This window comes from Acetobacterium sp., assembly GCF_041752335.1.
Taxonomy (GTDB): domain Bacteria; phylum Bacillota; class Clostridia; order Eubacteriales; family Eubacteriaceae; genus Acetobacterium.
In genome coordinates this window covers 1-57,671 of record NZ_JBGSHG010000036.1, presented here as the reverse complement: position 1 = coordinate 57,671, position 57,671 = coordinate 1, and the positions used below count along the sequence as shown (strand labels likewise).

Sequence of the window (57,671 nt, the reverse complement as noted above, 5' to 3'; positions counted from 1 at the left end):
AATGAGTAAAGAGTATGATTATATCATCTTTGACACCGCCCCCACCGGCCACACCCTGAGAATGCTGCAATTGCCGTCAGCCTGGGACAGCTTTATTGATGACAGTACCCACGGGGCTTCCTGTTTGGGGCAGTTATCTGGGTTAACCGAACAAAAGAAAATGTATGAAAAAGCCGTGCAAACACTATCTGATGGCGATAAGACAACTTTGATTCTTGTTTCTCGACCGGAACCATCCCCATTGGCAGAAGCGGCCAGAGCATCTAAGGAATTAAAAGAAATTGGCGTTGAAAATCAAATTCTGATAATTAATGGAGCTCTGGAGAACTTTGATAAAACAGATGAAATTGCGACTGCCTTTTATGGCAAACAGAAAGATGCTGTTAACAAAATACCTAACAGCTTAAAGACGCTGGATATTTATACACTGCCACTACGAGCCTACAACGTTGCCGGTGTAGAGAACATTCGCCGCTTATTTACCGAAGATGATGTGATTGCAGTGGAAAAAGTTAAGGAAATCAGCAACTTGCCAGGCCTGGATAAACTTGTTAAAGATATGTATGATACAAATAAAAAAGTTATCTTTACCATGGGTAAAGGCGGCGTAGGTAAAACAACTATTGCAGCCGCTATAGCCTTGGGACTTTCAAAAATGGGGAAGAAGGTTTACCTGACCACCACCGATCCAGCCGGTCATATGAGTGCATCAACCATGGGTGGTGAAAATATCACCATCAGTAATATTGATGAAGATGAAGAATTGCAAAAATATCGGGATGAGGTCATTGGAAAAGCAAAAGCAGCTAATATGAGTCAAGATGACATTGATTATATTATTGAAGATCTGGAATCTCCTTGTACCCAGGAAATTGCGGTATTTAGAGCCTTTGCCGAACAGGTTGAAAAAGCCGAAGATGGGGTGGTTGTGATCGATACCGCACCAACCGGTCATACCTTACTGCTGCTTAACTCAACTGAGAGCTACCATAAAGAAATGGAACGATCCAATGCGGATATTCCCGATTCAGTTGTCAATCTCTTACCGCGTCTGCAAAATCAGGCTGAAACTGAAGTTGTCATTGTAGCATTGCCAGAAGCAACACCGGTCTTTGAAGCACTGCGGTTAGAAGCAGACTTAAAACGTGCGGGCATTATGAATAAATGGTGGGTAATGAATGCCAGTTTATTGGCTACCGATACCAAAGATCCGTTCTTGCGAGCAAGAGCAAATAACGAAGAAAAATGGATTAAACGAATCGCTGAAGATACTAAAGGAAACTATGTGGTTATTCCCTGGAAGAAATAAGCGAGTTTCAATTATCAGACGTCGAAGTCAAGGTTAGTTATCAAAAAATTAAAATAGATTAGAGGAGAAATAAAATGATTATTACAGATGAAGCAAAAGTGTTATTAGAAGAAATGTTGAAAGAAAATGGTCAAGATTCACTTCAGGCCTCCCTGCAGCAAGGCTGTTGTGGAAGCTCTCTTTATTTTACATTTACCAATAAAAAAGCAGATGATCAACCGGTAGTGGTGAATGGAATTAATGTGTTAATGGAAGGTGAAGCAGTCATTAAAACGAACACAGTTACTTTAAAAACAGATGACGAAGGCAAGTTGGTTGTTGAGGACTCAGCTCAGTCATCGGGTTGTTGTTAATTAAAAAAATTGAGTGTTGATGAGCTGATTTTATTAAAAAAGATCGTCTGTAAGAAGGAGAAACAAATGAATAAAGTAGAAATATATGATCCAGCCATGTGCTGCTCAACTGGTGTATGTGGTCCAGGTGTTGATCCGGAATTGCTGAGAGTTTCAGCGATGTTAAACGTATTGGAAGGTGAAGGCAAAAAAATCTTTAGACATGGCTTGTCTGAAGATCCAATGGCCTTTGTAGCGAGCAAAACAGTCAATGATTTAATTCTTAATGAAGGGATTGAAGTGTTACCAGTCACCCTTGTGGATGGTGAAGTGAAAAAGAAAAAAGGATATCCGTCTAACACGGAATTGGCTACCTGGGCAGGACTATCTGAAGACGAATTGTTGAAGCTGGTCGCTAAGGCTCAAGAGGCAATGATAATCAATAATAATTAATGCAGTTAATCTGCATTAGAAAATCCCTGGAAATAAAAAAATGGCAGAGATTAAATGAAAAGGACAAAATACAAATAAAGCAAGGGTTGTTTGGAGGTTGTCAACAGGCATCTTAACCAGCAACCCTTAGCTTTGATTTGTGTGATAAAATAGTGTAAAATGGTGATTGTAAAAATAATTATAGAAACAAGTGGGGGATACAATGACTGTTGTTGAAATACTTAAGGTCTTATCGGATACTAATCGTTTAAGGATTTTAAATCTGCTGTATGTGCAGGAGTTATGTGTTTGTGAGCTGGAGTATTTATTGGGTATTTCTCAATCCAATTTATCAAAGCATCTCAGATTAATGAACGATGCTGGATTTTTAGAAAGTCGTCGGCAGAATAAATTTGCTTATTACAAAATAAAAGAGTCCGTTTTTTCCGACCATCCCTTTTTAATTACTGTTTTTGAAATGGAATTGAATAAAGAAGAGTTTTTAATGGATGAATTAAATAAATTAAGAAATTATCAGAAGAGTGAATTAACCTGTCATAGTATAACAGCGTTGATCGTGTAAAAAAATGAAGTGGCGTTGCTTATCGTGATCAGAAAAACCGGATGTATTCGGAGGTGGGTGTTGTGCCAGCGAAAGAAGTGGTTAGTAAAAAAGAGAGGTATAATGTGGAACTTAAACGGCTATATATTGAACTTACAAACCGATGTAATCTGAATTGCGAAATGTGTTTTCGGCATACCTGGGATACCATTGAGGGTGACATGGATTTGGAATTACTGAAGTCCATCCGTGAACAGGTAAAAGAGTTTCCGTCACTTGAAGAAGTATTTTTTGGCGGGATTGGCGAACCAACCGTGTACCCGTATTTTAAAGAAGCTGTTGAGTTATTTGAAGGTTATAAACTTTTAATGACCAGTAACGGGATTATGACGGAAGAAAATGCGAAGTTGATCTGTGAAAAATTTACAGAGGTTTATTTTTCAGCTGATCAGTATCATGAAGACACCCAGGGTGTGAAGGATCAACTGATCAAGACCTTTGAAACGATATCAAAGTATCATAAACAAACCCATTCATCCACTCCAAAGATCGGCGTGGCCTATGTGATGACAAAAAGTAATAAAGAAGCCTTGTTTGATATCATGGATATGATGCGGCACTATGGTTTTCATCGGCTGTCTCTATCTCATCTGCAACCGATTAACGAAAAAGATGCCGATGATATTTTTTACAACCGCTATGAAAATGCTGAAGGTAAGGCTTATTTAGAAAAAATATTTACCTATCGGGACATCAAAATAAATATTCCGGATATGGAATTGAAAACCGAACGACGCTGTCCCTTTATTGATAAGGGTTATATTTATATTGACACCAGGGGCGAAGTCATGTCCTGCTATCGGCTGGCAAATAGTTATGATGAGTATGTCTTTGGGGATAAGAAAAGAGTGATCAAACATTCGTTTGGTAATGTAAAAGAAAAATCCCTGAAAGAGATTATTGAAGGAAAAGAATACCAAAATTTTTGGAACACTGTTTATAACAACCAGTATCCATCCTGTATTGACTGTGATCTCCGCAGCGGTTGCAGCCTGGTGGAAGACACTAAATATGATTGTTACTTCAATACCCCATCTTGCGCTGACTGCTTATGGGTTCGGAATTTTGTCCGCTGTCCATAGAAAATTTAATATTCTGAGAAATAAAATAATGTACTGTGGAATCGAGAAGGGTACTGAAAGGTAGTGCTTTTTTCGATTTCTAGTTGACATTAGAAAATATATAATCTATTATTTAATTAAGTATTTAATTAAATAATGATATGGAGGTCTTGGATGAATGAATTAATAATTATGGTAATAGGCCTATCGCTACTGTCGGTTATTTCGGGAATGCTAGGTTTGGGGGTTGCTTTCGCGGCGATCCCATTCTTAGGGTTGTTTTTACCTGATCTTGTTAATCAGGTTCAACCGCTGAGTTTATTGTTAAACGGTGTGACGGCAATGTTTGCTGTTATTGGGTTTGCTAAAAGCGGTTATGTTGATTGGAAAAAAGCGATTTATCTGACCATCGTCGCTACTCTGGCTGCACCAGTTGGCGCTTGGCTTGTCCTCTATGTTCCGCAGATTTATGTCTGGGTTTTGTATTTTGGGGCGGTCTTTTTTCTTGCTTATCGATTATTTAAACCCGTTAAGCATACTGAAGGACAGGAAGAAAATTTTAAATTGGCTTTAATTCTCGCAATTCCAATTTCAGTTTTAGCTGGTTTTCTTGGAGTAGGACCAGGATTTATTTTAATGCCAACCTTAATCCTTGTCGGGTTTGAACCCAAAAAAGCAGCGGGGATAACCGCCTTTGCAGTTATTGCCCCGTCGTTTTCTTCATTACTTCCCCATCTGGCTACGGCACAATGGGATTTAACGTTGCTGATACCATTGTTGATCGTCGGAGCCATTGGTTCATTTGCCGGGGCTAGAATTACCAGCCTGTTTATGCCCAGTGGTCGGATGAAACAAATGTTTGCCGTGATGATATTAATTGTAACCTTTTATAAGATTTTCACTTTAATGGCCTGATTCAGCAGAGGAAAGATGCTCAATGAAAGAAAATTTAAACAATAATGCAAAATTAGGGGACTTTGATAAATCTTAACAAGTAAATAAAGGGAATCACAGGCTATTGTTGTGGTAAAGAAAGAAAAATGCCTTCCAGAAATGGCAGGCATTTTTCAGCGGAATACTATTTAAACTTGATCGCTTTCATCTGGGTAACAAAAAAATAATCTCCGGCTGAAGAAACCATCTCAGACCAGGTCTTAAACTTGCTGTTTTTTATAACCAGGGAATCGAGTTTAGCTTCGGGAATGGATTGAAATTCATCCTCTGTAATCGCTGAAAAACCTTCGGAATTCAGAAACAATTCAAAATCATCAAAACTCGTATACTTTTTAATAAAGGATCGACTAAGATAGTTTTTAATAATGTTGAATTCACCTTTTGATGAATTTTCTAAGCTATTACCAGATGAATTTTCCGTTTTTCCCAGAGCGTTTTCTTCTAATAACATAACAAGTACCTCCTTGGAAATTTCAGTAGTTTACTGTTAGTTGCATTATTGCAAATTTAATGAAATTAAGCAAGAGCTTTCTTTGATAGGGCAAAAGAAAGGACTACGATAGCTGAGGTATCAATTGAAGAAAAAAGTTTAGAAACTTGACAGGCGAATTTATATGGTTTACCATATGAATAAATAGCTATATGAAGAATTGTTCATAATAGTTCAGATCTATGAAATTTAAAAAAACGAAATGGAGAATAAGATATGAGTAAAGTGGAAATTTATGAGCCGGCAATGTGCTGCTCAACTGGTGTATGCGGACCAGGTGTCGATCGGGAACTGTTAAGAGTTTCAACCTTCTTAAATGAGCTGGAGGGAGAAGGTAGAAAAGTCATTCGTTACAATCTTACCAGTGATCCGATGGCATTTGTTACAAATAAAGAAGTCAATGATATTATTGCCAATGAAGGAACGGAAGCTTTGCCAATCACAATTGTGGATGGGGAGATCAGACAAAAGGGTTCTTATCCGTCTAATGCAAGTTTTGCAGAATGGGCAGGAATGACAAGAGAAGATATTATCAAGATGGTCCTAAAAACACAGAAAGTATCTTCAAATGGTGGCTGTTCCTGTGGCAGTGGTTGCTGTTAAGTTTTAATCAATATTAAGCTGAAAAGTGGTGATACGAGTGATTGGGTGTATTTGGGAAGAATTCAGCGGACCTCTGAAATGGTACATCAACAAACGTGTGGCCAATAAAGAAGATGCTGAAGATCTTTTACAGGAGGTCTTTCTCAAGATCCATAACAATCTGAGGTATCTGGAAGATGAAAAAAAGATTCATGCCTGGATCTATACCATCACCAAAAATACCATTAAGGACTACTATCGAAAAAACAGCAGAATGCCGGAACTCACCGAGCTTGATGAGAATATTTCAGAACATAATCCGTTGGAATTAACGGCCAGTCGAGAAATTGCAGCTTGTCTAAAGGGAATGATCCACAATCTGCCTGAAAAATATAAAGCGGTAATTCTGCTTTCAGAGTTTGAAAAGCTGTCCCAGAAAGAAATAAGTAAAAAGCTTGGCATCTCTGTCTCCGCTGTGAAGTCCCGGGTTCAGCGAGGCCGAATAATGCTCAAAGAAATGCTGCTTGGTTGTTGCCAGCTAGAATTCGACAGCCTGGGTCATTTGATTGATTACGAACATAAAGAAGAAACTTGCAGATTTTGTAAAAAAATTGACGTTTAAATGCGTCTTTTTTTATTTTTTTGCGTCTTAATAAGTGAAACTAAATTCAAACGGAGGTTTGTAAGATGAGTAATAAAGAAGAAGCAAGAGCGTTCATCAGAGAAAATTATGCCCAGGTGGCGCAAAGCGGTGCCGCAGGGGGGTGCTGTGGTGGCAGCTGCAATTGCAGCGATCCCATGGATATCATTAATGCTACTATGACCATCGGTTATGATGCTGGTGATCTGATTAATGCGCCGCCAGAATCCAATATGGGGTTGGGCTGCGGTAATCCCATTGCTATCGCCAGCTTGAAACAAGGCGACGTTGTCTTAGATCTTGGCAGCGGCGGTGGTTTTGACTGCTTTCTGGCAAGAGGTCAGGTTGGCGCGACAGGTTATGTTATTGGAGTGGATATGACACCGGAAATGATCAAATTGGCGCGGAATAATGCAGCAAAAAGCGGTTATAGCAATATTGAATTCCGTTTGGGTGAAATTGAACATTTGCCGGTGGCGGATGCTTCTATAGACGTAATTATTTCAAATTGTGTCATTAATCTTTCACTGGAAAAAGAAAAGGTATTTAAAGATGCTTACCGTGTCCTCAAAAGCGGCGGCCGTTTGGCACTGTCGGATGTGGTTGCCACTGCAGAACTGCCGGAAACGATAAAAAATGATCTGGCCATGGTGGCTGGGTGTGTTGCTGGTGCTGAGCATATGGTTGAGATAAGAGCGATGATGATACGAGCCGGTTTTCAAAATATTAAACTAATGCCAAAGGACAACAGTAAAGAAATTCTGAACAATTGGCTGCCAGATAAAAAAATTGAAGATTATGTTGCTTCATTTATTATTGAAGGGGATAAAATGTAAAATTAATTTTCTCAGTTTTCAAAAAGAATTTTATTGACTTATTGAAAAAGTATTATACAATTGCATTGCGAATCGATATTCTTGAAGATAGCTTAGAACGATGCATCATTAAATGTTTAAGTTCGGTTGAATTGGATATAAAACAACTTAAAAGAAAGAGATGATGCTGCATGGCATGGTCAGGTGGATTGAATTGGAAAAGAAAAATAGAGATGTGAGTAAAACCTTATGTTAGAATTTGCAATCCTCGGTTTTTTATTGGATCGGGATATGACCGGGTACGATGTCAAGCAAATGATGGTCATGAGGACCTCTAATTTTATTGATGCCAGTTTTGGCAGTATCTATCCAATGTTGAAAAGGCTCGAAAAGGTGGGGCTGATTACTTTTGCAGAAATCGTCGAAAGTAATCGATTCAAAAAAATGTATACCATTACGCCCAAAGGGCGGGAGCATTTTATGGAATGGCTACAAACACCCTGCACATTTTCTCCATTCAATCTGGAATTTCTGGCAAAACTGTTTTTTTATAAGCATTTAAAGAAAAATGATGCGATCCTTAATATTGAACTTTTCAGAGGAACAGTCCAGGATGCCATGGAAAAACTGTCAGAAATTGAAAGGACTACCGGTGAAGGGATGGATCCCTTTGAATACGCCAGTCTTCAGTTTGGCAGGACCTATTACGAAATGGTTTTGAACTGGCATGAAAAACTGATTGATGATTTGAAACGCACGCCAGTGGAATAAGTGGGTAAAAAATTAACCGTGCATCTGTACAAGATGCACGGTTTTTTAAAGATCATTATTATTTTCTGACATAATCCGCAAGAAAATATCGGCGATTTCCGGATCAAACTGGGTGTGTTTGCCCGTTGTGATTTCCTGAAGAGCCGCTTCCGCGGTCAAGGGTTCTTTATAAGGACGGCCATAGGTCATGGCGTCATAGGCATCGGCGACGGCGATGATCCGCGCCTGCAAGGGGATTTGTTCTCCCATTAAGCCTTTGGGATAGCCTTTGCCATCATAGCGTTCATGATGAAAAAGAATGATATTGGCCAGCGGGGCATAGTCATTAAGGGAGCTTAAGATACTGTAACTGATTTCCGGGTGTCGTCGGATTTCCAGCCATTCAAAATCACTGAGTTCGTCTACCTTATCGAGGATCTCGTTGCCAATGGCAATTTTTCCGATATCATGCAGGGCCCCGGCAGTTTTAAGCTCATTAATTTCTTCTATGGTCATTCCCATTGAGGCACCGATCAGGCCACTGATTTTGCTCACTCGTTCTGAGTGTTCCTGTTCTCGGGGAAGTTTTTCATAAAGGGTCTTCATAATAAACTGGATGGCTTCGTTTCGGGTGCTGTTGCGTTCGGAAATTTTGTACTGATACATTTTATTTTCAGCTGCTTTGAAAACCTCGGCAATTTCTTCATCGGCAGTGGTTTTTACGCTCCAGCCGCTAGAAATAGAGACCTGACCGGCTTCCAGATGTTCGCGGCTCAGGGCCACATTGATCCGCTTTGCCAGTTCTTTGGCTTCATGGATCTCGGTTTGGGGAAGCAGAATCACAAATTCGTCACCACCGATCCGGGCGATGATGTCGTCGCTCCGGCTGATCTCCCGCATGGTCTGAGCAACCTTCTGCAATAATCGATCCCCGGCCAGGTGCCCAAAGGCATCATTGGTCAGCTTTAATCCGTTGACGTCAAAAATAAGCAGGGATAAGGGCAGGTTCCTTGGGGTATTAAGACGTTTAAGTTCCTCATCGAAATAGCGGCGGTTGTATAAGCCGGTGAGGTGATCGTGGAAACTCAGGTATTCAATCTGTTCCTGTTTTTCCTTTTTATCGGTAAAGTCCCGGAAGACAATCACAACCCCGGTAATATGACCATCCTGATCCTTGATCGGGGCGGCACTATCCTCAACAGGGAGCTCCCCTCCGTTTTTAGAAAGCAGTATGGTGTGATTATTCAGCTCGCTGATTGTACCAGTTTCCAGCACTCGACTGGCAGGACTTTCGCAGCTTTCCCGGGTATATTCATCAAACAGATTGAGAACCTGATCCAGCGGTAAACCGTAGGCCTCTTTCTGAGTCCATCCGGTCAGATTCGCAGCGACCTGGTTGATGAGGGTAACACAGCCCCGGGCGTCGGTTGATATTACACCGTCACCGATCGATAACAAGGTGGTTCGTAAACGCTCCTTTTCGATAAAAAGTGATTTTTCGATGAGTTTTCGTTGGCTGATATCCTGGCCTTGAGCAATGGTGGCGATGATAATGCCCTCGGTATTTTTGATATTGGCAGAGTTCCAAAGCACCAGCCGTTCTTCACCGGAAATATGCAGAATCGGAATTTCGACGCTGTCCCAGCGTTGACCTGAGGCAGTTTCCCGAATAAACAGCATCGATTGGATTTTGCTGGAATCCGGAAAAAGCAATTCCAGATGTCGGCCTAATACTTCAGAACGGGTCCGTCCAGTCAGCTGCTCAAAGGCATAGTTAAATTCAGTAATTTTAAAGTCCGGTGACCAGGTAATAATCGGGGCGTTGGCATATTGGATTAGATTGGATAAATATTCCTTGGTTTCCTGAAGATCTTTTTCGCGTTGTTTTTTTTCACTGATATCGTGGATGCTGATCACAAATCTGGGGGATTCATTGTCCACGATATAAAAAATCTCGGCCAAAAACCATCGCTCATCGGCTGGCAGTGGAGATTTATACTCAAAATCCTGCTTTTTACCAGTTGCATAAGCGGTTTCAAAAACTAAAAGCATTTCATCCGTTAAATCTTTGGAAAAAACTTCGGAAAGATGACTTCCGATGATAATATTTCTCGGAATAAAAAGGGTGGAATCATCATGTACGATCACATTGGTGAAATAATAATCGTCGCTGACCTCAAAAACAATATCGTGGAGGGTGGTAAGAAGCAGATTACGTTCAGCCAGATCCTGTCGTTCCCGGGTTATGTCATGAAACAGGGTGATAAAATAATTGGTTTCAGGAGAATAGATCTGAATCCGATACCAGCGGTTCAGATATTCGGAATACTTCTCAATTTCCTCGGAACCGTTGTTGAGGGCAATCTTACCATAAATCTCAATCCAATCGAAAATAGCTTCAGAATTTTCAATGGCGTTAAAAACCTGCGTCACCGTTCTTCCGATAATTTCCTCGGCGATCAGACCGGTTGCTGTTTCAAAGGCGTTATTGACCTCGATAAATTCATAATCCACAGGAACACCCTGGGCATTGCAAATAATTCGATGATAGGCATAGCCCACATGCAGATTTTTAATAATTTCATGATAAAAACTATTTGTCATAATCCCTGGCCTCCCTTGTAAAAACTTATGGCTTTTTATCTTGCGAAAATCCACTTGTTTAATCCGGCGCTTTGATACTAAAATCGGAACGGTTTTATATTCATATTATGCATAATTTTAATATAGAATACAATGATTTATTTATAAATCAGGAACGATTGCAAATAAAAATAGAAACACTTAAGTTATTTTCGTTTTTTATCGCTTTTTTTACGTTTTGTGAGTATCAGGGATGGTGAAATGGCACACTAATGCTGGTGAAAAAGGTAGGCATCACCCTGAAAAGCGATAATCGATAGCAACGGTTTTAACGAAAAGCAAAGGTTAAGATGGCAGCTTAAAAGCGTTTTGGATAGCTGCGATCCGGGCATCAAGAGCGGCCTGAACAACACTTTTTTTCAGGTTGATATCGAACCCGTGAAAAGTCCCCTTAAGGTAGTTAAGGGTCACATCGTTTCCCGAGTCTTCGAGTTTTTTTGCATAGGCAATGCCTTCATCACGGAGGCAATCCCATTCTTCTACTTCAATATAGGACGCTGGCAGGTTTTCAAGGGAAGGATTGCTGATGGGGGAAAGGTACTTCATCATTTCGGTATCAGCGTTTTTCAGGTAGTAGCGCCACATCTGCTTGTTGAGATTAGCGTTCCAGCCAGGTGTATTGACAAATTTTAGGACCGATTCGGTTTGTTGAGAAGCATCGGTAACCGGATATATTAATAGTTGAAAACAGAGTGCAGGGCCCTTTCGATCCCGTGCTAATTGAGTGACCGCAGCAGCCAGGGCGCCTCCGGCACTGTCGCCGCCAACTGCGATTCTCGCTGGATCAATTCCTAATTCTGGGCAATGATCTTTAACCCATTCCAGGCTGGTGTAACAATCCTCTAAAATGATGGACGAGGTGTGATCGGGTGCAAGACGATAGTGGACAAAGACAATTTTACATCCGGCACGCAATGCGTACTCGCAGGTTTTTCTATGCATATAGCCGAAATCACGCAGGACAAAAGCCCCGCCATGATAATAGACAAGGCAGGGTAAAGGGTCCTGGATTGAATTTTTCGGTTCATAAATAGTCAGCTGAATCCTACCGCCGTCAATTCCCGGGATTGATTTTTTTTGTTTGGCGATTGCTTTTTTGCGGCGGCAAAGGGTAACGCTTATACCGGCCATTATATTGATCGCTTTAATGAGTAAAGGCGACAGTATTAAATTTGGGACGGCTGCCTTTTCGTATCCGGCAAGGTCTTTATGTAAGACGATTTCTAAGTCACTCATATTTTTTCAGGCATAAAACAAGGATAATTTTTATGCACACTCCTTTTTTTAATAATACTATAAAAACGGCAGACTGATCCAGTTGATCTAGGTATTTTTCCACCGTTTAAGGGTGGGGAAAAAGGCTTCCATCTCTTTTCTGGCTTGAGCTTCGTTAATTCCAGGTTTTTCTTTCAAGAGATAGGGGATACTCACCTCAATCATCCGTTCTCTGGTGATCTTTGTTGTGAATACACCGCGTTTATAACAATCGTCACAATAATCGCTGCTTTTGGCACCGTTTTTTTCCGTTCCATAGAGTTTATCGGTTTGTCCCATGGGTTTTCCGCAGCTCTGACACAGTTTTTCGTTCATTGTCCCATCTCCATTCATGGTTTGAAATTCGGGTTTTTTATGAATTCACGCCGGGCCATTGGTGGTCTGCAGATATGCAAATTAAAATATCTGCAAACATTCTCTATCAGCCTATTATACCCGGGGTTCATGCATCAAAACAAGTGATCAATTAATTTTACCGGTGAGATTGCCGCCAGACTATCAAAAAAGGATGTTTCACCCGGATTTTAGTGGGTTGAGACATCCTTTTTTGATAGCATAAGTTATTCGCAAAGAAAGTAAATTTGTTTACAGTCAACGTTTTTGGCGATTTGGATACCCTTGTAAAGAAGGGTGGTGACAGCATGCTGATCAATACCAAGTAATCGGGGAAGAATCCCGTTGAGTAAAAAGACTAATTCGGTAATGGAATCATCAAGTGGTTTTTCAAAATAGTTCAGAAAGTATTCCCGACGTCCGCCGAAATCGATGAAAAGTAAGTTATCAAATTCTCTTTCGCTGACGACCAGATTGTATTCCTGAATATAACCAAGGTAGGTGTTGCGGATGAAATCACCGGCAATTCGATAATTTGACGCTTTTTTGAGAATTTCATAATAAAAGCGCCGATTCTTTTCGTTGTTGAGAATTAGATCAAAATAGATATAACTCAATGCTGCGTGATGAAGAATCGGATTTTCACATCCATCAATTGATAATGCAGTCAGGCACTTACCAATTTGCTGATAATAATCCGCATATATTTCGTGGACAATATTATCTTTTGTTTTGAAATAATAGGTAAAAAGACCGAGGGGAGTATCAGCTTTCGTGACAATATCTTTAATCTTAGTATTTTCGTACCCTTGTTCATAAAAGCATTTCTTTGAAATTTCATAAAGATGGTTTCTCGTCTGAATACCTTTTTCGTACATGATACACTCCTTGCGGTTTATGAATTCATTCTGTCTATATACTATCACATTTCACCCAAGATTTAAATCTCAAAAATTATAAATTTCTCTATTTTTATGATTTTATCTTAAAAAAAAAATAGATTCGTCAATGTTTTAAATCAATTTTAAAGTCTGACGCCAATATTTGTTGACAATAATAATAATATGTAATATATTACCTTTTGTAGAAATGTTTGTTTTTGATACTCGGTGTCAGAAAAAATAGAGGAAAGAGGACGATTATGATTACCATATTATCAGATCACACCAGACAAGAAGTTGGCGAAAGACTTGATATAAAATTAAGGGAACGGAAAATAGCGACTGAACTTATTTCCCTGACTGACCTGAATGTGGGTCCTTGTTATAGTTGCGGCGGCTGTACCGATAAAACCTATGGACAGTGCGTCCATCGGGATGATGCCGATATTATTCTACCTATACTGATGAAAACCGATGTGCTGGTAATGGTTACTCCGGTCAAATGGGGGAGCTATTCGTTTAAAACGAAACGTGTTTTTGACAAATGTGCCATTATCGGAGATCGGCATTACTATTGCAAAAACGGGGAACTGGTTAAAGGGAGCATTGGTCGGGTTCACACGTTTGTGGCGATCGGTGTTAAGGATCAATGGAAGAATGACGAAAAAAGTGCTTTTAAAAATCTGGTTGAGGAAAATATCAAGATTATGAACATCAAGGGTAGCGTTCATTTGGTTGATGACAGCAACATCAGTACGTGCCTTGAATCGGTAATGGAGGGTTTAAACTAATGAAAAAAGCGCTGATTTTAAATTTGAGCCCCAGAAAAACTGGAACAAGTGTGATGTTGGCCAAGCGTTGCAGTGAATTTTTAGCGGCCCGGAATTATCAGGTGGAAATCCTGCATTTGTATCCAAACTTAAAAAACATGAGCCCGCTAATGGCGGCGATTAAAGAAACTCAGTCAATCATTATGGTTGGTCCCAGTTACATTGATACCTATCCGGCAGATACGGTTTATTTATTGGAAGAGCTTGAGAAAAATAACGACGTTCTCCATGGACAAGATCTCTATGGGATTATTCAGGGCGGCATGCCTTATGTTCATACGCATGAGTCAGGTCTGAAGATGCTAGAACTGTTTGCGGCAGAGAATGGCCTCAGTTACAAAGGGGGATTTGTGATTGGCATGGGGGCAATGCTAAATGGCCAGCCTTTGGACAAGCTTTTAAATGGAAAAAAAGTTGAGAAAGGGTTTGCATTATTTTTAGAAAACATGGCGAATCAAGACAACTCACCACCGGAACTATATCATCAAGCGCAGTTAAAAATGCCAGGACTGGTTTATTGGTTTATGGCAACCATGATGAATCGCAAAATTGACAAAGAACGAAGAGAAAAGGGGATTGATGATCAGGAAAAAAGCCCCTATGAAAAGTTAGAACTTAGTTAGCCAAAAAACAGTTGTACAGATGACACGATAAAAAATAAGTTTCCTGCATTTTTATCAGAAATAAGGGTACAAAGTAAAAAAAGAGTAATGCAAGAGATTAATTTAAGAAATTTATTAAGGAGGTGGATTCATGGATCAGGAAAAACCGACTCGAAACCTGGGATTTGTAAAAAATACATCAGAGGATTCCCGGCGAGAAAAGCCTATGCTTTTTAAAACGAGAAAAAACTCACTTTGGGGTATGGTCATTATTGTATGCTGTCTGGTTATGGTTATGACAGGGGGGTGTTTTAGTGGATCAACTCAAGAAAACAGTAAATCAGCAGCCGATGAATCCATGGTATCTGATCAGGCAACCGGCGAGACGGCAAATGCTGCGCCCGTGCCTGAGGCTACGGCAAATGCGAGCGTTCCCTTTGACACATCTAAAATTATTTATACCGGAAATATCAGCCTGAATACCGAAGACTATCAAAATACCTTTGAAAGAATCAGCAGTTATGCAGCCGAACTGGGGGGATTCGTTCAGGATTCCGGATCCAATTATGCATCGGAACAAGCTGGTGTCCAGGCCAATTCCGGTTATCTTACGATTCGGGTGCCATCGGATAAATTTTCAGAAGCGATGACGCAGATCCAGACTTGGGGTAGCCCTATCAGCGCCAATGTCAACAGCACCAATATTTCTCAGCAGTATGAGGATGTTCAGGCGCGGCTCAATAATCTGAGAATTGAAGAGGGGCGGCTGTTGGAATATTTAAAACAGGCGACCAATATTACCGATATGTTAGCCATTGAAAGTGAATTAAACCGGGTTCGAACAGAAATTGACAGCCTGACGACGACCATTAAAAACTGGGACACTGAAATGGCCTATTCGACAATTTATGTATCGTTGTACGAAAAGAGATTATCCTCAACAACAGTCAGTTCGCCATTTTCAGAAATATTCACAAAAATTGGGGAAGGTTTTGTTACCTCAATAAATGTCTTGCTATATATCATTGCATTTCTTGTTGTTTTAATTTTCAGACTGATACCATTTGCAGCCATTGCCGGATTGGGGTTCTTTATTTTTATAAAGATCAGAAAGAAAATCAAAGAGAGAAAGAAAACTGCCAAGAAAATAGAAACCGGTAAAATGGAAGACGAAAAAACAGAAAATAAAAACTAAGGAGGAAAGACAATGTTTTGTGAAAATTGCGGCAAACAAATTCCCGATGATGCAGTATTTTGTACCCATTGCGGGGCCAAACAGTTAAAAATACCACCGCCGATCCAAACCGTGCGCAGTGTGCAATCGCCTCAGCCGGTCAGACCAAGTTCGCCTCAGTCAACGGCTCGAGTCAATGGGGGAGCGGATCTGATCACGATGGGTCAGTATCTGATTATGTTTTTGATCACGGCCATTCCTATTGCAGGCATTGTAATGCTTTTTATCTGGGGATTCGGCAGCGAAACGGGGCCCAATAAAAAGAATTTTGCCCGGGCATACCTGGTGATGATGGCAATTGCTATCGGCGTGGGCATTGTGATCAGTATCGTGATGGGGGCGATTATGGCTTCCTTAATGAGTTCCATGTATTATTATTAATCAATAAATAAAAAAAGATGCCTGATGATGGCATCTTGATGGTGCTAGTATTGAATTTTTGATCTGATACGGCAGATAAACGCTCAAAAAAAAAGCATGTGTTCGAAATTTGAACGTTCAATAATCGTTTAACGCTCAAATAAAGAACAATTTAAATGATCGCATTATCAAAAAGCCCTGAAAATGGGCTTTTTTTTATTTGGCACGTTTATTGCTAATATATAACGTTATCATCAGTCACAACGTGAAAATGATACAGATCAAGCTAATGGAGGACTCAATATGAAGGTAGTACCTGTCCGGGAATCTGTGGGTATGTTCCTTGCCCACGATATGACACAGATCATTCCAGGGACATTTAAAGGAGCAGCGTTTAAAAAAGGGCACATTGTTCAGGAAGAAGATATCCCCCGGCTATTGAACATGGGAAAAGAGCACATTGCTATCATCGAATTTAATGATGGCACAATCCATGAAGATGATGCAGCACTGCGATTAGGAAAAGCTGCTTCGGGAATTGGAGTTGAATTTGTCGGCGCATCTGAAGGGAAAGTCACTATGACCGCAACTCAATCGGGATTGCTAAAAATCAATGTCAGAGCTCTCCAGGAAATCAATGAACTGGGAGAAATGATGATGGCCACGCTTCATACCGATACCATGGTTTCAAAAGGAACCTTAGTGGGTTCTACCCGTATTATTCCACTTTCAATTGATAATGAAAAGTTGATCAGGATGGAAGAACTATGTGCTGAAAATGGACCGATTGTCGAAGTACTTCCGCTGAAAACATTTAAAGTCGGAGTGGTAACCACTGGCAATGAAATTTTTTACGGCCGGATTGAAGATAAGTTTGGTGATGTGATCAGAGCAAAATTTGATGAACTTGATTCGTATGTATTTAAACAGGTTTTTTCTCGGGATGACTCAGATATGATTGCTCAGTGTATCCTGGAATTAATAGAAGAGGGTGCCGACATTGTCACTGTAACCGGCGGAATGTCAGTGGATCCCGATGATGTAACTCCCGAGGGAATTAGAAAAACAGGGGCCAGGTTTGTCTCCTATGGAGCACCGACCTTGCCGGGAGCCATGTTTTTGCTCTCGTATTTAGGCGATATTCCAATTTTAGGATTACCCGGTTGCATCATGTACAGCCGCCGAACCGTTTTTGATTTGGTGGTACCAAAGTTGATGGTTGGCGAAAGATTAACCCCCAAAGACATTTCCCGACTTGGTCATGGTGGCTTATGCTCCACCTGCCCGGAATGTCACTATCCCAATTGCGGATTTGGTAAGGGCGGAATTTTCTAAGCTCCCATATAGTAATATTTAATATTTTAAGGAGGATTTCAAGTGGAAAAAAAGACATTGTTTATCAATGGCGTGGCTCAAACGGTTATTGTTGATCCGGAAACGAGTTTGGCAAATGTTATCAGAAAACAACAGGGTTTAACCGGAACAAAAGTTGGTTGTGGAAAAGGTGAGTGTGGAACCTGTTCAGTCATTTTGAATGGCAAGGTTGTTCGATCTTGTATTACAAAAATGAAGCGGATTGCAGACGAGTCGACCATTATCACCATTGAAGGTGTTGGAACCAAAGAAAATCTTCATCCGCTGCAATTGGCATGGATGGTTAACGGAGCGGCTCAATGTGGTTTCTGTACACCAGGTTTTATTGTTTCTTCAAAAGCGTTATTGGAAGAAAACATAAATCCAACCCGGGAAGAAGTTCGTGCCTGGTTCCAGAAAAATCGGAACGTTTGCCGTTGTACCGGTTATAAACCATTAGTTGACGCGGTTATGGATGCGGCCAAATTGATGCGTGGCGAAGTAACCAAAGAAGACCTGTGGTTCCAATTGAAAGAAGGGGCTTCCATTATGGGTTCAAACATGGCCCGTCCTTCAGCTTTGGCAAAAGTTACCGGAACCTGGGATTTTGGTGCCGATTTGGGCTTGAAAATGCCAGCGAATACCTTACATATCAAATTGGTACAGGCACAAGTTTCACATGCTAACATTATTTCTGTTGATACTTCAGAAGCAGAAAAAATGGAAGGTGTATTCAAAGTTATTACTGCCAAAGATGTTCCCGGAACCAATCGTATTAACGGTTTGGCATTCCCAACTAATTTAGGGGATGGCCTGGAACGTCCGATTTTAAATGATAAAAAAATCTTCCAGTTTGGTGATGCCATTGCGATGGTACTGGCTGATACCCCAGAACAGGCAGAAGCAGCCGCTGCAAAAGTTGTTGTTGAAATTGAAGAATTATTACCATATATGAGTGCGCCTGCGGCAATGGCAGAAGATGCCATTGAAATTCATCCCGGCACACCAAACACCTATTTTAAAACCAATATTGTCAAAGGTGACGAAACGGCTGAATTAATGGAAAAACTGCCAAATGTGATCGAAGATGACTTTTATGTCGGACGTCAACCACATTTGCCATTAGAGCCAGACGTTGGATTTGCATATTTTGATGAAGATGATAACCTGATGGTTCATTCCAAGAGTATCGCCCTTCATTTCCACCAGTTAATGACTGCCGAAGCCATTGGCGTAGATCCCACAAAATACTTCATTGTTCAAAACCCAACCGGTGGAACATTCGGATATAAATTCAGTCCAACCATTGAAGGTTTATTGGGAGTGGCTGCCTTGGTTACCAAAAGACCTGTTTATTTAGAATTTGATATGTACCAACAAATTACCTATACCGGAAAACGGTCACCATTCTTTATGAATGTAAAAATGGGTGCCGACGAAAATGGTATCCTCCAGGCGATGGAAACGGACTGGTCAGTGGATCATGGTCCATACTGTGAATTTGGTGATCTGGTAACCACCCGTGGTTCGCAATTCATTGGAGCCGGTTACAATATTCCCAACATCCGTGGTGAAGGCCGAACCGTTGCCACCAACCACGCCTGGGGCTCAGCATTCCGAGGCTATGGCTCACCACAAAGTTTATTCGCGTCTGAAACCTTAATTGATATGCTGGCTTACCAAATGGGCGAAGATCCGTTGGAACTCCGCTACAAAAATGTATATCGTGAAGGTGATACGACACCAAACGGCTGTCCTCCAGATGTTATTGTATTGCCAAAGGCACTTGATACTATTCGACCATTTTATCAGGCGGCCAAAGCTAATACTGAAGCATTAAATGCTGAAGGCGGAGATATCAAACACGGCGTTGGTATCTCGCTGAATATCTATGGCTGTGGACTTGACGGTCCAGATTCCTCAGAAGTATGGATTGAATTGACTAAAGACGGAGTTACCGTTGGAGATTCATGGGAAGATCATGGCCAGGGTGCTGATATGGGAACATTAACATTTGCCCATGAAACACTGAGACCATTGGGAATTCAACCAGAACAGATTAAACTGGTTATGAACAATATGAAACTAACACCAAACAGTGGACCCGCCGGCGGAAGTCGTTCAAATGTAATGACTGGAAATGCCATCAAAGTGGGTTGTGAAAACTTACTGGCAGCCTTGAAAAAAGAAGATGGCAGTTTCAGAACATACGATGAAATGGTAGCTGAAGGCTTGCCATTGCGATATGAAGGCGTCTGGACAGCACCTTGTACAGCTCCAGGTGTTGAAACAAGCCAGGGAAATCCTTTCCCCGTTTACATGTATGGGGTGCTGTTGTCTGAAGTATCAGTTGATACCACCACCGGAAAAACTCATGTAGATAAAATGACCCTTGTTTCGGACTGTGGTACCATTACTAATAAAACAGTTCTTGAAGGACAATTATATGGCGGTCTGGTTCAGGGGATTGGTTTAGCCCTCAGTGAAGATTTTGAAGATCTAAAAAAACATACAACCTTAACCGGTTGCGGGATTCCCCAGGTTAAAGATGTACCAGATGAAATTGTTTTGATTCATCAGGAAACACCGCGTCCATTAGGACCATACGGAGCTGCCGGTGCCGGTGAAATGCCATTATCTGCACCACATGCATCGATAGCGAATGCAATTTACAATGCCTGTGGCGTTCGCATCAAACATTTACCAGCTTATCCAGAAAAAGTGCTCGAAGGTTTAGAAGCCTTAAATAAGTAGGTTAAGTCTCATGTCCAAAGGAATTGAAAGCTTCTAAGCTTTCAATTCCTATTTTAAATTATAAAGAGAATTACTTTGTTAAGTGAGTTTGGTTGTCTGTTTCGATAAATAATTCAGGGCGACATGAAATTTGTGTGCGGTATGAATTTTTTATCGAAACAGACATTGAAGCAAGTGTGTTTGTGGTGTTATGTGATCTATTTAATTTTAGAGGAAGTTTGAGGAACGCAAATGAATTTAGACAAATTATTGGAAACTGGCGATCAGTGTATCCACCAGGAACCCCCAACCTGTACGTCGAATTGTCCGGTTCATCTGGAAATAATTGAGTTTATCGCAGAAATAGAAAAGGGCGATTTTCAAAAGGCTTATAAACTCATGGAAAAGAAGATCCCTTTTCATAAAATTCTCGGACGGATCTGTGATCATCCCTGCGAGACGGTCTGTGAGCGAAGCAAGGCAGGCGGTTCCATCCGGATATCGGAACTGGAAAAAGCTGTGTTGGCGTATGGCAGCAGCAAACCCAAAAAAGTGTGGCCTGTTCCTAAGAATAAAGGAACAGTGGCCATTATTGGCGGCGGCTTAAGTGGTTTAACAGCCGCAATGGATTTGGATAAAAAAGGATACGTTGTTACCCTGTATGAAAAAAGCAACCGCTTGGGGGGGCGACTCTGGAATTTTGTGGATGATTCCCTGACCGAAGAAATTCTGATGGAAGAACTAAAAACGGTTGCTGATAAAAAAATGACCGTTCATCTGGAGACCCCGATTGATAAAAATAAATTGTCGGAGTTGTTGACTGAGTATGATGCGGTTTTTCTGGGTACCGGGAATTGGCAAGAAAAAATTGAGTATCATCCGATGACCTTTCAAGTAGGGGATTCGACTCTGTTTGCCGGAGGGCGGCTGGTTAATGGAACGGATTCAGTTATTTTTTCAGCCAGCTCTGGGAGACGGGCGGCGATTTCCATTGAACGTTATCTTTCAAAGGTATCCCTCACCGATTCCCGGGAACGGGAAGGCGTGTTTGAAACACTGTTGCATTTTGATATCAGCAAGAAGGAGCCGCTGGCGCCCATCGAGAATTCAGGGGTAATTTACAGTCAAGAAGAAGCAATGGAAGAGGCAAAACGCTGCGTTAAATGTCAGTGCCGTAAATGCATCGAGGGTTGTGCTCATCTGCGCAAATATGAAATGTCACCGGATGCCTATATCCGTCAAATTAATCATAGCGAACGGATTATTTTAGGAACCCATTACGCCAATAAGATGATCAACTCCTGTACCGAGTGCGGTCTCTGTATGGAAGAGTGCTTTTTAAATATCAGCATGAAGGATATTATCCAGGAAACCCGAGAGAGTATGGTGGAACGCGGAAAAATGCCAGTATCAGCCCATGATTTTGCCTTGAAAGATATGGCTTTCTCCAATAGTTCGCATTTTTCTCTGGTTCGCAAACAACCCAGCAAAGAAGAATCCAAAGACCTGTTTTATTATCCGCTGATTTCCTTTTCGGATTACGTCAAAGGTTTATATAAGGGAACAGGTAAGACGGAGTATCTCTTTTATCCCGGATGTCAGTTACCGGCTTCCTATCCCGATGATATTAAAAGTATTTATGAATATCTGGTTGGCTACGTCAACGGGGATGTGGGCATTTACCTGGGATGTTGTGGGGCACCGGCGGATTGGGCCGGGCAACAGGGTTTGATGAATGAAAATATTGAAGCCATCAAAAAAGTCTGGGAAGAGATGGAACGTCCAACCTTTATTCTGGCCTGTTCCAGCTGTATTCGTATTTTTGAGAAGTATTGTCCGGAAATCAAAGTCGAATCGCTATGGGATATTTATGTCCGGGAAGGGTTGCCCAATAAGGATCACATAAAAACTCCCCAAACCTTAAGCATCCACGATGCCTGTGCCACCCGGGAAAACAGTGAGCTTCATGAGAGTGTCAGAAAAATTGTTGCTAAACTGGGCTATGGGATCGAAGAACTGGAATATACCAGGGAAAAAACAAAATGTTGCGGCTATGGTGGGTTGGTTTATTTTGCCAATCGGGAACAATCCAATGCCTTTGTATCCGAACGGATCGGGGAAAGTGAAAACGACTTGCTGGTTTACTGTAGCATGTGTAAGGATCTTTTTGTTTCGGGGGGGCAACGAACCTATCATTTACTGGATCTGATTTATCCCAAAGATAATTTGGAATCAGCGACCCGAAAAAGCCCAACCCTGTCAGAACGACATCAAAACCGGAGTCGTGTGAAGCAGATTTTATTGAAAGAAATTTGGAGAGAGGATCCCATGGAGGCACTGATGGAAGAAGAGGTTACCCTGATTATCCACGAAGATGTTCAAAAGAGCATAGAAACCCGATACATATTAATGGAAGATATTCAGGCAGTATTGAAAAATGCTGAAGAAAAAAATGAACGTTTCTGTAACCCTGAAACCGGGGATTATCTGGCAAAACTGAGGCGGGAAAACGTGACCTATTGGGTGAAGTATACCAATGAGGGAGAAGCGTTTCTGATTAAAAGCGTCTACAGTCATCGTATGGAAATAGTGGAGGATTAAGATGAAGCATGAAAGCGACGATCAAGCAAAATGGCTTTGTGATAAGTGCCAGCGGGAGCTCGAATTATCTAAGGTCAAGGTTCGATATCTGGAAGGAAATTTCGAAGTGGATTTGATGAAATGTCCGGTTTGTCATCAGGTGTTTATTGATGAAGCCCTGGCCCTGGGAAAAATGAAAGAAGTGGAAGAAGGACTGGAGGACAAATAAATTGTCGGGAAATTGCGCCTACGAAAACCCTGAAATGACCAGGCTGCTGGGAGAAACCTTAAGACCGGGGGGCTTTGAATTAACTGATAAAGGAATTCGCTACTGCAACTGGAGTTCGGAGCATCGGCTGCTTGATTTGGGGTGCGGTCAGGGAGCGACGGTAAGGTATCTCAATGATAAGTGGGGGTTGAGCGCCAGGGGTATTGATCCATCGCATAAGTTGATTAAGATTGCCAGGAAAAAGGGGCATGATGAAGAATTTAAGATTGGAAAAGGGGAGTCGATTCCTTTTGATGATGAGTCTTTTGATGGTGTTATTTCAGAGTGTACGTTATCGCTGATGGATGATCTAAATCAGACATTAGGGGAAGTTTTCCGGGTCTTAAAAGATGGTGGATATTTTTTCATGACGGATGTTTATGCCAGAAAACCGGAAATGCTGGATCAATTAAAAAATGATCCGGTCAAAAGCTGCATGCGTGGGCTTTATGCCTTAGCAGGATTGAAATATCAGCTTAAAAAAAGGGGATTTCAAGTAATGATGACGGAAGACCATAGCGAAATGCTTAAACAGCTGCTGGTAAAAGCTGTTTTCGAGTATGGTTCGATGGATGCTTTCTGGAAAAAAACCACCGGTTCCTGTGTTTCAAATTTTCAGGAGGCCTTAATAAAATGTAAGCCAGGCTATTATATTATGATCGCAAGAAAGGAAAAATGAAAAATGGATGAAAAAGCATTTGAAATATTTAAACTCGTTTCGGAAGGGTACTGCTGTAGTCAAATCATGCTCAAACTTGCCCTCGATATGGAAGAGTCGAAAAATGATGACCTGCTTCGGGTTGTCCGGGGGCTATGCAATGGGATCGGCGGGAGCCAGAAAACCTGTGGTGTTTTAACTGGAGGTATCGGTATTTTTGGCCTTTATGCAGCAAAGGGGAAGGCTGGCGAATGGAACAAAGAAAATTATGGCAGAATGGTCAGTGAATATATGCAGTGGTTTGAAGAGCGCTTTGAAAGTAGCGAATGTGAAGATATTATTGGCGTCTATGAATTTCAGGGTGAAAATAATCAAAGTTATCCGGTGAAATGCGGGGATGTTTTATTGGAGAGTTTTGAAAAAGTGATTGAAATCTTACAGGAAAACGGTTATATATTTGGAAATCGGGAGTGATGGGGCGTAAATATGAAGCGAATCATTTCTAAAACCCAGAGCCTTTGCCCAATTTGTCTTAAAAAAATAAATGCCATCATCTGGAGTGAAAATCATGAGGCATACATGGAAAAATCCTGCCCAGTGCACGGTCGTTTCAAGGCGCTGCTCTGGCGTGGCAGTATCCCCATTGAAAAGTGGGTGCGTAATAAAATAACAGCTACCATCGATAAACCGAATACCCCGGTGGAAAAAGGATGTCCCTTTGATTGCGGTCTCTGTTCCGAGCACCGTCAGCATACTTGTACGGCGCTGATTGAGGTGACTCAGCGTTGTAATCTGAATTGTTCGTTTTGTTTTGCGGACGCCAACGGTAAGTCAGACCAGGATCTTGCCATGGAAACCATCAAGCTGATGTATCAAAGTGCGATGCTTACATCGGGGGACTGCAATATCCAGCTCTCAGGCGGAGAACCGACCTTACGTGATGACTTGCCCCAGATTGTTCGGCTGGGCCATGAAATTGGATTCTCGTTTATTCAGGTCAATACCAATGGCATTCGCATGGGTGAAGATGAAGCTTATGTGAAGGCATTTAAAGAAGCCGGTCTCAATTCTGTTTTTCTCCAATTTGATGGAACCAATGATGAGATCAATAAAAAACTCCGGGGGAAACCCTTGCTGGCAACGAAAATTAAAGCCATCGAGAATTGTCAAAAGTATCGCATCGGGGTGGTTCTGGTACCAACCCTGGTTACGGGTATCAATGATGATGATCTGGCTAATATCATTGATTTTGCTTTGGACAGGATTCCCACAGTCAAAGGGGTGCATATGCAGCCGGCCAGCTATTTTGGCCGGATTCCAAATCTTCCGGATGAGCAGAAAAGATTGACCCTGGGAGATTTAATGGATAAAATTGAAGAACAGACAAAAAAACGCATCCGAAAAGAAAGCTTCAGTCCTCCCGGATGCGAAAATGCCCGCTGTTCTTTCCATGGAAATTATTCAGTTCAGGAGCATAAAGAACTGATACCTTTGAATAACCCATCAAAATGCTGTGGCGTTGAAAAGGCCGAAGATGGCGCCAGAAAGGCAAAAGCCCATGTTGTCCGGAAATGGTCCGGTGATGATCTGGAATCAGTGGATCATCCGGAAAATAACTCCGCAGTACAAATTAAAGATGATTGGGACGCAATTCTGGAACAGATCAACCGTTATTCATTCAGTCTTTCAGCCATGGCCTTTCAGGACGTCTGGAATCTCGACTTGAATCGGGTTAAGGATTGCTGTATCCATGTTGTTAATACCGAGGGCCATTTGATCCCCTTCTGTATGTATAATCTGACGGATAAAAACGGTCATTCGATCTATCGCAAGTGAGGATTTTATGAATAAAACACCATTGGAAGAGTGGATCATCAAACGAACCGGTATCTCACCGGAAAATCAGGATGAACTAAGAAGCTATCAACTTAAAAAAATTATTGAAACCCTGAATTATGCAAAAAAAAACAGCCTGTTTTATCAAAAACAATTAAATGATATCGATCCGGATACGGTCAATTCATGGGATGATTTTAATCGTCTCCCGTTTACCACGGGGGATGATTTGAAAAACCAACCCTTTGAATTTTTATGTGTGCCCCAATCAAGGGTTGATCGCATTGTCACTTTGAATACCTCGGGCACCAGTGGCAGTAAAAAGCGGATTTTTTTCACTGATGAGGATCTGCAAAAAACAGTGGATTTTTTCGATTATGGGATGCGCTCCTTAATTGACAACAAGGACCGGGTGATGGTATTGTTGCCGGGACAAGCCTATGGTACAATTGGAAACCTGCTAAAAGAAGCGCTTGATCGGACCAAAACGGCGTGTATTGTTTATGGACTTCTCGCCGATCTGGATGCGGCAGAAAAGATGATTATTGAAAATAAAATTAATTGCATTGTTGGTATTCCCATTCAGGTTTTATATCTGAGCCGCATTAAGAAAAATGCTTTTAAAAAAGTTGAAAAAGTGCTCTTGAGCACAGATTATGTTCCTCAGACCATGGTTGACGAATTAAACCAGAAGTTTGGTTGCCGGGTGTTTAATCATTATGGGATGACAGAAATGGGCTACGGCGGCGGGGTGGAGTGTGAGGCACTCAATGGGTATCATCTTCGGGAGGGGGATCTATATTTTGAAATCGTCGATCCTGATTCCGGGAAGCCGGTGGCAGATGGAGACTACGGTGAGGTTGTTTTTACTACCTTTAATCGTCAAGCGATGCCCTTGATTCGCTATCGAACGGGCGATATCGGCGCATTTTCCACAGTGGCCTGTCAATGCGGAACCTTTTTAAGAATAATGAAAAAGATTGAAGGTCGGATTAAGAATCGGCTCTGCTTAGATGAAGGTGTTTACTTTGATCTGAAAGAGCTGGAGGAAATACTGTTGGCCTGGGAAGATCTGGTGGACTATCAGGTCACCGTTAAAAATAATCGGTTATTGAGAATTGCTGTTTCTTTTTACAATGAAGAGCAGTCATTTAAACAAGAACAGCTGATCAAAGAAAAGGTACAGAAATATTTTGACAAAAACTACGAATCATCCATTCAGGTGGAAATAGAAAAGAATCAGCTGCAAAAGCCGGATCAACTGGTTAACAGCATGGTTAAGCGTAAAATCAGGGATCAGCGGAGGTCGGAAGGAGATGAATGATTTGTTAAGAATAATAAAAGAAGCGCAAAATCAAAGGGAAAATTTTGTTATGGCAACAATTCTTCAAAAATCCGGATCAGCTCCCCGCAGTGTTGGGGCAAAAATGATCATCCGGCAGGATCTGTCCGTTGAAGGATCCATCGGCGGTGGATTAATTGAAGCCATGGTGATTCGGGCAGCGGCCAGGGTTCATAAGGATAAATATTTTCACATTGAAGAGTTTATGCTTAACAGCCAGGATGAAGCCTCCCAGCGTATGGTTTGTGGCGGAGATTTAAGAGTATTATTGGAATATGTTGACTGGTGGAGCCCTAAAAACCAGGTCTTTTATGGGGAAATTGTCCAATTGATTGAAAATAAAACGGACTTTGTCACCATAACAAAAATACCACAAACAAGCAATGAAAAGAGCAACCTGGAAAAATGGGTCTGTACCGAAACGGGTTTTTTTGGATCGGAAAGCGATGAAGTTTTCAGCCTGGTTAAAGAAATTAGAGAGAATTTCTATCATTTAAAATATAAAGAAGCCTTTCTGGAACGAGAAGGGTTTTATGTGGAAACATTTTTTAATAAAGAGAATGTCTGCATTATTGGCGGCGGGCATATCGGTAAGGTGCTGGCCGAATTATGCAAGCTTGTCGGTTTTTATGTAACGGTGGTGGATGAGCGGGAAGAATTTGCAAATGCCCAACGTTTTAATCGAGTTGATGAAGTCATGGTAATCCCAGCCTTTGAAAACATCGAAGACTATATAAAAATTAATCAGTATTCGTATGTGGTCATTGTCACCAGAGGTCACTCAGATGACAAAGACGTTCTGGTTCAAATGCTTCAAACGGAGGCAAAATATATCGGGATGATCGGCAGCAAAAACAAACGCAATCATGTCTATCAGGGGCTTTTGGATGAGGGCTTTACTTTTAGTGATCTGGAGCGGGTACGCAGCCCGATTGGACTGCATATCTTTGCCGATACCCCAGAGGAAATTGCAGTGAGTATTGTGGCTGAAATGATCCAAGTCAGGCAGCAACCCAATTGAAAAAGAAAAGATTTAGCGTTATTATTATTGCAGCCGGTTATTCTTCCCGGATGGAGGGCTTTAAGCCGCTGTTGAAATTCGGCAATCAAACCGCTGTGGAGCGAGTTGTTTCGACCTATCAACAGGCCGGTGTGGATCAGATTATCCTGGTGCTGGGGCATCGGGCCGATGAAATGATACCTTATTTTGAAAATGAATCCGTGAAAATGGTGATCAATGAAAAGTTCGATCAGGGGATGTATACCTCGATCGTAAAAGGAATCACTCAATTTGATCAAGAGAATGATGCTTTTTTTATTCACCCGGTAGATATTCCCCTGGTGAAGCCGATAACTGTAATCCAGCTGAAAGAAGCTGCAAATCAAGCCAGTAACGGCATTATCTATCCCTGCTTTTTAGCTGAACGGGGACACCCACCGTTGATTGATAAAAAATATCAAAAACCAATATTGGAAAATACGATGAATGGTGGTCTTAAAAAATTACTGTCCTTATATGAAGAGGATGCTTTAGATCTTCAGCTTACGGACGAAACGATTTTAATGGATATGGATACGCGGTCAGATTATGAGGCATTATTGGATTATCATGATCTCAGGGCTCCTAATTTATCTGAATGCTATGCCATCTGGGATAAATATCAGTTACCAGAAACGATTCAAAAGCATTGTGAAATAGTCAAACGGACGGCCATGGAGTATGCCGAACAACTAAAAAAGAACGGGATAGAGCTTGACCTGTCAGCCCTTCGGGCAGCTGCATTGCTGCATGACATAGCTAAAACTGGAAAAAACCATGCTCAAGTAGGAGGAGAACTTTTACGGGCACTGGGCTATAAAAAAGTGGGCGATATCATTGCTGACCATATGGATATTGTGGTGGAACAGGGCAAGGCCGTCACGGAAAATGAAATCCTCTATCTGGCTGATAAACTGGTCAAAAATGATCAGCTGATCGACTTAAAAACAAGAAAAAATCAAACGCTTGATTGTTATCCAAACAACCCGGAAGCAACTGAAAAAATAGAAAAAAGATATCAAAATGCAGAAGCAATTATGCAGAAAATTAAAAGGATTATCGGATAGAATGAGTCTCTAATTGGTTAGCAGAAATTAATCGAGAGCAGATCCAGTCGTGACATATGATTTAATCAGATTCAGAAAGGTAGGAATAAGGGGAATGCAGATATATTTAGTCAGGCATGGCAAAATAGAATGGAAAAAAGATAAAGCTTATATCGGACAGCTGGATCTGCCACTGTCGACTGAGGGGGTGTTTCAGTCTGAAAAACTTCAGGAATATTTTGAAGGAATCCCGCTGGATCTTGCCTTTACCAGCCCTTTGAGTCGTTGTGTCAACACCCTGGATATTTTGTTAGGAGAGCGATCAGTCCCAAAACTCAGGATTGATGCGTTTAAAGAAATCGACATGGGAGAATGGGATGGGAAGACTTTTGCTGAAATTAAAGAGTGCTGTCCTGGAGTTTACGAACAGAGAGGTCGGGAACTTGATATTTTTGTACCGCCGGCAGGGGAGAGTTTTATTGACTTACAGCGGCGGGTCGTGTCGGCATTTATGAAAATAATTAAAGAGAATCCTGTAAATTCCATCTTGATTCTGGCCCATGCCGGGGTCATCCGGGTTATTCTGGCGGATCTGTTTGGATTATCAATCAAAGAAGTGTTCAAATGGACGGTTCCTTATGCCGGTATCTTCGACTTATGCTATGATCAGGATAACGAAAAATGGATCTGTAAAAATCAATGAAAAGAGACAATTAACCATGAATAGAAATATTTATCAAAATCTTATCAGACAATCAAAGGATCGCTGTGCCGAATATGGTATTGCAGAAGATCAGGTTTTTAGTAAAAAAATGATTGATCATTCAGAACTCCAGACAAAATTTTCAGAAAACAGAGATCTGATTTTAACCGCATCCCCCTATATGGAACATCTGATGAGTATTGTCCGGGGAAACAATTTTTTTGTGCTATTGACGGATAAAGATGGTTGTATTCTCAATGCCATCGGTGATGAGAAAATATTGACCGAAGCCTTTGAGCTGAAGATGGTCGCCGGGGCTTATATGAACGAAGAATGTATTGGCACCAATGCCATGTCACTGGTCATAAAATCAGGAGAACCGGTTCAATTGTCCGGGAAAGACCATTTTATCAAGGCCTATCATCGCTGGACCTGCTCGGGAGCACCGATTAGAGATCCCAATGGAAATTTGATTGGCGCTCTGGATTTGACTGGTTATTCGGATTCTGTTCATCCCCATACTCTGGGGATGGTGATTGCGGCTTCCAATGCCATAGAAGAAATGCTCCGGGTCAAAGAATATAATCGGCTCCAGAATATGACTAACAAACATATTAAAACGATTTTTAATTCCATGCCGGTGGCCATCCTGACTTCGGATCTGGATGGTCGGATCAAAATATATAATCAGCGAGCCATGGACTTATTCGGCAATAAGTATAAACAATTATCGGCAGCTAATGTATCAGAAATCATTGAAGAATGGGATAATATCAAGGAAGCGATTCATTCAGAGAAACACGTCAATCGGATCATTAATATTAAAGCCCTGAGAAATCACTTTCATTGTCAAATGACAGCCAGTCCCATTTATAATCCCCAGGATGACAGCATTGAGATTGTTTTCGTCCTGAAAGAGGATCAGTCGAAAAAAATTATTAAATCGGATCAGCCTTATTATACCTTTGACAAAATAATGGGGGCGGATAAATATTTTGTCAGTACGATTGAGTACGCCAAAAAGATATCTAATAATCGCTCAACCATTCTTATTCTGGGGGAAAGCGGTTGCGGAAAAGAAGTGTTTGCCCAGGCGATCCACAATCACAGCAAACGGATGGATGAGCCTTTTGTGGCTTTGAATTGCGGAGCTATTCCCAATCAGTTAATTGAATCCGAGCTTTTTGGTTACGAGGAAGGGGCTTATACCGGTGCCAAAAAAGGTGGGAACATTGGGAAATTTGAATTGGCCAATAATGGCACCATTATGCTGGATGAAATTGGTGAGATGCCGCTTGATATGCAGACGCGATTGCTGAGAGTTTTGCAGGAGAACGTCATCACGAAAATCGGAAGTCAGCGGTCGATTCCCATTGATGTGCGAATCATTGCTGCGACCAATAAAGACCTGAAAAAAGAAGTGGAGCTGGGTCGCTTCAGAAAGGATTTGTTCTATCGTTTGAATGTCCTGCCGTTGTATCTGCCGCCGCTGAGAGAAAGAAAAAGCGATATCCCGGTGCTGTTTCGCTATTTTATGAAGAATCTATCAGCCAAATATGAAAAAAAAGAAATACAAATTTTTGATGAATCGATGAGGATTATGGAGGATTACAGTTGGCCGGGAAATGTCCGGGAGCTTGAAAATGTGGTGGAGCTAATTATCAATACAGACTCTTTTCCCACAAAATATTTCATTAAGAACTCTGATGAAAGTCAACCTGCTGACATCGATTTTATTGAAAAGACACCGCTGATCTTAAAAGAAGAAAGACTGGAAGAGTTGGATCCGGCCCTGTTGGATATGACCCATGTTGAAAAAGAACATATCAAACGGGTGTTAAAACTGTATAAAGGAAATATCAGTCAGGCCGCCTGTGCGCTGGGAATACAGCGGAATACCCTATACAGCAAAATAAGTAAATACGACATTCAGGGATGACTATCGCAATTAAGTAATTGCAGTGGTTGGATGAAATAGGAAGGGGAATAAATGGATAGTCAATACAAGCAATTAATGGAAGACCTGAAGCAAAAGAATCAGGTGGTGATGCTGACGCGATTTATAACCATTGCTGAAACGCGACAAACTGTCATTGAAAAGAGCCTTATCAGTAAGGATGAGTTGGAATCTGTTGATAAAGGATTAAGAGAAACTATTGAAAATCTTCTGATTAAAGGTTTGCCAGAGTTGATTACAACAGAAGATAATCAAACAATACTGCTGGAGCCGTTTTACGCGGTAGGACGACTGATTATTCTTGGTGGGGGACATATCGCCAAACCATTGGCAAAATATGGTGCGGATATTGGTTTTAAGGTGACGGTTGTGGATGATCGCCCCTCTTTTGCCAATGAAGGCAGATTTCCGGAAGCGAGTCAGGTTCTCTGCGAAAGTTTTGAAACCTGCTTTGATCGTCTCGAGGTCAATCCTTCAGATTATGTGGTGATCGTTACCCGGGGGCATCGCCATGATGCGGTATGCCTGAGGCAGGTGTTGGAGTCAGATCCTGAATATTTGGGAATGATTGGCTCAAAACGGCGAGTGAAAAATCTGATGGAGCTGCTGGTTGGCGAGGGGCTTGATGAAGAAAAGCTTAACCTGGTATATTCACCGATTGGTTTAAAAATAGGCGCCGTAACTCCGGAAGAAATTGCCATATCCATTATGGCCGAGATCATCAGTAAAAAAAGACTGAGCCAATTGACTTCGGAAGCACCGAAAAAAAAGCAGACCAATCAATCTGATTTTGACTATGAGGTACTGGAAAATCTGGCCAACGATGTTATTGAAAAACGGGCGATTATTACCGTGGTATCAAAAAAAGGGTCGGTGCCCAGAGGTCCTGGTGCCAAGATGATTATCTGGCCTGACGGACGCAGCCTGGGAAGCATCGGCGGCGGTTGCAGTGAAGCGGAGGTCAGTTTAGTGGCACGGGATCTTCTTTGTACCGGAAGCGGTTATCTCACGATGAAAGTCGATATGACCGGGTCGGTTGCTGAAGATGAAGGGATGGTTTGCGGCGGAATTATGGACGTTTTTATTGAAATCTATCCCTGATTGAATAGCAACCAGATGGTACTATTCATACTCGATAATCTTAAAAATCCCGTGGCCCGGGTTTGAAAACGGGAAGAATGGCTGTTTCTACTCCATGTTTGCTGCAAACATGGAGTAGCTGTTATTTCAGATGAAATTCACCAGGATTTGATCTATCCGCGACAATGAAATTAAAGGCAGTATCATTTTTACTCGCGTTTCATTTTGTTGATGATAGTAAGGGAATAATTAATAATCATAATGTATAATGAACAGCAAAGCACTAGTCAATTTGAAGGAGATTATTCATGCGGAAAGATCTGATTTTAAAAGTTGCGTACCAAAAATTTGCAGAGAAAGGTTACAACATATCATTGACTGAAATTGCTGAAGCAGCGGGCATCAAAAAACAGTCTATTTATAATTACTTTGAAAGCAAAGAGGAACTTTATTTTGAAGTGATCAATATTCACGTCGATACATATTTTAATGAAAAACAGGTGGAGTTTTACGAGTTAGATCATCTCAGTCCGGCAGAGCAATTAAAAACTATTTTCACGTCAATTATTAACTACTATAGCGATACAACCAGGTTGAGATTTTGGAAATGGCTATTACTCAATGAGTCAGTGGATGTGATTGAAAGAGCCAAATCTTCTTTAAAAGAACATGAACGTCAATTAGAAAACAAACTTATAGAGCTTGTCCAAAATGCTCTTGGTGATAATCCTGAGGCAAAAACATATTGTTTGCCCATTGTTTGTTCTTTTATGGCAATGCTCCATGGCACATTAGATGTAACCCTGATATACCACGGGGACTGTGACATCGAAAAATTCACAGAAAATGTATGGTCTATCTTTTGGGGCGGCATTGAGAGCAAGTTTATAAAAGATTGCGTCGCAACTTGAAAATAGAATGAAAAATTAGGTCAAATACGAAATTTCTGTTCGGGATGTAATTAAATCAAAAAAGAATAGTCTGTTTGTTTAGGTTTTCGTGAAATATAATAAATGACATAGAACATTAGAAGTGAGGGCTTTAAAACAAGCGCTTGCTTCTTTTTTTATAAGAAAAAAAGAGTTTTTTTACTTGTGTTTTTTTTATTTTGGTAAATAAGAAAAAAATTGCTTAAGAGAAAGCGGCCGTTTAAATAAAAAGAAAGAGCAACTGTCGAAAATTTACAGTAGACAGGTAAAGTAATGATGAAATATAATATTGAGGCTACCGAACGTCAGGAAGTGATCATTGCGATTTCACTACAACTGACGATAAACGCAAGAAATTTAATAAAGTTGCTGACTTATTTAACAGTTACATTTTGATGCCTACCTGGGATAATACAATCTAAACAATTGTTTTATGAAGAAGCAATGATGATTTGGATAAAGACATCAATCCGTAATTCCGGCAAAATAAATTTAGTTGATCTCAAAATTTCTATCATTCAGGGCAGTGTGAATAATCCCTTGGGATTTGCCTTGGACAGCATCGGAATTTTGTGAAATATACATTTGAAAGAGGTAAAAAATGAAAGAAAAAGCGACGGTCCAGGGAATTCTAAGTAAAAGCGAAAGTTCATCAAGGAAGGGTCAGTTTAAACAGCGCTTGTCGACAAAACTATTGATGTTTACGCTATTAATCTTGGCAGTTTCAGTACTTGTTCTGGGATTCCTAGCCATAAGTTTTGGTACCGCCTCAATGACTGAACAATCAAATGCTGATGCACAGGCTTATGTTACCGAGGGAGCAGCCCATATTGGCGCCATTATCGCTGGAAACCTGGCGACCTTAAGTGAAGTCAGCGACCGAGCCGGGATGGCCAGTATGGACTACAATACCCAGGTATCAGCGTTAGCCGGAGATGTGGAGAAATTAGGTTATGAAGATATCGCGATTATGAATTTGAGTGGACATGCAAAGTATGTGATCGGTGGTGGGGAATTTGACTCATGGGGCGAATTTTGGTACGAAAAGGGTTTCAAGGGTGAAACGGCCATTTCTAATGTGGCAATTAGTAAGGTCACCAAAGCACCCTGTGTTTTTGATGTGGCTCCAATTATGAGCAATGGCCAGGTTATCGGCTTAGTAGTGGGACGAAGACCACCTACTTTTCTCGAGGACAGCACCAATGCCATGGGTGACGGTGTGAGAGAGTATGGTTTTGTAGTTAATTCTGAAGGGGCTATTATGGCTCATCCAGATAAACAGAATGTCTTGGATCAGGCTAATGTCTTTACAGATATTGAAAATGATGGCCCATGGAAAAGTTTTGGCCTCGCCCTTAAGGAGTTAGGTGCCGCTCAAACGGGGATGATTACCTATGGTTTAAATGGGGAAACGAAAATTGCCGCGACAGCACCGATTCCCGGTACCGACTGGACCCTGATTGTTGCCAAATATGAAAGTGATGTTCTGGCGGCGATGAATAATTTACGGAACGTGATCCTGATAATTGCCGCTGGGATTCTTTTAATCGGCGGTGCGGCAGCGTATTTACTAGCGCGAAAAATAACAAAACCGATTATCAAAGTAAATCAAATGATTAAAGAAATGACCATGGGACATTTGGGTATGCGGCTAAAAATAGACAGCAAAGATGAAATTGGCGAAATGACCGCATCGATGAACCAACTTGCCGATGATCTGCAGAACGTCGTCATCGGAACCATGAACCAGATCGCAGCCGGGGATGTCTCTGCTAATATTGAGGTTCGGGATCCCGAAGACGAAATTGCCCCGGCACTGAAAACCACTATCGAAACGATTCGCAGCTTAATTGCTGAAGCAACCATGCTGGCCCAGGCCGCGGTGGAAGGGCGGTTGGATACCCGGGGTCATGCTGATCAGTTCAAGGGAGGCTTCCGGGATATCGTTGCCGGGGTTAATGCTACCCTCGATGCGGTGGTGGGACCATTAAACGTAGCGGCTGAATATGTGGAACGGATCAGCCAAGGGGATATTCCGCCAAAGATTACCGATACCTATAATGGGGATTTCAATGAGATAAAAAACAATCTTAATACTTGCATTGATGCGGTCAATGCCCTGGTAGATGATGCGGCAATGCTTGAAAAAGCCGGGGTGGAAGGTCACCTGGATACCCGGGCTAACGCCAGCAAACACGGTGGCGATTTTGGTAAAATTGTCGAGGGCGTTAATCATACCCTGGACGCCATGGTAGGTCCGCTACAAGGTGCGGCAACATATATTGATCGGATCAGTAAGGGTGATATTCCACCAAAGATAACTGATGCTTACAAAGGCGATTTTAATGATCTCAAGAACAATCTCAACACATTAATTGATGAGGTAACCACCATGCTTGAAGATGCTGGTGTGCTGACACAGGCAGCCATTGAAGGTAATTTAACTATTCAGGCGGATACCCAAAAATTACGTGGCGCATGGAAAGAGCTGGTTAGTGGTATGAACAGTATCCTGGTGGAAGTCTCAAAACCGATGAATGAGGTAATGACGGTGATGGAGGCCATATCAAACGGAAACCTGCAGGTATTGGTAACAGGTTCTTATCAAGGCGATTTTAATGTATTGAAAGAGTCGGTTAACAATACGGCCAGTCGTCTAGATGTGGTTGTCGGTGAAATTTCAACAAAAATGCAGCAGTTAGCAGAGAAGAATTTGGATATTGAAAACGCCAGGGAATATCGAGGCGATTTTATCAAAATTTCAAATGCGATCAACGTGATTATCGAGTCCCTCAATAATGTAATGGGTGACATCAACATTGCCGCTGGTCAGGTGGAAATAGGTTCCCAGCAGATATCTGATGGCGGACAGGCGCTGTCTCAAGGAACAACTGAACAGGCCAGCTCCATCCAGGAACTTACCGCTTCCATCGAAGAAGTGGCAGATGAAACTAAAAAAAATGCTATGAATGCCAACCAGGCCAACGAATTGGCAAGAACAGTGCGATCCAATGCTGAAGTAGGAAACATGCAAATGAAAAAAATGGTTGCGGCAATGGTGGACATCAACGACTCATCCAATAATATTTCTAAAATTATTAAAGTGATTGATGACATCGCTTTTCAGACCAATATTCTGGCTCTCAATGCTGCAGTCGAAGCAGCCCGGGCTGGTCAGCACGGTAAAGGTTTTGCGGTGGTAGCCGAAGAAGTCCGAACTCTGGCGGCAAGAAGTGCGGAAGCGGCCAAGGAAACCACCGGTCTTATCGAAGGATCCATTTTCAAAGTGGAAGCTGGCACGAAAATTGCAGATGAAACAGCAGAAAGCTTAAAAGAAATTTTAACTGAAATTGAACAGGTTACGGGCTTAGTGGAAGAAATTGCCCGGGCTTCCAACGATCAGGCTTCAGAGATTGCTCAAATCAACCAGGGGATCGAGCAGGTTTCCCAGGTGGTTCAGACTAATTCTGCCACTGCGGAAGAAAGTGCAGCAGCCAGTGAAGAGCTTTCCGGTCAAGCTGAAATGCTCAAACAAATGGTTGAGGCTTTTCGTCTTAAGACGAGGGAGCAAACAAAAATAAGTATAAAGAAAAAGACACCTGAAAAAGCAATGGGTAAAAGTTATAATTCCACCACTGAACTGAAAATCGTATTGGATGAAATGGATAAATATTAAGTCAAAAAGCTTTTGGTTCGTATTTTTACGGATCAAAAGTTTTTTTATTATAGGTGTTGTTATAAATTGAATTATAATTCTTAAAGAATGCATTTTCATTCTTGACAGTTTAAGCTAATACAAATAAAATAGAATGGAATTATAATAAAATAAGAACGATTTTGCCATGACGGTTTTTGGATAATGCAAGTATTTGTTTGGCAAAAACAGAAAATTCAAAACGAGGAAGAAACTATGGAAGCGAATATAAAAGATCGAATTAAAAAATTGTTAGCCCTTGGTAAAAGTCCCAATCTCAATGAGGCAAATTATGCGATTTTAAAAGCAAAAAAGCTGATGGTTGAATATAAATTTACGGAACGAGATTTATTAAGATATGATGAAAAACCCATTAAGGTCGATAGCAATATTTATTATACCACCCGCCGGGAACATTGGATGACAGGCTTGGCCGATGTCATTTCCGAAAATAATTGTTGTGTTTTTTATATGATCACGCCGCCTGGGACCCAACGGCATTATATCATTTTTCATGGATATGAAGAAGATGCCCAGATCTGCAGCAGTATTTTTGCCTATGCGGTCGATTGTGTACGCTCTCAGCTCAAGGCAATTAAGAAGGCGATGAAAATGGATGAAAAGTCAAACACCATCATAAACGAAGCCTGTGAAACCTATGGTAAGGGTTTTTATGAGGGGCTGAATGATGCCTATACAGTTCAGGATTTTGAGCACCAGGAATGGGGACTTGTGATGACTGTTCCTCCGGAAGTTAAAGATATCCTCAAACCGATGGAACATGCTCAACATAAAGAGAAAAACCATGAAGACCATTTTTCTTTTTACGCTCAAGGCTATCGGGAAGGTAAAGTATTCACTGCCCAAAATAAATTGGAAGAAATCAAAGAAGAGATTGTGTAACGATGCAAGCAGTTCAAGAACCAGTGGTATACTGAAAATATGCCACTGGTTTTTTCTGTTTTATGTTGATGGTTCAGCAGGATATGTTAAAATAGAAAAAAAGCGGAGTGTACAGATATGAAAGAACTGATACTAATAAGACATGGTAAAGCCGAGAAGCGTGGTTCTGTTTTTCCGGATCGGAACCGAAAGCTGGTAATCAAGGGGATCAATCAGCTGAATAAAGATATTCCTTTTCTTGGTCATTATCTTAAAAATAAACAAGTTGTTTATCTATGGTCAAGCGGCATGATTCGGACAATGGAAACGGCTGGCATCATTAAAAAGATTTGCAAAATTGATGAGATTGAAACTTGCGGATTTATTGAAACGGGCGATTTCGATGCATTTAAACAAAAAGCTGATCAAATCGAAGATGAGTGCACAATTATCATTGTTGGACATGAACCGGATATCTCTGAATGGACCTATCGCCTCTGCAAAAAAAATGTGAGAATTAAAAAGGGCTGTGCGTTGCTTATTGAGATTTCATCGGACCAGCGATCAGGAACCATGCGATGGATTGCAGAGCCAGGTGAATATCAGGACATAATCGTTTAAACAAAAAAGACAGAATAGGAGCTGTAAATGAGGCAAAATAAAAAGAGCGGTGCTGTTTTCAAAAAGACACGATTCGCCCATCTCCAGGAAACATTAATTATCTTATTTGGCGAAATCAGAGGCCGACACTATTTTAATAAGGCGGCTCAGATTCTGGAAAATGAACTAAAAATCATAGATGATCGAGGCAGCAAAGCCATCAGCAAACATTTAAGAACAGCGATTTTACCAGGTTACGCCTGCTATCGAGGTTTGATGGAGTGTGGCGTTTATTGGGAAGTAGCGTATGCCATTGTTGAAGAAGAAATGGCTGCGTCAGCCCTTCGTATGGGGACCATTTCTGAATTACTGAGAGGGTTGCCGTTTTCCTATCCGTTGTTTAAACTTTTGATCAAACCCATCATTAAACAGGAATATCCAAAGGAAGGATGGGCGATTAACTGGAAAGAATTCAGCCAGGATCGAATCTATTTTCACATCACCACCTGTTTATACTACGAGGAACTTTCAAAAAGAGGTGCCCTGGAGCTATCTTCGGCATTTTGTAATGCTGATCGTGTTGCCTATGATCTTTTAGCACCAAGGATTCTGTTTCACCGGAAATGGACTCTGGCAGCAGGGAATGAATTATGCGATTTTTGCTTTAAAAATGGGAAAACAATGGATAAAAAAGCTGGAAATTAAAATTCTCAGTTCGTTATTTAAACAAAACATATAAATTAATGGGGTACAACAGGTTTAATAATACCGATCACAGAAAAAGACTCAGAAATTCAATCATCTGAGTCTTTTTTATTTTGTTGAGTTGAAACATTATTTTAATTTTTCGACCATTTCCAATACTTCCCAAAGGGATTTGCCCGATTCCTGAGCGATTTTCTTGACATCTTCATATTCCGGGGTGGCCCGGGTAATATCACCCTGTTGAGATATTTTGATGGTGACCTCACCCAGTGGGGTATCAATTTTTTTAAAATACCGGTGCATACAGGTTCGTTCCACCGGATATTTGCGAATGCCGATGGTAGAGGTTTCTTTTAGAATAATTTCTTCAATCAGCGGTAGTTGGGCTTCGCCGCATAAAACCGTCAGATGAATGCCTGGGCGGTTTTTCTTCATATATACCGGGGTGTAGAAGGCATCGAGGGCGCCGTTTTGCAGTAAAACTTCCAATACATAGCCAGCCATTTCGCCGGTCATATCATCAACATTGGTTTCCACAACCATAATGGTGTTGGATTCGGATTTTCGCCCCTGAATTATCCGTAGGGCATTTAAAACTCCAAAATCTTTTCCGCCAAACCCGTATCCGGTCTTTTCCGGGATAAAACTGGGTGTGGTAGGGGAGTAGGTAGCCAGTTCAGCCAGAATGGCAACCCCGGTGGGGGTGGCTGATTCACCGTCGATGGCTTTGGAATACATCTCAAAGTTGGAATCACAGAGAATTTCAGCGGTGGCCGGAGCAGGTACTGGCAGTAGTCCATGGGCACAGCGGACCCAGCCGCTACCGACATTTATTCTGGAGCCATAGACCAGATCCGGCTTTAGCGCATGGTAACAGATGGCAGCACCAACGATATCAACAATCGAATCCAGAGCACCGACCTCATGAAAATGAACCCGTTCAACGGGAACATTATGAACCTTGCCTTCGGCCACCGCCACGCGCATAAAAATAGCTAGTGCGGTTGTTTTTACCTCGTCCAAGAGGGTTGAGTTTTCGATGATTTCTTTAATATCGTTAAAGTGCCGATGATGGTGCCGGTCAGCTTCCAGGATTACATGACAACGGGTGCCGGATATCCCTTTTTTCATGGTGGATTCGGCTTTGATGCGAAACCCGCTGAGATTCAGCTTTTTAAGTTCGGCTTCAAGGTAAGCCGGATCAATACCCAGATCAATAAATGCACCTAAAACCATATCCCCACTAATACCGGAAAAACAATCGAAAAATAAAACCTTCATGGACAATTCTCCTTCTTGGGGCTACGCCCTGATGAAATATTATAATGTTATTAATTTTATAGCTTGTTAATTTTTGATGCCATACAGGCAGCCCCAAAACCATTGTCAATATTGACAACGCCGATCCCGCTGGCACAGGAAGTCAGCATCCCCAGCAAAGCCGAGATGCCGCCAAAGCTGGCGCCATAACCGATACTGGTGGGAACGGCGACGATGGGTTTATCCGTGAGACCACCGACCACTGAGGCCAGAGCCCCTTCCATGCCGGCCACCACAATAATCACCTTGGCATGATTGATAATCGGGACGTTGCCGAGGAGCCGATGGATGCCGGCCACCCCGACATCATAGAGTCGTTTGACCTGATTGCCCATCACCATGGCGGTGATGGCCGCCTCTTCGGCAACCGGAATATCTGAGGTTCCGGCCGTGACCACGAGAATATAGTCATCAGTGGTTTTATATTCTTCCCGTTTGACGACGACCGAACGGGCTTCTTCATAATAAATGGCATCAGGGGTAATGGATTTGATGGTGTCGAAGACATCCCGTTCAGCCCGGGAAGCCAGGATGTTGCCGGTAGATCGTGCCATCATGTTTTCAACAATCCCTTTGATCTGGTTGAGGGTTTTCCCGGGACTATAAATCACCTCGGGATAGCCATTTCGCAGCTCGCGGTGATGGTCCACCTTAGCGTAGGAAAGATCTTCATAGGGCAGCGTTTTAAGCAGCTCAAGTGCCGTATCGATCTCGCAATTCTGGTTTTTGACGTCTTCCAATAATTTTGTTAATTGATCTACATTCATAATTGTCTCCATTACTGCTGATGAGTCAGCAAAATATTAATAAAATTTCATTAAAGGGTCTGAATATAATTGGTCATTTCAGTTAAGGTCAGGTAGTTGCGGAGCTGATCGGTACTGATTTTAATCCCATAGGCTTTTTCCAGTTGGTGGATCAGGTCAATCAGACCAAGTGAATCACCGCCAAGATCAAAGACAAAATGACTGGTAAGCGAAATCATCGCCGGAGAAATCTTCAAAATACCAGCCCAATAATCGGCCATTTCTTGGTAAGGGCCTTCAAGGCTTGATTTAGAGATGCTGCCTAACGGGATGGCCAGATCGTAGTCACTGTAGTCACCATTTTCCCAGGCAACGGCCAGGGCTAGCCGGTTGGTTTTGCCGGAGGTGGTCCTGGGAATTTCATCAATAATTACACCCCAGGCGATGGGAAGCTGCCAGGTGGCAGAAATGGCCTGGCCGGCACGGGTTAAGATTTCCGGATTTTTGGAATCACTGAAGAGAATCAGACAGTTTTCCTGGGCGATCCGGTCTTTGCCCTGAACAACAATCAGGTTGGTATTTTCGGGTAATGCCTGTTTACCGGTTTTCTCCAGATCCGAGACCAGATAATTCTCGCCGTTAAGAATAATAATATCTTTATACCGGCCAAAAATATTTAACCAGCCATTTCTAAAAAAGCCCAGATCGCCGGTGTTAAACCAACCATTTTGATCAACCCCGGTGGGGGCATTTTTGTTTTTTGAATAATAACCTTGCATGACATTAGTGCCGTGAATATGGATGAGACCCAGATATTCCGGTTCCAGAAGATTTCCAGCCAGATCTTTGATAACTACTTCGTTGCATTCATCCAGCACACCCACCGACATCCGGCCGATGGTATCATCATCGGGGTCGCAGAAGAACAGCTTTTCACCAATGGCAATGCCGCTGCCCAGAAAATAATCCATCCGGAAGGGTGAACCATAGGGGGTGTAGGCCACACCCATGGTGGTTTCGCTGAGACCGTAGGCCGGTTTCAGGGTATCCCGGATCCAGCCCATCGGTGCGGTCTGATCTTCGAAGGAGGTTAAGGATAGGGGATTGACATCCTCGCCACCGCAAAAACAGATATAAACAGTGGCGAGATTCACCGCCCGATGCTGTTTAATGCCGACCTTAAGCAATAGTTCGATGCCAAACAAGGCCGCTCCAGTGACGGTGGCGGAAAATTGCGAGAGCTTTTCCAGCCAACGGTTGGGGTTTTGCACAAACTGTAGTGGGCTCATTAAATATTGGGGGAAGTTGTTGACAATTGGCACCAGATGATAGCCCACAAAACCGAAACAATGGGATAGGGGCAGCCAGCTTAAATAGCGTTCCTGAACATTTTCCCGGACGATGATACTGCTGGCAATGCCGCCTTCCAAGAGGTTGCGGGTGGTCAGAACGGCGCCTTTAGGATCCGAAGAGGTGCCAGAGGTAAACTGAATCATTCCGGGATCAGTGTCGCTAACGGAAGCGATGGTTCCCGGGGATGATTCGGCCAAAGCCCGAAACATCAGCAGGTTGTTTTCGAAAAGGGTGGTTACCCCGTCGAGATCACTGACAATGATGGGAGTTTCCAGTGAGGACAGAACACTGCGCAGGTAAGCCCGGGATTTTTCATCCTGGGCCAGGGGTAGGATGGCAGGAACCATGCCGCCCAGGATACCCGCCCAGAAACAGGTGATCTGGGCCTGGATGCTTTTTAGCTGAAGTACCAGCAGTGATCCCTTTTTAAGATCATGAGCCTGATAACCACCGAGGACTTTCATAGCATTTTCAAAAAGTGCGGCATAGGTCTGAGTGAATTCCAGACCATCCGCCTCCAGATAAGTGATAGTCACATCACTGTTTTTTAGATTGATAAACGAGTCTTGTATATTCATGAAAGTCTCCTCTACAATTTTGTCAGATTCGCACTAGATCATGGTATAGCCACCATCGATGGCAATGGTCTGCCCGATGATGTAATCACTGCCCGATGAGCACAGGAAGGAAATAATCCCCAAAAGATCTTCTTCAGTTCCCAGTCGGCCGGCCGGGGTATTTTTGGTGTGCTCGGTAAGGGCATATTTAGGAAAATTTGAATTAGCCATGTCGGTTTCAATAACACCGGGAGCAATGGCATTGACCTGAATATTAAGACGGGCAGCCTCCCGGGCCAGAGCTTTGGTAAAAGCAATGACGCCGCCTTTAGCGGCAGAATAATGGGTGAAACCCAGCCCGCCAACCCGGCCGGCGATGGAAGCCACATTTATAATCTTGCCCCGTTTCTGTTTTTCCAGAACCTTGTAAACCGCATGGGTCGCAATAAAGGTGCCAGTCAAATCGATATCGATCACCGCTTTCCAGTCTTCCAGGGTCATGGCACTGAAGGTTTTTACCGGGAAGATCCCGGCGTTGTTAATCAGTACATCGATTTTGCCATAGGTTTCCATAACGATGTCGACCATTTTGATGGCATCTTCTTCGGAAGATATATCGCATTGCACGGCAATACATTTGGTGGGAAGTTTTTCGGCAGCGGCTTTAGCGGTTTCGATATTCCGGCCAATTATAACGATATTGGCCCCTTCATTACTGAGATATTCAGCAAATGAATAACCAATGCCTCGGGACGACCCGGTGATGATAATAACCTTATCCTGATGAATCCCTGCCATGGCCTTAGCCCTCAATTTCGCCGATGATCTGGCCGACCAGAACCCGGTCATCTTCTGCGGCCAATGTCGCAGAAAGAACCCCATCGGCTGGTGACTCAATATAGATAGAAATTTTATCGGTGGCCGCTTCGGCAATGTTATCGCCTTTTTTGACGGTGGTGCCAATAGCGACAAGCCATTGTCTTAAATTGATTTCTTCTGCACCTTCGGCAAATTCGGGGATAGTAATTTCGTATTTCATTTTATTTCTCCTTAAATTTTTTTATTGATCGCTTACCAGCAATTGTTAAATTTACTGGTACGTCAGTGGATAGTCAATTGACACTAAATTCATCATGGGTTCTTTTAGTGGTTTGGGTTCCAAACATAGCATCAAACTCCAGAATGAACTGATCTCTAAGTTTTGACAGGGTGACAGGGGGGCATCCACATGCCTCCATGGATGTTACGCCTTTATCTTCAATACCGCAGGGGATAATGGTTTTAAAATGCTGGAGGTTGGGGTTAACATTAATGGATATGCCATGGAGAGTAACCCCATGGGATACCGCTATGCCTAAAGCTGATATTTTTTTATCATCACCTGTATACGGGTCATCAATCCAGACTCCGCTGCGTCCTTTAATTCGTTTGCTAATCAGTCTGTAATGATCCAAAAGGTTGATAACTATTTGTTCCAGACAGCGCACATACTGATGAGCACTTTTGACATACTGATCAAAATGTAGAATCGGCGAAACAATGAATTGGCCGTTGCCGTGATAGGAAATATCGCCACCTCGGCTGACGGATGTAAGCTGAATGCCCATTGCAGCTAGTTCTTCAGCTGAATGCAAGAGATTTTTTTCTTGTGTTCCGCGTCCGAGAGTGATAACAGGATAATTTTCCTGAAAAAGTAGAGTGTCCGGCCAGGATTTGTCCACACATTTTTTATGGAGTTGTTCCTGGATTACAAAGGCATCTTCGTAGGAAATCAGTCCCAGGTCAATCCAAGCGAGGTCTTTTTTCATGGTCTAATTCCTCCAGGTGATACTGTTTCATCTTGCGGTACAGGGTACTTCGGGAAATGCCCAGGTACTCAGCAGCTTTCTTGCGCTCAGAAAAAAGCGTCAGGGCTTTTTTGATGGTGGTGAGTTCCATGTCTTTTAAATCAACATTGGGTTGCTCCGTTTTTGTCGCAATCATTTTCGGCAGTGGCTGGGGCTCTTCTTTAGGGGTCAGCTCGGCATTGAGATTCGGCAGATAACTGGCAATAAAATAGTTATCAATGCGATTGGTTTCAGTGAAATTGACCGCCTGTTCGATGGCATTCTTAAACTGCCGTACATTTCCCGGCCACTCATATTCCTGCATGGTTGCGATGGTGGAGGGGTGGAGGGCTTCAATGTATTTGCCACAGGCCTGGGTGATGTCATTGAGAAAAAACTCAGCCAGAACCGGGATGTCTTTTTTTCGTTTTCGCAGTGGTGGAATATTTATTTGCAAAACATTCAGCCGATAGTAAAGATCTTGTCGAAACCGCCCCTTTTTTACTTCTTCGGCAAGATTTTTATTGGTGGCCGCGATCACCCGGACATCAATGGGAATATCTTTATCTCCGCCAATGCGCTGAATATATCGCTCCTGTAAAACCCGCAGCAGAATAGTCTGGGTGTTGATAGGCATTTCACCGATTTCATCGAGAAAAATGGTACCGCCCTTGGCCAGTTCAAATTTTCCGATCTTACCGTGTTTGCTGGCGCCGGTGAAAGAACCCTCTTCGTAGCCAAAGAGCACACTTTCGATCAGATTTTCGGGAATCCCGGCACAATTAATGGCAATAAATGGCTGATCGGATTGATAAGCGTTATGAATCGCCTGGGCAAACATTTCTTTTCCGGTTCCGCTTTCACCTTCCAACAGGACGGTTGCACTGCCTTTGGCGGCAATTTGCGAAAGATGGAGTGAGCGTAGCAGATCCGAGCTTTCGCCGATGATGTCATCAAAGGTAAAGCGAGTGCCTTTTCGTTTGGCTTTATCAGAAACCTGAATTTTCTTGCCCATATCCTTCAGGGTGGCAACAGCTCCGGCAATGGTGCCATTGTCATGAAGGATTAGCTTGCTGTTGATTAAGCAATTTATTTTTTTACTCTTGGTTATAATATGTTTATCTTTTTCTTCTAAAGATGGCGGTACATTTCCATGATGATCGAGAATGGTTTCGCCGTCCATAATCTCCAGAATGTTTTTTCCGTAAGATTCAAAGGTGGTGGTTTTTAAAATCTTGGCGCCCTGAGAATTGATACCGATGATTTTGCCCTTCACATCCACTGCTACCACGCCATCGGTCATGGAGTCGATCACAGTGCTCAGGTAGTGATTGGTTAAATCAAGCTGGCGATGGGATTCGGCAATGCAAAGCTGTCGGGATATCGCTTTGGTGGCGGCAACAACCATCCCCAATGTATGGGGATAGGCCATTTCTTTGGGCCCGGCCATATCCATAACGCCCAGCAGTTTGCCGTTGGCATCGAGAATGGGTGCGGCTGAACAGGTTAGCTCATGATAACATTCATAGTAGTGCTCAGCTCCGATCACCTGAATCGGTTGGAGGAGATCGATGGCTAAACCAGTAGCATTTGTTCCGGCCATATGTTCATTCCAGATACTGCCTCGAACCAGATTTTTGGTGAAGGCTTCGTTGAGAATGGCTTGGTCGCAAATCAGCTCCAGAATAACCCCATTGGGATCAGTGAGGGTGGTCGAAAAACCAGATTCATTCACAAATTCCTGTAATTCAACCATAAATGGAATGCTGACATCCAGAAGAATCTTATTCTGCTCCAGACGTTTCCGAAAATTCTCTTCACTGACGGTTGGGGTACGATTCAAAGCCCGGGGATCAAGTCCGGCCTTTAGACAGCGCAGCCAGGAGTCAATGATCGGTTTGCGGATATGATTACCAATGCTTCCGGAAATCATGAAATCTTCCCAGGTTTTTTTTATGACATCAAAGTCAGCAGACATTTTCAAAGCGTTCACGCTCCATTTTTATTTTTAATCAACATTTTATGAAAAAAAGGTGGTTTTGTTAGCGTATATAAACAGTTTGCCAGGGGAAATGATCCCCTGGCCTAATTTAATTAAGATGCTTTTTATTTAGGGCAAGGGAAAGTATAGCAGGCAGAAGCCAATTTTTGCAAGTCAGCATTCAGTTGTGCAAAGATGTAAACAGGTGCACACCCGGGGTAATAAGTCACTGATTTTGCAAGTGCCGCTCCTTCTTTGACCTTATCCACAGAGGGGAAAAGTTCCCAGCAATCACCACAAATAAAGACGTCTTTATCGCGACACAATTCAGGTTCGAAGTCTGGGACACCACCGGCAATAACAATAACTTCACCATTCTTTTCAAGGAAGGTTTTCATATCAATTCCGCTTAAAGCAAATGAATCGAGAGCTCCACGAACATTAACAAAACATCCCGGACAGGTTTGCTGCATGACACAGGTTAAGCCGGCATACATACCAATGGGATCACCACCGGGACGTCGGAAGTGTTTCATAACGGATTCAATCGAGTTACCGACAACATCGATTTTGGCTAAATCAATTTCGCCCTGTCCTTCAGTTCCGGCACAGCGAATGGCAGGAATTTCCATCGGTTCAAAGCCCATAATGGAACAGGCAACCGAGTCAACGGCAACAGTATCGGTTCCCGCGATCATCAAGTTCATTTCAATGGGCGAACCGGCATGAGGGCCCTGACCTTCCATCCCGATAACCGAGTCAACAATGGTCAGATCGGCATGACGAATTCTGTACATATCTGCCATTTTCTGGCCCAATTCGATTCGGTGAGCACCTTGCTGCTGATCATTTGGATGACAGTTGGGGATGATACCATTCCAGTTTTTAAGTCCTAAGGTAACGGTTCCAGCTAAATGCACCTTCATTTTTGGTAGGTTGATAACCACATCGGCATCCAGGAAAGGTTTAAAAACGGTGGCATGTTTAAATAATTTTGCACCTTCGATTTCTACCGCAACCACATCATGTTCATCAAAATAGATGACTTCATCAGCACCGCCAAGTTTGGCTGCTTCTTCCATTTTGGAGTCTTTGAAGGCAGGTTTGGCCCGGCCAACATGCATCCCTAATGATGGATTATCACCAATTACAACTTTTCCGGCTTTGGAGTTTTTCTTAACATAAGAAACAACAGCTTCAATGGTTCGTGGATCAACAACGGCGTGGCTTTCAGGTGGCGCCTGGAAAGCAAGATTTGGTTTAATTAAGACAATATCGCCTTCTTTAATGATGGTATCAAGGGAACCAATCGCTAATTCAACTGCTTCGGCAACAGCGGCTTCAATTTTTCGAACATCCTCTTCAATACGAACATATTTTCCGCCCATGAATGAGGCATTGCCTTCTGGTTGTGCAACCTTTACAACAGATACTTTTGTTTTACTCATGATAATCTCCTTTTGGTATAGTCACCATATATTTGTCCATAAAGCATGGACGTACAGTTATATACCCGCAATAATCATGCCAAAACAAGGTATCCCTAAAAACCCCAAAACCGGGATTCTTGATGTATTATAAGTGTGTCATGTGTCAAAATAAGACACGATTGTGTGTCATTATAACACGCGATACACGAATTAAGCCTTAATCAAAAAAACTTTGTTAAACTGAGTTTCAAATTAGTGGTATTCGATGTGAATTTTTTTTGTTATAATCTTATGTTATGAGGTATTATATACAAGATAAGTAAAAAATTACCGATGCAAAAGTTTGGCATTTGGTTGATAATACTTTAGTAATCAGATTAAAATAAGAAAGTGAGGATAATATGCGTAAGGTTTTATTGTTAAACGGTAGTCATAAATCTGGTAAGAGTTATACCATGATCATAGCCGAGCAATTTGTATCAGGGCTGATCGATTTCGATCCGGAAACAGAGATTGAAACTGTTAATCTAATTCAAAAGAATATTAACGCATGCACAGGGTGCCATACCTGCTGGACCACCACACCGGGGGAATGTATTTTCCAGGATGACATGACGGAACTTTTCCATCAATATGAAGATGCCGATATTATTATCTGGGCTACCCCGCTCTACCATTATGGAATCTCCAGCGCCATGAAAAAATTCATGGAACGAACCCAACCGGCACTACTGCCATTTATTGACAATGAAGGTGGGGGAACCTACGGACATCCGTTCCGGAATCCGGAAAAAATGGCGACAAAAAAGCATGTGCTGATCAGTACCTGTGGCTTTCCGTCGACAAAAAACAACTATGAAGGGGTCGAGGAACAGTTTAACAATCTCTTCGGAAAAGACAAGTGGGAAAAAATAATCTGTGTGGAAGGTGAGCTTCTCGGAATTCACCAGTTGGATAATCTGACCGGTCCCTATTTGGATTTGGTTAAAATAGCCGGTCAGGAATATGGCGAAAATCTGAGCATTTCCCCAAAAGTACGGGAAGGTCTTTCAAAACCTTTTGTTGAAACCCCAACCTATCTCCAGACAACGAACCTGAGCTGGGGGGTGGACGATACCCGGATGAAGGATTCAGACGGGGGCCTGATTGCCTGGAATTATATGAAAGAAGTGCAAGCAGACTTCAACCCCAAGGTGCGACCAAAAATGAACGCGGTTCTGCAGATTGATTTCACTGATATTAAAGAACGCTATCAGTTTGTCATCAAAGACGAAACCTGCACCCTGCTGCGCAATGATTTTGCTAGAGAAACGACCACCATCAATATTAATCTCACCACATTGGAACGGATTTTAGAAGGTAAAATTGACGCCGCCCAATCGTTACTGGAGGAAAAATATACGGTTGTTGGCGATATGCGTTTGTTTAACGCCTTTCTCGATGGACTCTTCGGTCCGGTCAACCTGAACCCGGATAAGAAAAAAAAGCTGGTTCCGATCAGTTTTAAGAATACCCCCTACTGGTTTTTTCTGGCCTTGTGCCCATGGATTTTCTGTTTTCTTTTTGCAGATTACAGTCCGCTGATCGGGGTGGTGATTCCATTGATGATCAGTGGCGTTTTATGCGGCATCAAGCGGGGCACCGATCTGGTTTATTTTGAACGAGCCACCCTGTTGACTTTTTCCCTGCTCGGTTTAACGGTGGTGACCTTTGGATCGGAGTATCAGGGAAACACTTTTGCCATTATTGGATATTTTGCCCTGGCTTTGATCTGGGCAGTTTCCACCCTAAAAACGGTTCCGTTGACCGCCGACTACACCCATTATTTCAATGGCCGCAATGCCCTTAAAAACGTATTGTTTTTAAGAACCAATCGCTTGCTCTGTTATGTCTGGTCGCTGGTTTTCCTGGCTCAGGCCGGCATTGCCTTATGGCTTAATACAACGGTGCTGATCAATTTTGCAGCGGTGATTCCGATCCTTTTAAGCGTGCCAACCTTTGCGTTTTCGCTCTGGTTTTTAAAATGGTATCCCAGCGATATGGCTAAACCCAGATAAGAACAGCAGGAAACCAGTTATTGGGATACCCTGTAGTTATTGATAATTGCGAAATTAAAGGTCAAGCTCATTGTTCGCTGTTTGTTAAGTTCGTAATGATTGCCATGATTTTAAAAATAGGAGAGAAAATGTTAACACTGGATAAAATATATCACGCATCATTTACGCTAAAAAAATATATTCGCCCCACGGATTTGATCCATGCCCCTAAAATATGTCCAGATAGTGATGTTTATTTAAAGACAGAAAATTTACAGATAACTGGATCCTTTAAAGTGCGGGGGGCCTGTTATAAAATATCACAGCTCAGTGAAGAAGAAAAAGCGAAAGGCGTGATCGCCTGCTCAGCCGGTAATCACGCTCAGGGAGTGGCTATGGCCGCGGCCATTAACCATATCAAAGCCCTGATCTGTCTGCCGGATGGAGCCCCGATCTCCAAGGTGGAAGCGACCAAGGCCTATGGTGCCGAGGTCTGTCTGGTGGAAGGCGGCTATGATGAGGCCTATGCAAAAGCATTGGAGCTTCAGGCCGAGAAAGGTTATACCTTTATCCATCCTTTTGATGATGAGTTTGTCATCGCTGGCCAGGGTACCATTGGTTTAGAACTGCTTGAAAGCCTGCCGGATCTGGATGCGGTGATTGTCCCGATAGGCGGTGGCGGGCTGATTTCCGGCATTGCTTATGTGCTCAAGTCTTTAAAGCCCGATGTGAAAGTTTATGGGGTTCAGGCCTGCGGTGCACCCAGTATGCAGCAGTCCATTAAAAACAGTAAAATTTGCCGGCTACCCCAGGTTTCAACCATTGCGGATGGCATTGCCGTGAAAGAACCGGGCGAGCTGACATTCAATCTGTGCAGTGATTTAGTGGATGAGATTGTCACTGTCACTGAAGATGAAATATCCACGGCTATCCTGACCTTGATTGAACAGCAGAAACTCATTGCTGAAGGGGCCGGGGCAGTCGCAGTAGCAGCGGCCATGTTTGGAAAACTGCCGATTAAAGGGAAAAAGACGGTTTGTATTGTATCCGGAGGGAATATTGATGTGACGATCTTATCCCGGATTATCAAACGGGGTCTACTAACCTCCGGCCGAACCTGTTCCTTTAACATTGAACTGATTGATAAGCCGGGGCAGTTAAAAAAGGTTTCTCAGATTATCGCTGACCTGGGTGGAAATGTCATCTCAATCCACCACGAGAGGAGCAATGAAGGATCGGATATCAATGGTTGTTTTTTGCGAATTGAGTTAGAAACGAGAAATTACGAACATATTCGCGAAATACGTGAAGGTCTGGTTCAGGGCGGATTTAAATTACAGAATTAAAATGAAAAATAGTTTTTTTAGTGTTGATTGATTAGGGAAAAAAGGGGTATAATTCAATCGATAAGTGTTTAACATCTGTTTGTCGTCGGTGTGCTTTTTCTACTAATGGGTGACCCAAAAAAAAAGAGCACACTGAGATAAATAAGACCGGAACTCAGCAAAAAAAAGTTTATTGTTCTTTACAGGCATTTGCGAAACGGATCAAAAGGGATTTCTGCAAAAAAATATGGTGTTTTAAAACAGGAGGAGCAAAATGTTAACCAATATCAGCGAAGATTTAAAGAAAATATTTCTGTTTGGCGTCGGAGCGGTGGCAGTCACAGCTGAGAAATCAAAGGTTCTCATTGATGAGCTGGTGGAAAAAGGCGATCTCACTGTTCAGCAGGGGAAAATTCTCAACGAATAATTAAAACATAATATCAAAGAAACCATTAAAGACACGGTGACGGTTAATGAGGTTAAATCAGAAACGCCTCCCTCAGCTGATACCGTCGTGGAAGGTCTGGATAAGATGACGCCTGAAGATATTCAAAAAATCAAAGATAAACTGCAGGCCATGACTGCAGAACCGAAGGTGGAAAAAGAGATCATCGAGGTTTCTGATTTTGAAGAGAATGTCAGTGAAAAGGAAATCGATGAACTTAAGTGATTCTGGCATAAAAGTAAAAGATATACCAAAAAATCCAATGGATACAAATGGCAAAAGGCTGAAAAAAATTGTATCCATTCTGGTAAAACATGAAATTACTAAAGGGTTGACCCCGGAAAAACTTCGACTCATCATTGAAGATCTGGGGCCGACCTTTATTAAAATTGGCCAGATTATGTCCATGCGTCGGGATATTTTTCCCAGCGACTATTGTATCGAACTTGAAAAACTGCGGTCACAGGTAACACCCATGCCCTTTGATGAATTCATCCGAATTATTGAAGAAGAGTATGACTGCCCGGTGGACGATGTGTTTCGCACGATTAATCAAGATCCGCTGGGATCTGCTTCCATTGCTCAGGTTCATGCCGCCGATTTGATCGATGGTGCTAAGGTTGTGATTAAGGTTCAGCGCCCGGGGATCTATAAGGTCATGGCTCAGGACGTGGTGCTTTTGAACCGGGCCACTGGGATTCTCAATATCGCCAGCGGCATTGGCGATGTGGTGGATTTTAAAATGATCATTGATGAAATGTGGAGTACCGCCCAGCAGGAAATGGATTTTCTCTTCGAGGCCAAGAATGCACAATTGTTTAATGAACTTAATGCTGAAATTAAATATATTGGCTGTCCCAAAATTTACAATCAGTTTACCACCGCCAAGGTTCTGGTCATGGAAGACATTGTCGGCATCGAAATTGATGAGAGGAAGGCCTTGCAGGAGGCCGGCTACGATCTCCAGGAAATTGGCATTAAGCTGGCCGAAAATTATGTCAAACAGATTATTGATGATGGTTTTTTTCACGCCGATCCTCATCCGGGAAACATGTTTATCCGGGATGGCCAAATCGTTTGGATTGATTTAGGGATGATGGGAAAACTGTCCAAACGGGAGATGGGATTGTTAAGGCGCAGTGTCAAAGCTGTGGCGATCCGGGATGTGGAAAGTCTGGAAGGAGCGATTCTTTCCCTGGGGGTCCACAAGGGCAAACGCATCAACCATTCGCTTTTATATGAAGCCATTGATCGGATGTTGGATGTATATGGCACCGAAGAACTCAGCAACATTAATATGGGACGATTCCTGGAAGAAATATTGCGGATTGCTGCAGAAAATCACATTGGCATGCCCCGGGGCATCAGTATGCTTAGTCGCGGAATGATTACCATCGAAGGAGTGATTGCTGAAATATCTCCCGACGCCAATTTTGTTAGAATTATGGCCGACCATATGGCTGGTCAGCAGGTAGCCAATTTTGATCTGAATAGTTTTATGGAAACGAACAGACGGAAAATATTAATCTCAGGAGAAAAAGCCATTAATGTACCAGGGCAGATTTCTGATTTTTTAAGCCTTGCCAATAAAGGGCAATTGAAAATGAATCTGGAAATATTGGGATCGGACGAGCCCCTGGCAGAAATCGACCAGATGGTCAACAAAATTGTCATCTGTATTATTAATGCCGCCCTTTTAATCGGCTCCAGTTTTATTGCGACTACTGGTATGACACCGCTATTCATGGGAATCCCCGCTTTGGGAGCACTGGGTTATTTTACGGCCATTATTTTAAGTCTGGCGTTGACGATTTCCATCCACCGAAAGAAACGGAAACGCTGAATAACTGCTTGTTTATTTTAGTTGAACACATTTTGTTGATGAATTAACAGAATCTTAATATAATCTTTCCAAGCCGTTAACATATGGCACTGCAGAGCATGTTAGACTTTAACAGCGATAGATAATAGGGATACCTAACATCTTTATCGCTGTTATTTAGTTTGTCAGGCAGCAATCATATAAAAAAGCGGAAGATGGAGAGAAGCGTAAATGAAATGGTTTTATAATTTAAAAATAGGAAGAAAGTTGATCTTCGGTTATTTGATCATTGCGGCCATTGCCGGAGGAATCGGAATGATGGGTCTGGTTGGGATCCAGAAAATCAGTCAGCAGGATGTCTATCTTTATGAGAAAATGGCCAAACCGCTGGGCGAGTTGGTCTATATTGTCGATTCTTTTCAGGGCATTATTGGAAGTATTGATGATTTAACTCGGGCAACAACGCCGGAAGATATTGATACCATTGAAAGCGAAATCCTCAAAAAAAATTCAAGATTTGACTCCAATCTTAAAACCTTTCAAACGACCCTGATGGATCCGGAGGCGATTGAAATTGCTGATGAAACCTATTTACTAAAAGATGAATTTGACGCGATGGTCACCGAAATGATCAATCTGACCCGCCTGGGGAAATCGGCTGAGGCTGCAATTTTAGCAAGAAGCAGTGAGTTTAAAGCGATATACACGCAAATAGAAGTCAACTACCGGGAAATGATGGAGCTAAAACTGGTGATTGTCAAAGACACCGCCAAAAGCAATCAGGCTATTGCTGCATCATCAACGATGATGACCATTATCTTGCTGGTAGTAGGTGTGATCCTCTCACTGTTACTGGGATTTTTGATTGCTTCGACGATCACAAAACCCATTGCCAGAATCAATAATATGATCAAAGAAATGAGTTTGGGGCACCTGGGGATGCGTCTGAACATGGATTGCCAGGATGAGGTTGGCGAAATGGCAGTTGCCATGGATCATTTTGCGGATGATCTTCAACATGTGGTCATTGAAACGATGCATCAGATTTCGGCCGGGAATGTGTCGGTAGACATTGAACCCAAGGATGATCAGGATGAAATAACCCCGGCGTTAAAACAGACCATCGAAACCATTCGGGGACTGATTGCTGAGTCCGTCTTACTGTCCCAGGCAGCCATTGACGGTCGACTGGATATCCGCGGCAACGCCGATGCTTTTAACGGCGGCTTCAGAGAAATTCTGGTGGGATTCAATAACACCCTGGAGGCCCTGGTTGTTCCCTTGAATGTGGCGGCTGAATGCGTCAGTCAGATCGGTTGCGGGATTATTCCCGAAAAAATTGAAGACACCTACTATGGGGATTTTGAAACCTTTAAGAACAGTATTAACGCCTGTATTGATGGTCTGGCAGCCCTGGAAGAAGGAAAACAGGTGCTGGGACTGATGAATAGCAACGATTTTTCCCAGGCTGTCAAGGGTAATTATCTGGGAATTTATGCAGAAATTGCAGAATCCATTAATGGTATCCGGCGCTTACTTTTGAGTATAACCCGAATTGCCGGAAACATCAGGGAAGGAAACCTCAACGACCTGGCGGAACTTCAGCAGGTTGGAAAACGAAGTCAGAACGACCAGTTGATCCCCACTTTGATAGAAATGATGGAAAATATTTTTATGCTTGTTGAAGAAACCGAAACCATGGCTCAAATTGCCGTGGAAGGCGATCTCAGTTATCGCGGCGACAGTAGTAAATTCAGCGGGGAATATGCCCTGGTTATTGAAGGCTTCAATCAGACTCTGGATGCGGTCATCGAACCGGTTACAGAAGCATCAGCGGTACTGCGTGAACTGGCGCAGGGAAACCTTCACACGATGGTGATGGGGGATTATCAGGGAGATCACGCAAAAATTAAAGACGATCTCAATGTGACCATCATGTCTTTGGCAATCTATATCGGTGAAATCACTAGCACCCTTGAAGCAATGGGACGGGGAAATCTCAACCAGGAAATTGAATCAGAATTCAAAGGCGACTTTCTGGAAATAAAAACTTCCCTCAACGCGATTAACAGTCGACTCAGTACCACCCTTTCTGATATTGATACGGTGTCTGCCCAGGTAGAAATGGGAGCGATTCAAATATCGGACAGCGGGCAGTCACTGGCCCAGGGTACAACCCAACAGGCCAGCGCCATTGAGGAGCTGACATCATCCATTGAGGAAGTGGCGGACGAAACCAGGCATAACGCCATCAGAGCCGATGAAGCCAATCAACGGGCGGTGGCAGTCGGGGAAAATGCCCGGCTTGGGAATGGTCAGATGGAAGCCATGATAAAAGCCATGACAGAGATTAATGAAGCCTCTAATGGGATCGCTAAGATCATCAAGGTAATTGATGATATAGCCTTCCAGACCAATATTTTAGCTTTAAATGCGGCGGTGGAAGCGGCCCGAGCCGGTCACCACGGCAAAGGTTTTGCCGTGGTGGCTGAGGAAGTCAGAAGTTTGGCGATTCGTAGCAGCCAGGCGGTGAAAGAGACCACCCAACTCATTGAAGGATCACTGGAAAAGGTGGAAGCTGGCACCACGATCGCCGATAAAACGGCAGTCAGCCTGAAAGAAATTCTGGATGAGATTGAGAAGGTAGCCAAACTGATGGGCAACATTGCCGTGGCATCCAACGATCAGGCACTGGCGATTTCACAGATCAACCGGGGCATCGAGGAGGTATCGATGGTAGTGCAGACCAACTCAGCCACCGCAGAAGAAAGCGCCGCAGCCAGCGAAGAACTCTCTGGACAGGCTCAACTGCTCAAACAAATGGTTAGCACCTTCGAAATTAAAGCGGTGTAACCGTAAAATAGTTTTGACAGTAAGGTAGTGTAATGACAAACGGAACCCTTTTCAGGGTTCTTTTTTTATCATTTTACTGAATAACGCTTGACAATTATGTCATGTAGTATTATTGTATTAATCAAGTAATACAATAATACAAAGGAGGACAGCGATGAAATGGTACATCGATTCCGATCGCCCCATCTATAAACAGTTGGTGGAACAGATAGAGCTCAGAATCATCTCCGGAGTTTACAAGCCGGGAGATAAACTTGAATCAGTGAGAGAAATGGCAATGGATGCCGGAGTGAACCCCAATACCATGCAGAAAGCATTGGCAGAACTGGAAAGAATGGAACTCGTTTTTGCACAAAGAACCAGCGGCAGATTTATTACGGAGGATTTGAAAGTGATAGAAGAAGCGAAAAAAAACTTGGCAGTCCAG

At 42.4% G+C, this 57,671-nt stretch carries 52 protein-coding genes (1 of these 52 running past the window's edge); 39 read left to right on the top strand and 13 right to left on the bottom strand.

All coding sequences use genetic code 11. From position 1 onward, the window contains the following. The 6 genes from arsA to ACEW8F_RS05200 all read left to right on the top strand — a co-directional run. On the top strand, positions 1-1,309 hold the 3' portion of the coding sequence (gene arsA / locus ACEW8F_RS05225) for an arsenical pump-driving ATPase (RefSeq protein WP_373482418.1). The gene continues 407 nt to the left of window position 1, outside the view; only the last 1,309 of its 1,716 coding nucleotides appear in the window; its start codon lies off the left edge, out of view; it ends in the stop codon at positions 1,307-1,309. 74 nt (positions 1,310-1,383) lie between these two features. Next, positions 1,384-1,662 carry a hypothetical protein gene (locus tag ACEW8F_RS05220; protein WP_373482417.1) on the top strand — a complete coding sequence of 93 codons (279 nt, stop codon included), beginning with the start codon at positions 1,384-1,386 and terminating at the stop codon, positions 1,660-1,662. A gap of 66 nt (positions 1,663-1,728) precedes the next feature. Continuing rightward, a complete protein-coding gene (gene arsD / locus ACEW8F_RS05215; protein ID WP_373482416.1) occupies positions 1,729-2,094 on the top strand; it encodes an arsenite efflux transporter metallochaperone ArsD in 366 nt (121 codons plus the stop codon). A gap of 202 nt (positions 2,095-2,296) precedes the next feature. Continuing rightward, positions 2,297-2,656: an ArsR/SmtB family transcription factor gene (locus ACEW8F_RS05210; RefSeq protein WP_373482415.1), complete on the top strand. Its 360-nt coding sequence runs from the start codon at positions 2,297-2,299 to the stop codon at positions 2,654-2,656. Between the two features lie 62 nt (positions 2,657-2,718). Beyond that, positions 2,719-3,777, top strand: coding sequence for a radical SAM protein (locus ACEW8F_RS05205; RefSeq protein WP_373482414.1), 1,059 nt, complete (start codon positions 2,719-2,721; stop codon positions 3,775-3,777). 153 nt (positions 3,778-3,930) lie between these two features. After that, positions 3,931-4,671 (top strand): sulfite exporter TauE/SafE family protein, encoded by a 741-nt coding sequence (locus ACEW8F_RS05200; RefSeq protein ID WP_373482413.1) that lies wholly within the window; start codon positions 3,931-3,933, stop codon positions 4,669-4,671. Positions 4,672-4,834: 163 nt separating this feature from the next. Here the strand turns inward: ACEW8F_RS05200 and ACEW8F_RS05195 are convergent, their stop codons facing one another. Beyond that, complete coding sequence (locus ACEW8F_RS05195; protein ID WP_373482412.1) at positions 4,835-5,161, bottom strand: hypothetical protein; 327 nt, start codon at positions 5,159-5,161, stop codon at positions 4,835-4,837. Between the two features lie 255 nt (positions 5,162-5,416). Here ACEW8F_RS05195 and arsD (ACEW8F_RS05190) point away from each other — a divergent pair, with 255 nt between their 5' ends. From arsD (ACEW8F_RS05190) to ACEW8F_RS05175, 4 genes are all read left to right on the top strand, one after another. After that, positions 5,417-5,803 carry an arsenite efflux transporter metallochaperone ArsD gene (arsD, locus tag ACEW8F_RS05190; RefSeq protein WP_373482411.1) on the top strand — a complete coding sequence of 129 codons (387 nt, stop codon included), beginning with the start codon at positions 5,417-5,419 and terminating at the stop codon, positions 5,801-5,803. Between the two features lie 37 nt (positions 5,804-5,840). Next, positions 5,841-6,404, top strand: a complete 564-nt coding sequence (gene sigZ, locus ACEW8F_RS05185) for an RNA polymerase sigma factor SigZ (protein ID WP_373482410.1) — start codon at positions 5,841-5,843, stop codon at positions 6,402-6,404. 65 nt (positions 6,405-6,469) lie between these two features. Beyond that, positions 6,470-7,258: an arsenite methyltransferase gene (gene arsM, locus ACEW8F_RS05180; protein ID WP_373482409.1), complete on the top strand. Its 789-nt coding sequence runs from the start codon at positions 6,470-6,472 to the stop codon at positions 7,256-7,258. Between the two features lie 228 nt (positions 7,259-7,486). Continuing rightward, complete coding sequence (locus tag ACEW8F_RS05175; protein WP_373482408.1) at positions 7,487-8,008, top strand: PadR family transcriptional regulator; 522 nt, start codon at positions 7,487-7,489, stop codon at positions 8,006-8,008. A 45-nt stretch (positions 8,009-8,053) separates the two neighbouring features. Here ACEW8F_RS05175 and ACEW8F_RS05170 read toward each other — a convergent pair whose 3' ends face one another. The 4 genes from ACEW8F_RS05170 to ACEW8F_RS05155 all read right to left on the bottom strand — a co-directional run bounded on the left by ACEW8F_RS05170 (position 8,054) and on the right by ACEW8F_RS05155 (position 13,116). Continuing rightward, the gene (locus ACEW8F_RS05170) at positions 8,054-10,591 is read right to left on the bottom strand and encodes a PAS domain S-box protein (protein WP_373482407.1); all 2,538 of its coding nucleotides are present in this window, start codon (positions 10,589-10,591) and stop codon (positions 8,054-8,056) included. Between the two features lie 324 nt (positions 10,592-10,915). Then, positions 10,916-11,761: an alpha/beta hydrolase gene (locus ACEW8F_RS05165; protein WP_373482406.1), complete on the bottom strand. Its 846-nt coding sequence runs from the start codon at positions 11,759-11,761 to the stop codon at positions 10,916-10,918. A 192-nt stretch (positions 11,762-11,953) separates the two neighbouring features. After that, positions 11,954-12,220, bottom strand: a complete 267-nt coding sequence (locus ACEW8F_RS05160; RefSeq protein WP_373482405.1) for a zinc ribbon domain-containing protein — start codon at positions 12,218-12,220, stop codon at positions 11,954-11,956. 245 nt (positions 12,221-12,465) lie between these two features. Next, positions 12,466-13,116 (bottom strand): TetR/AcrR family transcriptional regulator, encoded by a 651-nt coding sequence (locus tag ACEW8F_RS05155; RefSeq protein ID WP_373482404.1) that lies wholly within the window; start codon positions 13,114-13,116, stop codon positions 12,466-12,468. 263 nt (positions 13,117-13,379) lie between these two features. Between ACEW8F_RS05155 and ACEW8F_RS05150 the strand changes: the two genes are divergently transcribed. From ACEW8F_RS05150 to ACEW8F_RS05045, 22 genes are all read left to right on the top strand, one after another. Continuing rightward, positions 13,380-13,910 carry a flavodoxin family protein gene (locus ACEW8F_RS05150; protein ID WP_373482403.1) on the top strand — a complete coding sequence of 177 codons (531 nt, stop codon included), beginning with the start codon at positions 13,380-13,382 and terminating at the stop codon, positions 13,908-13,910. Further along, entirely contained in the window at positions 13,910-14,572 is a 663-nt protein-coding gene (locus ACEW8F_RS05145) for a hypothetical protein (RefSeq protein WP_373482402.1), read from the top strand. The genes ACEW8F_RS05150 and ACEW8F_RS05145 overlap by 1 nt, the downstream gene beginning before the upstream one ends. A 130-nt stretch (positions 14,573-14,702) precedes the next feature. Next, positions 14,703-15,746 carry a DUF4349 domain-containing protein gene (locus tag ACEW8F_RS05140; protein WP_373482401.1) on the top strand — a complete coding sequence of 348 codons (1,044 nt, stop codon included), beginning with the start codon at positions 14,703-14,705 and terminating at the stop codon, positions 15,744-15,746. A 12-nt stretch (positions 15,747-15,758) separates the two neighbouring features. Further along, complete coding sequence (locus ACEW8F_RS05135; RefSeq protein ID WP_373482400.1) at positions 15,759-16,166, top strand: zinc-ribbon domain-containing protein; 408 nt, start codon at positions 15,759-15,761, stop codon at positions 16,164-16,166. 282 nt (positions 16,167-16,448) lie between these two features. Beyond that, positions 16,449-17,480, top strand: coding sequence for a molybdopterin-binding protein (locus ACEW8F_RS05130; RefSeq protein WP_373482399.1), 1,032 nt, complete (start codon positions 16,449-16,451; stop codon positions 17,478-17,480). 42 nt (positions 17,481-17,522) lie between these two features. Beyond that, the gene (locus ACEW8F_RS05125; RefSeq protein WP_373482398.1) at positions 17,523-20,252 is read left to right on the top strand and encodes a molybdopterin-dependent aldehyde oxidoreductase; all 2,730 of its coding nucleotides are present in this window, start codon (positions 17,523-17,525) and stop codon (positions 20,250-20,252) included. 231 nt (positions 20,253-20,483) lie between these two features. Further along, positions 20,484-22,832 carry a pyridine nucleotide-disulfide oxidoreductase/dicluster-binding protein gene (locus ACEW8F_RS05120; protein WP_373482397.1) on the top strand — a complete coding sequence of 783 codons (2,349 nt, stop codon included), beginning with the start codon at positions 20,484-20,486 and terminating at the stop codon, positions 22,830-22,832. 1 nt (position 22,833) lies between these two features. Then, positions 22,834-23,040, top strand: a complete 207-nt coding sequence (locus ACEW8F_RS05115) for a DVU_1557 family redox protein (protein WP_373482396.1) — start codon at positions 22,834-22,836, stop codon at positions 23,038-23,040. Position 23,041: 1 nt separating this feature from the next. Next, positions 23,042-23,758, top strand: a complete 717-nt coding sequence (gene trsM, locus ACEW8F_RS05110) for a DVU_1556 family methyltransferase (protein ID WP_373482395.1) — start codon at positions 23,042-23,044, stop codon at positions 23,756-23,758. A gap of 3 nt (positions 23,759-23,761) precedes the next feature. Then, positions 23,762-24,211 carry a DVU_1555 family C-GCAxxG-C-C protein gene (locus ACEW8F_RS05105; protein ID WP_373482394.1) on the top strand — a complete coding sequence of 150 codons (450 nt, stop codon included), beginning with the start codon at positions 23,762-23,764 and terminating at the stop codon, positions 24,209-24,211. Between the two features lie 12 nt (positions 24,212-24,223). Continuing rightward, a complete protein-coding gene (gene trsS / locus ACEW8F_RS05100) occupies positions 24,224-25,573 on the top strand; it encodes a radical SAM (seleno)protein TrsS (RefSeq protein ID WP_373482393.1) in 1,350 nt (449 codons plus the stop codon). A 7-nt stretch (positions 25,574-25,580) separates the two neighbouring features. Continuing rightward, complete coding sequence (locus ACEW8F_RS05095) at positions 25,581-26,897, top strand: DVU_1553 family AMP-dependent CoA ligase (RefSeq protein WP_373482392.1); 1,317 nt, start codon at positions 25,581-25,583, stop codon at positions 26,895-26,897. Continuing rightward, complete coding sequence (locus tag ACEW8F_RS05090) at positions 26,890-27,936, top strand: XdhC family aldehyde oxidoreductase maturation factor (RefSeq protein ID WP_373482391.1); 1,047 nt, start codon at positions 26,890-26,892, stop codon at positions 27,934-27,936. The genes ACEW8F_RS05095 and ACEW8F_RS05090 overlap by 8 nt, the downstream gene beginning before the upstream one ends. Then, complete coding sequence (locus tag ACEW8F_RS05085) at positions 27,933-29,021, top strand: DVU_1551 family NTP transferase (protein WP_373482390.1); 1,089 nt, start codon at positions 27,933-27,935, stop codon at positions 29,019-29,021. The genes ACEW8F_RS05090 and ACEW8F_RS05085 overlap by 4 nt, the downstream gene beginning before the upstream one ends. 94 nt (positions 29,022-29,115) lie before the next feature. Next, positions 29,116-29,703 (top strand): histidine phosphatase family protein, encoded by a 588-nt coding sequence (locus tag ACEW8F_RS05080; RefSeq protein WP_373482389.1) that lies wholly within the window; start codon positions 29,116-29,118, stop codon positions 29,701-29,703. 16 nt (positions 29,704-29,719) lie between these two features. After that, the gene (locus ACEW8F_RS05075; RefSeq protein ID WP_373482388.1) at positions 29,720-31,642 is read left to right on the top strand and encodes a sigma-54-dependent Fis family transcriptional regulator; all 1,923 of its coding nucleotides are present in this window, start codon (positions 29,720-29,722) and stop codon (positions 31,640-31,642) included. Between the two features lie 51 nt (positions 31,643-31,693). After that, positions 31,694-32,761: an XdhC family protein gene (locus tag ACEW8F_RS05070; RefSeq protein ID WP_373482387.1), complete on the top strand. Its 1,068-nt coding sequence runs from the start codon at positions 31,694-31,696 to the stop codon at positions 32,759-32,761. A 287-nt stretch (positions 32,762-33,048) separates the two neighbouring features. Continuing rightward, positions 33,049-33,651, top strand: a complete 603-nt coding sequence (locus tag ACEW8F_RS05065; RefSeq protein WP_373482386.1) for a TetR/AcrR family transcriptional regulator — start codon at positions 33,049-33,051, stop codon at positions 33,649-33,651. A gap of 619 nt (positions 33,652-34,270) precedes the next feature. Beyond that, positions 34,271-37,345, top strand: coding sequence for a methyl-accepting chemotaxis protein (locus ACEW8F_RS05060; RefSeq protein ID WP_373482385.1), 3,075 nt, complete (start codon positions 34,271-34,273; stop codon positions 37,343-37,345). 234 nt (positions 37,346-37,579) lie between these two features. Then, positions 37,580-38,266, top strand: a complete 687-nt coding sequence (locus ACEW8F_RS05055; protein WP_373482384.1) for a DUF2786 domain-containing protein — start codon at positions 37,580-37,582, stop codon at positions 38,264-38,266. A gap of 117 nt (positions 38,267-38,383) precedes the next feature. Then, positions 38,384-38,866, top strand: a complete 483-nt coding sequence (locus ACEW8F_RS05050) for a histidine phosphatase family protein (RefSeq protein ID WP_373482383.1) — start codon at positions 38,384-38,386, stop codon at positions 38,864-38,866. Positions 38,867-38,893: 27 nt separating this feature from the next. Beyond that, positions 38,894-39,550, top strand: a complete 657-nt coding sequence (locus tag ACEW8F_RS05045; RefSeq protein WP_373482382.1) for an L-2-amino-thiazoline-4-carboxylic acid hydrolase — start codon at positions 38,894-38,896, stop codon at positions 39,548-39,550. Between the two features lie 129 nt (positions 39,551-39,679). On the opposite strand, the gene larC is transcribed toward ACEW8F_RS05045, so the two are convergent. From larC to ACEW8F_RS05005, 8 genes are all read right to left on the bottom strand, one after another. Next, complete coding sequence (gene larC, locus ACEW8F_RS05040; protein WP_373482381.1) at positions 39,680-40,831, bottom strand: nickel pincer cofactor biosynthesis protein LarC; 1,152 nt, start codon at positions 40,829-40,831, stop codon at positions 39,680-39,682. A gap of 56 nt (positions 40,832-40,887) precedes the next feature. Further along, positions 40,888-41,637, bottom strand: coding sequence for a nickel pincer cofactor biosynthesis protein LarB (gene larB / locus ACEW8F_RS05035; protein ID WP_373482380.1), 750 nt, complete (start codon positions 41,635-41,637; stop codon positions 40,888-40,890). A 50-nt stretch (positions 41,638-41,687) separates the two neighbouring features. Next, positions 41,688-43,547, bottom strand: coding sequence for an AMP-binding protein (locus ACEW8F_RS05030; protein WP_373482379.1), 1,860 nt, complete (start codon positions 43,545-43,547; stop codon positions 41,688-41,690). Positions 43,548-43,580: 33 nt separating this feature from the next. Then, complete coding sequence (locus tag ACEW8F_RS05025; protein ID WP_347411782.1) at positions 43,581-44,324, bottom strand: SDR family NAD(P)-dependent oxidoreductase; 744 nt, start codon at positions 44,322-44,324, stop codon at positions 43,581-43,583. Between the two features lie 4 nt (positions 44,325-44,328). Further along, positions 44,329-44,565, bottom strand: coding sequence for a biotin/lipoyl-containing protein (locus tag ACEW8F_RS05020; RefSeq protein ID WP_373482378.1), 237 nt, complete (start codon positions 44,563-44,565; stop codon positions 44,329-44,331). 73 nt (positions 44,566-44,638) lie between these two features. Then, positions 44,639-45,334, bottom strand: a complete 696-nt coding sequence (lipB, locus tag ACEW8F_RS05015; RefSeq protein WP_373482377.1) for a lipoyl(octanoyl) transferase LipB — start codon at positions 45,332-45,334, stop codon at positions 44,639-44,641. Then, on the bottom strand, positions 45,309-47,330 hold the full coding sequence (locus tag ACEW8F_RS05010; protein ID WP_373482431.1) for a sigma-54-dependent Fis family transcriptional regulator: 2,022 nt from the start codon (positions 47,328-47,330) through the stop codon (positions 45,309-45,311). The genes lipB and ACEW8F_RS05010 overlap by 26 nt, the downstream gene beginning before the upstream one ends. A 128-nt stretch (positions 47,331-47,458) precedes the next feature. Further along, the gene (locus tag ACEW8F_RS05005; protein ID WP_373482376.1) at positions 47,459-48,781 is read right to left on the bottom strand and encodes a DUF362 domain-containing protein; all 1,323 of its coding nucleotides are present in this window, start codon (positions 48,779-48,781) and stop codon (positions 47,459-47,461) included. Positions 48,782-49,164: 383 nt separating this feature from the next. Between ACEW8F_RS05005 and ACEW8F_RS05000 the strand changes: the two genes are divergently transcribed. The 7 genes from ACEW8F_RS05000 to ACEW8F_RS04970 all read left to right on the top strand — a co-directional run. Beyond that, entirely contained in the window at positions 49,165-50,820 is a 1,656-nt protein-coding gene (locus ACEW8F_RS05000; protein WP_373482375.1) for a flavodoxin family protein, read from the top strand. Positions 50,821-50,948: 128 nt separating this feature from the next. Beyond that, positions 50,949-52,145, top strand: a complete 1,197-nt coding sequence (gene ilvA / locus ACEW8F_RS04995; RefSeq protein WP_373482374.1) for a threonine ammonia-lyase — start codon at positions 50,949-50,951, stop codon at positions 52,143-52,145. 253 nt (positions 52,146-52,398) lie between these two features. Beyond that, a complete protein-coding gene (locus tag ACEW8F_RS04990; protein WP_373482373.1) occupies positions 52,399-52,551 on the top strand; it encodes a hypothetical protein in 153 nt (50 codons plus the stop codon). Positions 52,552-52,587: 36 nt separating this feature from the next. After that, entirely contained in the window at positions 52,588-52,794 is a 207-nt protein-coding gene (locus ACEW8F_RS04985; RefSeq protein WP_373482372.1) for a hypothetical protein, read from the top strand. Continuing rightward, positions 52,781-54,412 carry an ABC1 kinase family protein gene (locus tag ACEW8F_RS04980; RefSeq protein WP_373482371.1) on the top strand — a complete coding sequence of 544 codons (1,632 nt, stop codon included), beginning with the start codon at positions 52,781-52,783 and terminating at the stop codon, positions 54,410-54,412. The genes ACEW8F_RS04985 and ACEW8F_RS04980 overlap by 14 nt, the downstream gene beginning before the upstream one ends. 210 nt (positions 54,413-54,622) lie before the next feature. Next, a complete protein-coding gene (locus ACEW8F_RS04975; protein ID WP_373482370.1) occupies positions 54,623-57,244 on the top strand; it encodes a methyl-accepting chemotaxis protein in 2,622 nt (873 codons plus the stop codon). 154 nt (positions 57,245-57,398) lie between these two features. After that, positions 57,399-57,671: GntR family transcriptional regulator (locus tag ACEW8F_RS04970; RefSeq protein WP_373482369.1), on the top strand; the 273-nt coding region annotated here is incomplete at its 3' end.

What these genes read in the sequence shown, in the direction of transcription:
- ACEW8F_RS05220 (WP_373482417.1), top strand. Translation starts at nt 1,384, where the DNA reads ATGATTATTACAGATGAAGCAAAAGTGTTATTAGAAGAAATGTTGAAA.
- arsD (WP_373482416.1), top strand. Translation starts at nt 1,729, where the DNA reads ATGAATAAAGTAGAAATATATGATCCAGCCATGTGCTGCTCAACTGGT.
- ACEW8F_RS05210 (WP_373482415.1), top strand. Translation starts at nt 2,297, where the DNA reads ATGACTGTTGTTGAAATACTTAAGGTCTTATCGGATACTAATCGTTTA.
- ACEW8F_RS05200 (WP_373482413.1), top strand. Translation starts at nt 3,931, where the DNA reads ATGAATGAATTAATAATTATGGTAATAGGCCTATCGCTACTGTCGGTT.
- ACEW8F_RS05195 (WP_373482412.1), bottom strand. Translation starts at nt 5,161, where the DNA reads ATGTTATTAGAAGAAAACGCTCTGGGAAAAACGGAAAATTCATCTGGT.
- arsD (WP_373482411.1), top strand. Translation starts at nt 5,417, where the DNA reads ATGAGTAAAGTGGAAATTTATGAGCCGGCAATGTGCTGCTCAACTGGT.
- arsM (WP_373482409.1), top strand. Translation starts at nt 6,470, where the DNA reads ATGAGTAATAAAGAAGAAGCAAGAGCGTTCATCAGAGAAAATTATGCC.
- ACEW8F_RS05175 (WP_373482408.1), top strand. Translation starts at nt 7,487, where the DNA reads ATGTTAGAATTTGCAATCCTCGGTTTTTTATTGGATCGGGATATGACC.
- ACEW8F_RS05170 (WP_373482407.1), bottom strand. Translation starts at nt 10,591, where the DNA reads ATGACAAATAGTTTTTATCATGAAATTATTAAAAATCTGCATGTGGGC.
- ACEW8F_RS05165 (WP_373482406.1), bottom strand. Translation starts at nt 11,761, where the DNA reads ATGGCCGGTATAAGCGTTACCCTTTGCCGCCGCAAAAAAGCAATCGCC.
- ACEW8F_RS05160 (WP_373482405.1), bottom strand. Translation starts at nt 12,220, where the DNA reads ATGAACGAAAAACTGTGTCAGAGCTGCGGAAAACCCATGGGACAAACC.
- ACEW8F_RS05155 (WP_373482404.1), bottom strand. Translation starts at nt 13,116, where the DNA reads ATGTACGAAAAAGGTATTCAGACGAGAAACCATCTTTATGAAATTTCA.
- ACEW8F_RS05150 (WP_373482403.1), top strand. Translation starts at nt 13,380, where the DNA reads ATGATTACCATATTATCAGATCACACCAGACAAGAAGTTGGCGAAAGA.
- ACEW8F_RS05145 (WP_373482402.1), top strand. Translation starts at nt 13,910, where the DNA reads ATGAAAAAAGCGCTGATTTTAAATTTGAGCCCCAGAAAAACTGGAACA.
- ACEW8F_RS05140 (WP_373482401.1), top strand. Translation starts at nt 14,703, where the DNA reads ATGGATCAGGAAAAACCGACTCGAAACCTGGGATTTGTAAAAAATACA.
- ACEW8F_RS05135 (WP_373482400.1), top strand. Translation starts at nt 15,759, where the DNA reads ATGTTTTGTGAAAATTGCGGCAAACAAATTCCCGATGATGCAGTATTT.
- ACEW8F_RS05130 (WP_373482399.1), top strand. Translation starts at nt 16,449, where the DNA reads ATGAAGGTAGTACCTGTCCGGGAATCTGTGGGTATGTTCCTTGCCCAC.
- ACEW8F_RS05120 (WP_373482397.1), top strand. Translation starts at nt 20,484, where the DNA reads ATGAATTTAGACAAATTATTGGAAACTGGCGATCAGTGTATCCACCAG.
- ACEW8F_RS05115 (WP_373482396.1), top strand. Translation starts at nt 22,834, where the DNA reads ATGAAGCATGAAAGCGACGATCAAGCAAAATGGCTTTGTGATAAGTGC.
- ACEW8F_RS05105 (WP_373482394.1), top strand. Translation starts at nt 23,762, where the DNA reads ATGGATGAAAAAGCATTTGAAATATTTAAACTCGTTTCGGAAGGGTAC.
- trsS (WP_373482393.1), top strand. Translation starts at nt 24,224, where the DNA reads ATGAAGCGAATCATTTCTAAAACCCAGAGCCTTTGCCCAATTTGTCTT.
- ACEW8F_RS05095 (WP_373482392.1), top strand. Translation starts at nt 25,581, where the DNA reads ATGAATAAAACACCATTGGAAGAGTGGATCATCAAACGAACCGGTATC.
- ACEW8F_RS05090 (WP_373482391.1), top strand. Translation starts at nt 26,890, where the DNA reads ATGAATGATTTGTTAAGAATAATAAAAGAAGCGCAAAATCAAAGGGAA.
- ACEW8F_RS05080 (WP_373482389.1), top strand. Translation starts at nt 29,116, where the DNA reads ATGCAGATATATTTAGTCAGGCATGGCAAAATAGAATGGAAAAAAGAT.
- ACEW8F_RS05075 (WP_373482388.1), top strand. Translation starts at nt 29,720, where the DNA reads ATGAATAGAAATATTTATCAAAATCTTATCAGACAATCAAAGGATCGC.
- ACEW8F_RS05070 (WP_373482387.1), top strand. Translation starts at nt 31,694, where the DNA reads ATGGATAGTCAATACAAGCAATTAATGGAAGACCTGAAGCAAAAGAAT.
- ACEW8F_RS05065 (WP_373482386.1), top strand. Translation starts at nt 33,049, where the DNA reads ATGCGGAAAGATCTGATTTTAAAAGTTGCGTACCAAAAATTTGCAGAG.
- ACEW8F_RS05060 (WP_373482385.1), top strand. Translation starts at nt 34,271, where the DNA reads ATGAAAGAAAAAGCGACGGTCCAGGGAATTCTAAGTAAAAGCGAAAGT.
- ACEW8F_RS05055 (WP_373482384.1), top strand. Translation starts at nt 37,580, where the DNA reads ATGGAAGCGAATATAAAAGATCGAATTAAAAAATTGTTAGCCCTTGGT.
- ACEW8F_RS05050 (WP_373482383.1), top strand. Translation starts at nt 38,384, where the DNA reads ATGAAAGAACTGATACTAATAAGACATGGTAAAGCCGAGAAGCGTGGT.
- ACEW8F_RS05045 (WP_373482382.1), top strand. Translation starts at nt 38,894, where the DNA reads ATGAGGCAAAATAAAAAGAGCGGTGCTGTTTTCAAAAAGACACGATTC.
- larC (WP_373482381.1), bottom strand. Translation starts at nt 40,831, where the DNA reads ATGAAGGTTTTATTTTTCGATTGTTTTTCCGGTATTAGTGGGGATATG.
- larB (WP_373482380.1), bottom strand. Translation starts at nt 41,637, where the DNA reads ATGAATGTAGATCAATTAACAAAATTATTGGAAGACGTCAAAAACCAG.
- ACEW8F_RS05030 (WP_373482379.1), bottom strand. Translation starts at nt 43,547, where the DNA reads ATGAATATACAAGACTCGTTTATCAATCTAAAAAACAGTGATGTGACT.
- ACEW8F_RS05025 (WP_347411782.1), bottom strand. Translation starts at nt 44,324, where the DNA reads ATGGCAGGGATTCATCAGGATAAGGTTATTATCATCACCGGGTCGTCC.
- ACEW8F_RS05020 (WP_373482378.1), bottom strand. Translation starts at nt 44,565, where the DNA reads ATGAAATACGAAATTACTATCCCCGAATTTGCCGAAGGTGCAGAAGAA.
- lipB (WP_373482377.1), bottom strand. Translation starts at nt 45,334, where the DNA reads ATGAAAAAAGACCTCGCTTGGATTGACCTGGGACTGATTTCCTACGAA.
- ACEW8F_RS05010 (WP_373482431.1), bottom strand. Translation starts at nt 47,330, where the DNA reads ATGTCTGCTGACTTTGATGTCATAAAAAAAACCTGGGAAGATTTCATG.
- ACEW8F_RS05005 (WP_373482376.1), bottom strand. Translation starts at nt 48,781, where the DNA reads ATGAGTAAAACAAAAGTATCTGTTGTAAAGGTTGCACAACCAGAAGGC.
- ACEW8F_RS05000 (WP_373482375.1), top strand. Translation starts at nt 49,165, where the DNA reads ATGCGTAAGGTTTTATTGTTAAACGGTAGTCATAAATCTGGTAAGAGT.
- ilvA (WP_373482374.1), top strand. Translation starts at nt 50,949, where the DNA reads ATGTTAACACTGGATAAAATATATCACGCATCATTTACGCTAAAAAAA.
- ACEW8F_RS04990 (WP_373482373.1), top strand. Translation starts at nt 52,399, where the DNA reads ATGTTAACCAATATCAGCGAAGATTTAAAGAAAATATTTCTGTTTGGC.
- ACEW8F_RS04980 (WP_373482371.1), top strand. Translation starts at nt 52,781, where the DNA reads ATGAACTTAAGTGATTCTGGCATAAAAGTAAAAGATATACCAAAAAAT.
- ACEW8F_RS04975 (WP_373482370.1), top strand. Translation starts at nt 54,623, where the DNA reads ATGAAATGGTTTTATAATTTAAAAATAGGAAGAAAGTTGATCTTCGGT.